This window comes from Pseudoduganella sp. SL102 (assembly GCF_027856995.1).
In the GTDB taxonomy this organism is placed as follows: Bacteria; Pseudomonadota; Gammaproteobacteria; order Burkholderiales; family Burkholderiaceae_D; genus Rugamonas; species Rugamonas albidiflava.
Map to the genome: position 1 here is coordinate 6,197,356 of NZ_CP115554.1, position 57,671 is coordinate 6,255,026.

Consider the following 57,671-nt stretch of genomic DNA (forward strand, 5'->3'; position numbering starts at 1 on the left):
AATGCCCCCGTCCGCGTTGCGGCCACCGGCGCCGCCGCGCGCTTCCTGCAGTAACTCCAGCCTGCTTGCCGCGGAGCCGCCGACACTGTCGACCAGGCGGACCGCGCCGCCGTTGCCGGCGATGCCCCCCAAGGTTGCGGCCTCGCCTCCCGCACCGCCGGTCGCTACCGCCTTCGCCAGGGTGAGGGCGCGATCGTAGGTAGTCCTGGAATGCACCGTGGCGGACGCTTGCGCGGTGCCGCCGTCGCCGGCACGCACGCCATCGCTGTACGAGTTTCCGCCGGCGCCTCCCTCGGCACTGGCCGATACCCTGGCCGGGTAGGCATGGATCTGATCCGGCGCGAGGTGAGTGGTACCGGAAGCGGCAGCCAGCGCGTCGCCGCCCTGGCCGGCAACGCCACTGTAGGCCGACCCACCCCCGCCGCCGGTGGCATCGGCCCACAGCTCGATGGTTCCTGTCGTTGCACCGTGCAGCTTCGACGACGCCAGGCCGCCGCGGGTCGCCGTCCCCCAGTCGGCCTGCGCCGTGGCCCCCCTGCCGCCGGTTGCAACCCCATCCATGTAGAGCGACGATCCGCTGTGGTTGTCGACCACCAGTTCGAGGTCGGCAATGCCGGCTGCTCCGGGCTGCCCGTCGGGCCTGTTCGGTGCCTGGCCAGCGTCGCCACCCGTCCCGTAGAGAGAAAGGCCGAGTGCGCCGGTGGTGGACACGTCGAATGGCGTACGAGCCACGACATCGGCGCCATTGCCGCCACTTCCCCCGGCGCCGCCTTCCAGTGTCAAGCGCGCAAACGCGCCGCCCAGTCCCGCCGTGCCGCTGATCTTGCCGGTGGCGCTGCCTCCGTGGTTCCCGCCAAGGACCGTCGGGCCGTCTTGCAAGGTACCGCTGCCCCCCTTTACAGTACTGTAGAGACCGAGCCGATAGCCGGTCGCGTGCAGGGTCGCCGCCGCATTGCCACCGCCGCCGTCTCCTGCTGTCGCGTCGGCGTACGCCTTCACGGCCGCGCTGGTGCCGCCATCGACGGTGGTACCGGCAATGGCCGAGCCGAAGCGTTCGCCAGCACCGTTGCCCGGCTCTCCATAGTGGTCCCCGCCGGCGGCGGCAGAGGTGGCGGTGATGGTTCCCGTACCCGCCGCGATCACGCTGGCCGAGGCGTTGCCGCCGCGTCCGCCGATCCCATGCACTCCCCGGCCCGCGCCGGCGCCGCCCTCGCCGGCCCAGCCCTGCCAGCCGCCCCGCCCCGCTGTCGCGACCGCGGACGCGATGAGTTGCGCGGCCGACGATTGCACGGCATGGCTTGCCGTGGCATGGCCGCCATGGCCGCCGTTGCCGCCGTTCCCGCCGGCCTGGCCAGGAGCGCCCGCCGCTCCGTCACCGCCGCGCCCGCCCTGCCCGCCCGTGGCGACAGCGCCGGGATCGCCCGCGCCGGCGGTGGCGGTGGCATCCTGGCCGTGGCCAGCGGCACTACCAGCCGTTCCCGGCAATGAAGCGTGCGTGCCATCGGCGCCGGCGGCTCCCGTCACGGTGGGAGCGGCATAAGCCTGGCTGACGGCAAGCGCCAGCATGAGGGGAATGAGACGGGGAGGGACGCGCACGACTGTCCTTTCGGGGAAGTTTGTCCGCACGGCGGCCGCGCGATGGCGCGGGTTCGCCGCGACGTACCCGGCCGCCACCGACGCCAGTCTACATTGCCTTTTTATATAGTCAATTGGATAATAAGACTTGCAAAACAGGAGCCGCTTCGCGCTCCGGTTGCGGCATCAGCGCGCCGCCTTGTCCTGTTCGATCAGTTTCGCCAGCTGCGATGCGCCCCCCACCTGCTCGATCGTCATCACCTTGTCGAGCGGGATCGTCATCGACTGCGGACCGTGCCAGTCGTTCTTCTGGCGGCTCACCACCCGGTTGCCCTGCCGGCCGTCCGGTGCCGTGAAGGTCTGCACGTAATACACGTCGTCGAGCTGGAGGTGGCGCGGCCCCACTTCGCGCAGCAGGCCATAGAACATCTGCCCGTTCTGCAGCTGCACGCCGTAGCGCACGCCCAGCGCCCCGGGCGCGAAGGCCGGGTCGGACTGCTGGCGCCAGAAGAACAGCGCCAGCACCACCAGCGCCGCGGCCGCCACCGCCGCCACCAGCAACGCGGTGCTGGAACGCCAGCCGGGAGCGGGAATGCCGGCGGGAGTGAATGCGGGATTGGGCAGGTCGCGGTGGTCGGTCATCGGGGTCTCCAGGTTAAGCGGCTGTAGCAGATTCTAAGCGTGCCACGGCCGCGTACCAATACGCCAGATGTAAAAACGGCGCCTGCCGGCGCCGTTGTTTTTCGCATCGTGTGGCGATCAGCCGCGCAGTGCGCTGGCCGCCTTGGCCAGGGCCGTGATGTGGGCCCAGTCGCCCGCCTGCATCGCATCCTTCGGCGTCAGCCACGAACCGCCCACGCACGCCACGTTCTTCAGCGCCAGGAAGGCCGGCGCGTTTTCCTGCGAAATGCCGCCGGTGGGGCAGAACGTGATGTCCGGCAGCGGGCCGCCGATGCCGTTCAGCATGCCCACGCCGCCCGCCGGCACCGCCGGGAACAGCTTCAGTTGCCTGAAGCCCTGTTCGCGCGCCTTCATCACTTCGGATGGCGTCATCACGCCCGGCAGCAGCGGCAGGCCGGACGATTTCGCCGCGCCGATCAGCGCATCGGTCAAGCCCGGCGACACGCCGAACACGGCGCCGGCATCGCGCGCGGCAGCGAATTCTTCCGGCTGCGTCAGCGTGCCGACGCCGACGATGGCGCCTTCCACTTCGCTCATGGCGCGGATCGCGGCCAGGCCGTGCTGCGTGCGCAGCGTGACTTCCAGCACCCGGATGCCGCCAGCGACCAGCGCCTTGGCCAGGGGGACGGCGTGGTCGGGATCGTCGATCGCAATCACGGGGATCACGGCCGAGGTACGCATAATGTCGAGCAGGTTCATGGTCATTTACGCTTTCTTGGCAAGGAAATCTTCATCGGAACCGGGCACGGTATTGCCCACGTCGTCACCGCCGTGCAGCTCGACGGTGGTATCGATCGGCGACGGCAGCGGGAACGTGGCGGCGCCCGCCTCCGCGGCCGACACGCTGGTGCGGAACATGGCGAACAGTTCGCGGCCCATGCCGATATGGCTCGGCGTCAGGTCGGCCTGGGCCAGCGCGCGCGAATGCCAGACATCGGCGGGCACGTTCGCTTCCAGCGTGCCGGTGACCGCGTCGACGGTGATGATGTCGCCGTCGCGCACCAGGCCCAGCGGACCGCCGGCCAGCACTTCGGGCGACACGTGGATCGCCGCCGGCACCTTGCCGGACGCGCCGGACATGCGGCCGTCGGTCACCAGCGCCACCTTGCGGCCGGCATCCTGCAGGTTGGCCAGCGCCGGCGTCAGCGAGTGCAGTTCCGGCATGCCGTTGGCGCGCGGGCCCTGGAAGCGGATCACGGCCACGAAGTCGCGATCGAGCTTGCCGGCCTTGTAGTCGGCCATGAAATCTTCCTGCGAATTGAACACGATCGCCGGCGCTTCCACGGTGCGGTGCTCGACCTTCACGGCCGACACCTTCATGATCGCGCGGCCCAGGTTGCCCTCCACCTTGACCATGCCGCCATCCTTCGAGAATGGCTCGGCGGCGGTGCGCACCACCTTGTCGTCGCCCGAGACCAGCGGCGAATCGCGGAACACCACGCCCTTGCCGCCTTCGGCCAGGAACGGCTCCTTGCAGTGGTTGCGCAGGCCCTTGCCGAGGATGGTGGTGACGTCGTCGTGCAGCAGGCCGGCGTCGAGCAGTTCGCGGATGATGAAACCGGTGCCGCCGGCCGCGTGGAAGTGGTTCACGTCGGCTTCGCCGTTCGGGTAGATGCGCGCCAGCAGCGGCACCACGGCGGACAGGTCGTTGAAATCGTCCCAGTCGATCAGGATGCCGGCCGCGCGGGCAATCGCCGGCAGGTGCAGCGTGTGGTTGGTGGAACCGCCGGTGGCCAGCAGCGCCACGATCGCGTTGACGATCGACTTTTCATCGACCACGTGGCCGACCGGGATGTACTCGTTGCCCAGTTCCGTGATCTGCGCCGCGCGCTGCGCCGCCGCGGCGGTGAGCTGGTCGCGCAGTTCCGTGTACGGCGTGATAAAGGCGGCGCCCGGCAGGTGCAGGCCCATCACTTCCATCAGCATCTGGTTGCTGTTAGCGGTACCGTAGAAGGTACAGGTGCCGGGGCCGTGGTACGACTGCGACTCGCCTTCCAGCAATTCCTCGCGGGTGGCCTTGCCTTGCGCATAGCGCTGGCGGATCGCCGCCTTTTCCTTGTTCGACAGGCCGGACGTCATCGGGCCGGCCGGCACGAACACGGCCGGCAGGTGGCCGAAGTGCAGCGCGCCGATCACCAGGCCCGGCACGATCTTGTCGCACACGCCCAGGTACACGGCCGAGTCGAACATATTGTGCGACATGGCGATCGCCGTGCTCATGGCGATCGCATCGCGCGAGAACAGCGACAGCTCCATGCCGGGCTGGCCCTGGGTCACGCCGTCGCACATGGCCGGCACGCCGCCGGCGAACTGCGCCACCGCGCCCACTTCGCGCACCGCTTCCTTGATGATCGGCGGGAAGTGCTCGAACGGCTGGTGCGCCGACAGCATGTCGTTGTACGCGGACACGATCGCCACCGAGGGCTTCTTCACCTCTTTCAATACCAGCTTGTCGTTGGCCGGGAAGGCGGCGAAACCGTGGGCAAGGTTGGTGCAGGCAAGCGTGCTGCGTTGCGGGCGGCCCTTGATGCGGGCGGCTTCGAGATGCGCCAGGTAGGCGCCGCGCGACGGACGGCTGCGCTTGATGATGCGCGCAGTGACTTGTTCGAGGACTGGGTGCAAGGCCATTATGCTTCCTTATCGATGAATTCCCGAAATTTTACTACAGAAGGGCAAGGGCGTGCTGCCTGGCGTGGTTTTGACTCGCTCCGCGAGCGCCGCGACCGCCGGAAATCGCACGGCGGCCAGAGCATAAAAACAAACATTTTTACCGCAATTGAAGCTTATCCGTAGTGAAGTTACCGACATTTCCTGTATAGTTCATCTATCCAAAACTGACACAGAAGTCTCATGCGCCAGCCAATGCTCACCACCACCGCCGCCTACCAGGCCCTGCAATCCCACGCCACCGATGCACGACAATGGCACCTGCGCGACCTGTTCGCCGCGGAACCGCAGCGTTTCCCCGCGCTGACCGTCGACGCCGCCGGCCTGTTCCTCGACTATTCGAAAAACCGCATTTCCCGGCGCACCGTGGAATTGCTGGTCGACCTGGCCCGCGAGCGCGGCGTGGAACGCCAGCGCGACGCCATGTTCGCTGGCGAGAAAATCAATCTTACCGAACAACGCAGCGTGCTGCATACGGCCCTCCGTATGCCGCGCGGAAAGCAGCTCGTCGTCGACGGCCAGGATGTCAATGCCGACGTGCACGCGGTGCTCGACCGCATCAAGACCTTCACCGACCGGGTGCGCAACGGCAACTGGCTGGGCTACAGCGGCAAGCCGATCACCGACATCGTCAACATCGGCATCGGCGGCTCCGACCTGGGCCCGAAAATGGCCGTGCTGGCGCTGCGCTCGTATGCCCATCCGCGCCTGAACATGCACTTCGTGTCCAACGTGGATGGCCACGACATGGATGCGGTGCTGACCAGCCTGAACCAGGAGACCACGCTGTTCATCGTGGCCTCGAAAACCTTCACCACGGCCGAGACGATGCTGAACGCGCAGACCGCGCGCCGCTGGTTCCTGTGCGAGGGCAAGGAAGAAGACCTGGCGCGCCACTTCGTGGCCGTGTCGACGAACACCGGGGCGGTCACGAAATTCGGCATCGATCCGGACAACATGTTCCCGTTCTGGGACTGGGTAGGCGGGCGCTATTCGGTGTGGTCGGCGATCGGCCTGTCCGTGGCGCTGGCCGTGGGCTTCGGCTACTTCGAGACCTTCCTGGCCGGCGCGCACGAGATGGACGAGCATTTCCGCAGCGCGCCGCTGGAGCAGAACATGCCGGTGCTGCTGGCGCTCCTCGGCTTCTGGAACCGTGAATTCATCGGCGCTTCCTCCCTGTCGATCGCGCCGTACCACCAGGACCTGAACCGCTTCCCGGCCTACCTGCAGCAGCTGGACATGGAAAGCAACGGCAAGCGCGTCACCAAGGGTGGCCAGCCGGTCGACACCGCCACCTGCCCGGTGGTGTGGGGCGAGTGCGGCACCAACGCGCAGCACGCGTACTTCCAGCTGCTGCACCAGGGCACCGACATCGTGCCGATCGACTTCATCGCCGCCCTGCTGCCCACGCACGACCTGGCCGGCCACCACGATGCGCTGCTGGCCAATTGCTTCGCCCAGTCGGAAGCCTTCATGAAGGGCAAGACGGGCGACGAGGTGCGCGCCGAACTGGCCGCGCAAGGCTTGCCGGAAGCGAAGATCGACGAACTGGTACCGCACCGCACGTTCCCCGGCAACCGCCCGTCGAACACGATCCTGATGGAACACCTGACTCCGGCCACGCTGGGCGCGCTGATCGCGCTGTACGAGCACAAGACCTTCGTGCAGGGCGTGCTGTGGGATATCGCCAGCTTCGACCAGTGGGGCGTGGAACTGGGCAAGGTGCTGGCGAAGAAAATCCAGGCCGAGCTGGAAGGCGACGTGGACCCGGCCGCGCACGACAGTTCCACCAATGGCCTGATCGTGATGGCCAAGGGAGCGAAGATCGAATGAGCACCTACGATGTCAACGTCGCCTTCGATGGCGTGATGCAGGTGGGCGAAGGCCCGCTGTGGCTGGCGCAGGAACAGGCGCTGTACTGGGTCGATATCGATGGCCTGGCCGTGCACCGGCTGAACACGCGAACGGATGCGGGCAATGGCGCCCACACGTCGTGGATCATGACGAGCGAACCGTCGTCGCTGGCGCGCCATGCCGGCGGCGGCCTGGTGGTCGCCACCCGCAACGGTTTCGTGCACCTCGATACCGGCACGGGCGCCGTGACCGGGATCGCGCCCTCCCCCTTCGACCGCACCAAGGCGCGCTTCAACGACGGCAAGCCGGACGCCGCGGGCCGCTTCTGGGTAGGCACCATCTACGAACCGCGCGACCAGCCGGCCGCCGAGATGTATGTACTGGAAAAGGGCGCGGTGCGCCTGGCCTGGTCCGGCGGCATGACCAATTCGAACGGCCTGGGGTTCAGCCCGGACAACCGCACGATGTACCACGCCGACACCACGTCGCACCGCATCACCCGCTACGATTTCGACCTCGCCGGCGGCACGGTGGCCAATCCGCGCGAAATGCGCCAGTTCTCGATGGACAAGGAGAACGGCTATGGCGGCCGGCCGGATGGCGCGGCGGTCGACAGCGAAGGCAATTACTGGGTGGCGATGTTCGAAGGCGGGCGGATCGTCAAGCTGTCGCCGTCCGGCGAGGAGCTCGATGCGATCGCGCTGCCGGTGCGCTGCCCGACCATGGTCGCCTTCGGTGGCGACGACCTGCGCACGCTGTACATCACCACCGCGGGCAAGCGCCCGGCCGCGGAACTCGAACAATTCCCGCTGTCGGGCCGCGTGCTGTCGGTGCGCGTGCCGGTCGCCGGGCTGGAGCCGCCGGCCTACCAGCCCTGAGCTGCAGGCTTGACGATTTTGTAGTATATTTTCGTCAAATCCAGCAATTCAGGTAGTAAGCTTTCAGCGCGCAGCTTCCGCGAGGCGGTTTCGCCGCCTCGCACCGCGCTTTCTCTACGATCTTACAAGACACCCATCATGGCACTTTCCGATTTTGACCTGGTACTGTTCGGCGGCAGTGGCGACCTCGCGATGCGCAAGCTGCTGCCCGCGATGTTCTCGCGCGACGTTTGCGGCGACCTGCCGCCCACCGCGCGCATCGTCTGCGTCGGCCGGCACGAGAACACCACGGAAGAATTCATCGACATGGTCAACACCACGTCGCGCCCGCACATCAAGGCCCCCAAGGTCACCGCCGAGAACTGGGAAAAATTCACGAGCCGTATCGTGTACGTGGCCGTCGACGCGGCCGACCCGTCCAGCTACCGCGGCCTGGCCGACGCGCTGCGCCCGGATGCGGGCCTGACCCGCGTGTATTACCTGGCCACGCCGCCGGCGCTGTTCGCGCAGATCTGCGACAACCTGAAGGAAAACGGCCTGGTCACGCCGGCGTCGCGCGTGGTGCTGGAAAAGCCGCTGGGCCGCGACCTGGCCTCGGCCAAGCAGATCAACCGGGAAGTGGGCGAGGTCTTCGAGGAATCGCAGATCTACCGGATCGACCACTACCTGGGCAAGGAAACCGTGCAGAACCTGCTGGCGCTGCGCTTCGGTAACATCCTGTTCGAGCCGCTGTGGCGCCGCGAATGGATTTCGGACGTGCAGATCACCATCGCCGAGAAACTGGGCGTGGGCAACCGCATCGGCTACTACGACACCTCGGGCGCGCTGCGCGACATGCTGCAGAACCACCTGCTGCAACTGCTGTGCATCGTGGCGATGGAACCGCCGGCATCGACCTCGCCGGACGCGGTGCGCGACGCCAAGCTGCAGGTGCTGCGTTCGCTGAAACGCTTCACCCCCACCACGCTGGCGCAGAACATCGTGCGCGGCCAGTACCGCGCCGGCCATGTGGATGGCCAGGCCGTGCCGAGCTACCGCGACGAACCGGATGCGCCGCAGGGCTCGCGCACCGAGACCTTCGTGGCGATGAAGGCCGAGATCGACACGTGGCGCTGGGCCGGCGTGCCGTTCTACCTGCGCACCGGCAAGCGCATGGCCGATGGCCTGGCCGAGATCGTGGTGCGCTTCAAGCAGATCCCGCACTCGATCTTCCAGCAGCCGACGTCGAGCTTCCAGCCCAATTCGCTGGTGATCCGCCTGCAGCCGGACGAAGGCCTGCGCATGAACCTGATGGCGAAGACGCCGGGCGAAGGCATGCGCCTCAAGCCGGCCGAGCTGGAACTGGATTTCCGCGAATCGTTCAAGGCGCCGCGCATGGATGCCTACGAACGCCTGCTGCTCGACGTGCTGCGCGGCCAGCTCACGCTGTTCATGCGCGGCGACGAACTGGAAGCGGCCTGGGAATGGGTCGAGCCGATCCTGACCAACTGGGAACAGGACGACACCGCGCCGCTGCCGTATTCGTCGGGCACGTGGGGGCCTGCCGCCTCGTCCGCGCTGATCGGGCGGGACGGGCTGCAGTGGCGCGAAGAAGCGCTCCCTGAAGACTAAAATGGGGAGCAAGGAGCCTGGCCTTGCAAGGCCAGGCCGTTCCGCAGGCGCGGAGCATGCTCCGCGAAACCCCTGCTCCACCCAGAAGACTGAACCCTCATGCTGCTCGATTCCATCCGCACCCAGCTCGATTCGCTGTCCAAGTCCGAGCGCAAGGTGGCACTGGCCGTGCTCGACAATCCGTCGCGCACGGTGAGTTCGAACATCACGGCGCTGGCGAAAAGCGCCCAGGTGTCCGAGCCCACCGTGGTGCGGTTTTGCCGCACGCTGGGCTACGATGGCTGGCACGAATTCAAGCTGAAGCTGGCGCAGGGCCTGGCCGTGGCCCTGCCCGGCCTGAACGAAGCGCCCTCGCAGGACGACCTCGCCGCGGACCTGATCAACAAGATCTGCAGCCGCTCGATCAACACGCTGCTCGACCTGCGCAACAACCTGCACCACGAGCCGGTGCAGCGCGCGCTGGACATCCTGTCGCTGGCCAACAAGATCGAGTTCTACGGCCAGGGCACCTCCGGCATCGTGGCCGCCGACGCGCAGCACAAGTTCTTCCGCTCCGGCGTGCCCACGGTCGCGTACAGCGATCCGGCCATCCACAACATCGCCGCCGCGCTGCTGCGCAAGGGCGATGCGCTGGTGGCCATCTCCCAGCGCGGCAACAGCCCGGCGCTGGTGCGCTCGGCGCAACTGGCGCGCGACGGCGGCGCGGACGTGATCGTGCTGGCGCCGTCCGGCACGCCGCTGGCGGACCTGGGCACGGTGCTGATCCCGATCGACCTGATCTTCAACACCGATCCGTACACGCCGATCTCGGCGCGCCTCGCCTACCTCGTCGTCATCGACGTGCTGGCCGTCGGGCTGGCCCTGCAACGCGGCCCGGAATTCCGGCGCAAGATGCAGAACGCGCAAAAGGCGCTGCAGGAGTTCGAGGTGCAGTTCGATTCGTTCATCGGATAAGACAGTCGGCACTACATGTTTTCCCACGTTTTCATCGGCGTCACCGACTTCGAGCGCGCGCTGGCGTTCTATGAACCGCTGATGCACATTCTCGGTATCGAACAGCGCTTCCGCGATCGCGGCCGCCCATGGGCCGGATGGCAGAGCGCCAGCGACGATGCCCGTCCCCTGTTCCTGATCGGCGCCCCGCAGGATGGCCGGATGCACGAGGCGGGGAACGGGCAGATGGTGGCATTCATGGCCGCGAACCGGGAAACCGTCCGGCGGGCCCACGCCGAAGCGCTGGAGCGCGGCGGGGCATGTGAAGGCGCGCCGGGCCTGCGGCCGGAATACCACGCGCATTACTATGGCGCGTATTTCCGCGATCCGGACGGGAACAAGATCTGCGTGGTGTGCCACGCGCCCCCGGCGTAGCCTCCCTTTCAGGCCGCCAGCGGCGAACGCGACGCGCCCGGCTGCATGGTTTCTTCGACTTGACGCGCCACCTGTTCCGCCGTGGCGGCTGCCAGCGTCCACCCCAGGTGGCCGTGGCCCGTGTTGTAGAACACGCGCGGCGCCCGTCCCCTGCCCACCTTCGGCAACAGGTCCGGCATCATGGGCCGCAGGCCCGCCCAGGGCTGCACGCCGGCCGTGCGGACTTCGGGGAATTCGCGGTGGACCCAGTCGAGCAGCGGCCGGATGCGGTCGTGGCGGATGTCGCGGTCGAAGCCGGCGAATTCAGCGGTGCCGGCCACGCGGAAACGGTCGGCGCCGAAACGGCTGGCCACCAGCTTGGGCGCGTCGTCGACCAGGCTGACGGTGGGCGCGGCGGCGCGGCTGGCCGCGTCTTCCAGGTGCACGGTGATCGAGTACCCCTTGACCGGGTAGACATCGATCCGGTCGCCGGCCATGCGGCCCAGCGCGCGGCTGGCCGTGCCGGCGCAGATGATGGCCGCGTCGAAGCGTTGCACAGCGGTTTCGCCACCATGCCGCAGCGTGAGCGTGACGCCATCATCATGCGGTGCCAGCGCCAGCACATCACGCTCGCACAGCAGCTGCACGCCGCGGCGCACGCAGGCGGCGGCCAGGCCGGTGGTGAAACGGTGGATATCGCCGCTGCTGTCGCTGTCCGTGTAGCAGCCGCCGTAGTAGTCCCCGCTCAGCGCGGGTTCGATGGCGCGCATTTCCGACGGTGTCACCGCCTGCCGGACCAGCCCCGCTTCCGCCAGCAGGCGCGAGACCTGCTGCGCATGGTCGAAGCCGGCCTTGTCGCGATACAGGTGCAGGATGCCTTCGCGGCGCAGGTCGAAATCGATGCCCTCCTCTTCCGCCCAGGCAAACAGGTGCCGGCGCGCCGCGACGGCCATGCGGGCCAGCGCCACCGTGTTGTCCCGGTAGCGGGGAATCGCCGCCACGAACTTCGCCAGCCATGACACCTTGTGCCAGGTGGGCGCCGGGTGCAGCAGCAGCGGCGCATCCGGCTGCGTCATCCACCGCAGGCCCTTGCGCAGCGTGGCCGGGTGATTCCACACTTCCGCATGCGAAGCCGACAACTGGCCACCGTTCGCATACGAGGTTTCCATCGCCGGATAGCGGTGCCGCTCGAGGATTGTGACCGAAAAGCCACGCCGCGCCAGCGCGTAAGCCGTGGTGACACCGGTAACGCCGGCGCCGATGACTGCGATGTGTTTCATGGTGGACGAGCCTGTGCGGAGTGGCGCAAGGATACCCGAGTTGTCGGAATGTTTCCAAAAACCGGGGGCGTAGCAGAAATTTCAGGGAGCACCGCTCTCTGCCTGCGCAGCAGAGCTGGCCTGCAGGCTAGCTCTCCTGCCAGACCCCGATTTTTGGAAATATTTCCGAAAAAACGGGGACGGTCCCCTGCCTTTTGAAGCCTTATCGTATAAGCCGGGCAGTGGCCGATGCGCCACTATTTCGAATAATGCCATCAACCGCTGGTCGTTTTGCAACGGGGGACAGTCCCCGATTTGAGGAAATATTTCCGCGGATTGGGGACTGTCCCCGATTTCTGGCAACGGTTCCGCCGGCGCGATTCGGTACAATTGCGGTTTCTCCCCAATCGCCTGGCCCAGTCATGAATCAACTCGAACAGCTCAAGAAGTACACCAAAGTCGTTGCCGATACCGGCGACTTCCAGTCGATCAAGGCGTACACGCCGCGCGACGCCACCACCAACCCTTCGCTGATCCTGAAGGCGGTGCAGAAGGATGAGTACAAGCCGCTGCTGGAAAAAGCCGTGCGCGACAACCCGCACGCTTCCACCGGCGAGGTGATCGACCGGCTGCTGATCGCCTTCGGCGGCGAGATCCTGAAGATCGTTTCCGGCCGCGTGTCCACCGAGATCGATGCGCGCCTGTCGTTCGACGTGGAAGCCAACGTGGCCAAGGGCCGCGAACTGATCGACCTGTACGAGCGCGCCGGTTTCGACCGCGAGCGCGTGCTGATCAAGATCGCCTCCACCTGGGAAGGCATCAAGGCCGCCGAGATCCTGGAAAAGGAAATGATCCACACCAACCTGACGCTGCTGTTCTCGCTGCCGCAGGCGATCGCCTGCGCCGAAGCGGGCGTGCAGCTGATCTCGCCGTTCGTCGGCCGCATCTACGACTGGTACAAGAAGCAGACCGGCATCGAGTACGAAGGCGCGGAAGATCCGGGCGTGCAATCGGTGAAGAAAATCTACAACTACTTCCGCAAGTTCGGCTATGAGACCGAGGTGATGGGCGCCAGCTTCCGCAACACCAGCCAGATCCTGGAACTGGCCGGCTGCGACCTGCTGACGATCAGCCCGGACCTGCTGCAGAAGCTGGCCGACTCGAACGAACCGGTCGAGCGCAAGCTGGCGGCGGAGAGCGCCGGCGCGATGGCCAAGATGTCCGTCGACGAAAAGACCTTCCGCTTCATGCTGAACGAAGATGCGATGGCCACCGAAAAGCTGGCCGAAGGCATCCGCGCCTTCTGCGCCGACTCGGGCAAGCTGAAACAGATCATTTCCGGCATGCGCTAATTCCGGCATGTGCTAAAGCGGGAACCTGGCGATACGCGCCGCAACGTCGCGTATCCGCCAGCAACTTGCAAAAAGATAGGGAGCTTCGGCTCCCTTTCTTTTTATGGGCTTATGCGAAAACGTTATCTTGGCTGTTATAAAATAACTATCGCACCTTCCGCAGTTCCGCCGCCCTGCCGTTCTTTCGCGAGACATTCACCCATGAGTCATGTCGCACGTTGCACGCCTGCCGCTGTCGCCGTCCTGTCCCTGTCACTGCTTGCCGCCTGCGGCAAGAAGGAAACCGCTCCCCCCGCCCCGCCGCCGCCCACCGTCTCGGTGATCACCGTCTCGCCGGCCGCCGTGCCGGTGACGGATGAACTGCCCGGCCGCGTGGAAGCGTTCCGGGTCGCGCAGGTGCGGGCGCGCACGCCGGGCATCGTGCTGAAACGGGAATTCGAGGAAGGGTCGGACGTGAAGGCCGGGCAGATATTGTTCCGCATCGACCCGGCCGAATTCAGGGCCGGCTTCGCCAGTGCCGAGGCGGCCGTGCAGAAGGCAGAAGCCAACCTGGCGCAGGCCAACCTGCGCGAAAAGCGCTACAAGCCGCTGCTGGCCGCGCAGGCCGTCAGCCAGCAGGAATACGACGACGCGGTCACCGCGCAAAAGCAGGCCGCCGCCGACCTGGCCACCGCCAAGGCGGCGCGCCAGACCGCCGGCCTCACGCTGGGCTATGCGACCGTGACGGCGCCGATCGCCGGCCGCGTGGGCCGCGCGCTGGTGACGGAGGGCGCGCTGGTCGGCCAGGGCGAAGCGACACCGATGGCGCTGGTGCAGCAACTCGATCCGATCTACGTGACGGTGACGCAATCGGCCACCGAGCTGCAGCAGCTGCGCCAGGCGCTGGCCAGCGGCCGCCTGAAAAGCGTGGGCAGCGAGGCGGCGCGCGTGACGCTGATGCTGGAAACCGGCGAGCCATACCAGGCCGCCGGCAAGCTGCTGTTCTCGGATGCGTCGGTCGATGAAAGTACCGGCACCGTGTCGCTGCGGGCCCAGTTCCCGAACCCGAAGCGCGCGCTGCTGCCGGGCATGTACGTGCGGGCCCGTCTCGAACAGGGCATCGACGAAGCCGCGATCACGGTGCCGCAGCAGGCCATCGTGCGCGGCGCGGAAGGCGCCTCCGTGATGATCGTGGGCGCCGACAACAAGGTGATCGCCCAGCCGGTGAAGGCCGAGGCGTCGGTGGACAACAAATGGATCGTCAGCGAAGGCCTGAAAGGCGGTGAACGGATCATCGTCGAAGGCTTCCAGAAGGCCAAGCCCGGCTCGTCCGTCACGCCGCAGGCATGGCAGCCGGCGCAGGGAGGTTCCCCGGCAGCACCGGCCGCCAAGGGGGCCTAGATGCCACGCTTCTTCATCGACCGGCCCGTGTTCGCATGGGTGATCGCGCTGTTCATCCTGCTCGGCGGCGCCCTGGCCATCACGGTGTTGCCGATTGCCCAGTACCCCACCATCGCACCGCCGTCGATCGTGGTGACGGCCAACTACCCGGGCGCCACCGCCCAGGTGCTCGACGATGCCGTGACCAGCGTGATCGAGCAGGAAATGAACGGCGCCGAAGGCCTGCAGTACGTGGAATCGGAAAGCAATGCGGCCGGCGGCGTGACGATCACCGTCACCTTCCAGCCCGGCACCAATCCGGACATCGCCGCCGTGGACGTGCAGAACCGCATCAAGCGGGTCGAATCGCGCCTGCCGCAGGCGGTTACCCAGCAGGGCGTGCAGGTCAACAAGGCGCGCTCGAACATCCTGATGTTCGTCGGCGTGTATTCGACCGACGGACGGATGGACCCGAACGCCATCGGCGACTACATGGCGCGCAATGTCGTCAACGAGATCAAGCGCATCCCCGGCGTGGGCCAGGCCCAGCTGTTCGGTTCCGAGCGCGCGCTGCGCGTGTGGGTCGACCCGAACAAGCTGACCGGCTTCAAGCTGAACATGAGCGACGTGACGGCGGCAATCCGGGCGCAGAATGCCCAGGTCACGTCCGGCACGATCGGCGACCTGCCGAATCCCACCACGCAGAAGTACCAGGCGCCGGTGGTGGTGACCGGGCAGCTGACGTCGATCGAGCAGTTTTCCAGGGTGGTGCTGCGCGCCAATCCGGACGGTTCCACGGTGCGGCTGGGCGACGTGGCGCGCCTGGAACTGGGCGGCTCCAGCTACAACATCAGCGCGCGCCTGAATGGCCAGCCGTTCGTGGCGATCGCCGTGCAGCAGTCGCTGACCGGCAACGCGCTGGCCACGGCGGACCTGGTGAAAGCCAAGATGGAGGAGCTGCAGAAGTTCTTCCCGCCCGGCCTGAAGTACACGGTGCCGTACGATACCTCGACCTTCGTGCGCATCTCGATCGAGGAAGTGGTCAAGACACTGCTCGAGGCGGTGCTGCTGGTGTTCATCGTGATGTACGTGTTCCTGCAGAACTTCCGCTACACCATCATCCCCACCATCGTGGTGCCGGTCGCGCTGATGGGCACCTTCGCCGTGATGCAGCTGGCCGGGTTCTCGATCAACGTGCTGACCATGTTCGGCATGGTGCTGGCGATCGGCATCCTGGTCGACGATGCCATCGTGGTCGTCGAGAACGTCGAGCGCATCATGAGCGAGGAAGGCCTGTCGCCGCGCGAGGCCACGCGCAAGGCGATGACGCAGATCACCGGCGCGATCATCGGCATCACGCTGGTGCTGATCGCCGTGTTCGTGCCGATGGCCTTCTTCGGCGGCGCGGTGGGCGCCATCTACCGGCAGTTCTCGCTGTCGATGGTGGCGGCGATGGCGTTTTCGGCCCTGATGGCGCTGACCCTGACGCCGGCGCTGTGCGCCACCATGCTCAAGCCGGTGGAAAAAGGCCACCACGTGGAAAAGCGCGGCTTCTTCGGCTGGTTCAACCGCACGTTCGCGAAAACCGCCACGGGCTACCAGGGCATGGTGGCCAGGATCATCGCCCGCACCGGGCGCTGGATGCTGGTCTTCGCCTTGCTGCTGGCGCTGGTGGCGTGGCTGTACGTGCGCCTGCCGTCGTCGTTCCTGCCGAACGAGGACCAGGGCTACATCATCACCAACGTGCAGCTGCCGCCAGGTGCCTCGCGCTCCCGCACGGACGCGGTGCTGGCGAAAGTGGATGCGTATTTCCGCCAGCAGCCGGAAGTGGCGCGCACCATCGCGGTGGCCGGCTTCTCGTTCTCGGGCAATGGCCAGAACGCCGGCCTGGTGTTCGTGCCGCTGAAGGACTGGAGCGAGCGGGGCAAGGACCAGTCGGCCGACGCGCTCGCCGCGCGCGCGTTCGGCGCGCTGTCCGGCATTGCCGATGCGATCGTGTTCCCGCTGTCGCCGCCGCCGATCCGCGAGCTGGGCAACGCCACCGGCATCACCTCCCGGCTGCAGGACCGCAGCTCGCTGGGCCATGCCGCGCTGATGAATGCCCGCAACCAGCTGCTCGACATGGCCGGCAAGAGCGCGATACTCAGCGGCGTGCGGCCGGAAGGGCTGGAGGATGCGCCGCAGCTGCAGGTGGACATCGACCGCGAAAAGGCGCAGGCGCTGGGCGTCACGTTCGCCGACATCAACACCACGCTGTCCGCCGGCCTGGGTTCCTCGTACGTGAATGACTTCAACAGCAACAACCGCCAGCAGCGCGTGATCGTGCAGGCCGAGCAGAGCCGGCGCATGCAGCCGGAAGACATCCTGCGCCTGAACGTCCGCTCCGCAAGCGCGGCGAACGGCGGCGGCAACATGGTGCCCTTCTCCGCCTTCGCCACCACGCGCTGGATCAACGGCCCGGTGCAGCTGGTGCGCTACAACGGCTACCCGGCGATCAAGCTGACCGGCAATGCCGCGCCGGGCTACAGCACCGGCGATGCGATGGCCGAGCTGGAACGGCTGGCCGCGCAGCTGCCGCCCGGCTTCGGCATCGACTGGACCGGCCAGTCGCTGGAAGAGCGCACCTCCGGGGCCCAGGCGCCGATGCTGTTCGCGCTGTCGTTGCTGGCCGCGTTCCTGGTACTGGCGGCCCTGTACGAAAGCGAATCGATCCCGATCGCCGTGCTGCTGGTGGTGCCGCTGGGCGTGCTGGGCGCGCTGCTCGGCGCCCATCTGCGCGACTTGCCGAACGACGTGTACTTCAAGGTGGGCCTCATCGCCATCATCGGGCTGTCGGCCAAGAACGCCATCCTGATCATCGAATTCGCCAAGGACCTGCAGGCGCAGGGCATGGGCCTGGCCGAGGCCACGCTGGAAGCGGTGCACCTGCGCTTCCGCCCGATCATCATGACATCGCTGGCGTTCATCCTCGGCGTGCTGCCGCTGGTGGTGGCCAGCGGCGCCGGTTCGGCCAGCCAGCGCGCCATCGGCACGGGCGTGATGGGCGGCATGATCACGGCCACCGTGCTGGCCGTGTTCCTGGTGCCCGTATTCTTTGTCGTGATCCGCCGCATCTTCAAGGGCAGCGAGCGGCAGCGCCGCGTCGCCGCGCATGAACTGGACCTGCCGGAGACCAAGCCATGAAGCCGATACCATTGCCCCTGCTGTCAACATCACTTTCGCGCCGCGCCACGGCCCTGCTGGCCGCCGGCGCATTGTCGACCCTGTTGCCGGCCTGTTCGCTGGCGCCGAAGTACGAGCGCCCGGCCGCGCCGGTAGCCGCCGACTTCCCCACCACGCCGGCCGCCGCGGACGGCAAGGGCGCGCCGCCGCCCGCGGCCGATGCGAAGAGCGCCGTCGATACCGGCTGGCGCGAATTCTTCCCCGATGGGCGGCTGCAGGCCCTGATCGCCACGGCGCTGGAGAACAACCGCGACCTCCGCACTGCCGCCCTGCGGATCGAGGAAGCGCGCGCCGCTTACCGCGTGACGCGGGCCGACCGCCTGCCGACCGTGAATGCGGCGCTGTCCGGCACGCGGGCGCGCACCCCGGGCTTCCTGAACCCCGCCACGGGCCAGCCATCGATCGGCGAGCGCTTCGACGCCGGCCTGTCGATTTCCGCGTTCGAGCTGGATTTCTTCGGCCGCGTGCGCAGCCTGTCGGAAGCGGCGCTGGCCACCTACCTGGCCAGCGACGAGGCGCGGCAGGCGGCGCAGATCAGCATCGTGACCGAGGTGGCCAAGGCGTATTTCACCGAGCGCGCCTTCGCCGAACAGCTGGCGCTGGCGCAGCGCACGTATGAAGCGCGCCGCCGCACGTTCGAGCTGACGCGGCAACAGCTCGACGCGGGCGCCTCGTCGCTGCTCGACCTGCGCTCCAACGAGACGCTGATGGAAACGGCGCGCGCGGCGGCCCTGGCGCTGGCCCGGCAGCGGGCGCAGGCCGCCAACGCGCTGACCCTGCTGGTGGGCGCGCCGCCCGCGCAGCCGGCCGACACCGCGCCCCCGATGGCCGACGATGCGCGGATCGACGCGATGAGCGCCGTGCCGGCCGGCCTGCCGTCCGACCTGATCACGCGCCGGCCGGACATCCGCGCCGCCGAGCAGCGGCTGATCGCGGCCAATGCCAATATCGGCGCCGCGCGCGCCGCGTTCTTCCCGCGCATCTCGCTGACGGCGGCGATCGGCAGCGCCAGCCCGGAATTCTCGCAGCTGTTCGACGGCGGCAACGACACCTGGTCGTTCGTGCCCCAGCTGACCCTGCCGATCTTCGACGCCGGCCGCAACCGCGCCAACCTCACGCTTTCCGAAGTGCGCAAGAACATCGCCGTGGCCGATTACGAACGCACCATCCAGGCCGCGTTCCGCGAAGTGGCCGACGCGCTGGCCGCCCGCAGCTACCTGGGCGACCAGGTGGCCGCGCAGCGGGCGATCCAGGATGCCCAGGCCGAACGCCTGCGGCTGCTCACGCTGCGCTTCGAGAACGGCGTGGCCAGCTCGCTGGACGTGCTCGACGCGCAGCGCGAGCTGTTCTCGGCCGAGCAGGAACTGGTGCAGGCGCGGCTGCTGCGCACCACCAGTGCCATCGACCTGTATCGGGCGCTGGGGGGCGGCTTGCGGTAGCGGACGGCAATGTACCTCCGCCCAACGGCAGGAATTGGAGTCTGACCTGCTGCCCTTAAGTTAAGCGTTACCCAAGACATTGAAAGCGCATGCATTCACCCCAACAGCGAAAGGCTGGGGTCAGACCCGGCGGGTCTGACCCCGGAATTTGCACTTGGGGTGGCTTATCGAAGCCGCACTAGCGTCTGACACCTGTTCTCTTATGCCAACAGTGTTGCCGGACGCACGTAGTACGCCCGCAGCCGGCATCGGTGGCGGATGCCATTACAATGCCGCATGGACTCCCCCATCACCATCCGCCTGGGCGCCCGCGCGCGCCAGCGCATCGCGGCCGAAGGCCTGCAACCCGCCGACATCGCCATCATCCCCGCCGCGGCGGGCGGGCCGAAAGGCTTGATCCTGAACGGCATCGACACCTGGCTGTCCGGCGACTGGCTGCCGCGCGCGCCGCGTGAACGGCGGCTGATCGGCGCGTCGATCGGCGCCTGGCGGATGGCCGCGATGGCGTTCGCCGATCCCGTGGCGGCGCACAAGCGGCTGGCCTACCACTACACGCACCAGACCTACCCGGCCAGGATCGACGCGGCCTACGTGACGCGAACGGTCCGTGGCCTGCTGGAAGAAGTGCTGGGCGGGCATGGCGACGAAGTGCTGGCCCATCCGCATCATCGGGTAACCGTGATCACCGCGCGCGGCATCGGGCCGCTGGCCGCTACCGGCGGCGTGCGCTGGCGCGAGATGGCGGGTTTCCTGCGCGCCGCGGCCGGCAATGCGGTCTCGCGCAGCCGGCTGGCGCGCGGCATGGAACGCGTGCTGTTCCACGACCCGCGCGACGACAGCGCCTGGCTGCGCGAGCGCTTCGATGCCTTCGCCTCGCATTTCGTCGGCCTGGACGCGGCCAACCTGCGCGGCGCGCTGCTGGCCTCCGGCTCGATTCCCCTCGTGCTGGAAGCGGTACGCGACATCGCCGGCGCGCCGCCCGGCACGTACTGGGACGGCGGCCTGGTCGACTACCACCTGCACCTGCCCTACCAGCGCGATCCCGGCCTGGTGCTGTACCCGCACTTCACCGACTACATCGTGCCCGGCTGGCTCGACAAGTCGCTGCCGTGGCGCCGCGCGCGTGCCCAGTCCGGCGAGCTCGCGCTGGAAAACGTGGTCCTTGTCAGCCCTTCGCCATCGTTCGTGGCCCGGCTGCCGAACCGCAAGCTGCCGGACCGGAACGACTTCAAGCACTACGGGCAAGACCACGCCGCCCGCATCCGCGACTGGATGCAGGCGATCGGCGAAAGCGAACGGATGGCCGAGGCACTGGCCAGGTGGGCGGAAAAGCCGGACCTGAAGGTAGCGGCCGCGTTCTAGGCGCGGCCGCCACGGGTCAGCCCAGGAAGATCTGCTGCAGGTCGTTCAGGAAGCGGTGCCCCAGCTCGGTCGGGCGGATGATGGCGTGGTCGCGGTAGATCAGGCCTTTCGCCTCGGCCGCGTTGAGCTGTTTCTCGATGGTGTTCAGCGCCAGGCCGGTGCGCTCGGTAAACAGGTTCGGGGCGAAGCCATCCTGCAGGCGCAGTGTATTGAGCATGAACTCGAAGCCCATCTCGTCGCGCGCGATTTCGTTCTCTTCCTGTACCGGCGTGCCGTTCGCCACCTGTTCCATGTACGACTTCGGCTGCTTGTAGCGCGCCTGCCGCAGCACGCGGTGGGGGAACGACAGTTTCGAATGCGCGCCGGCGCCGATGCCCAGGTAGTCGCCGAACTGCCAGTAGTTCAGGTTGTGCTTGGCCTGGTGCCCGGGCCGCGCGTAGGCCGACACCTCATAGTGGCCATAGCCCGCCGCACCGGTCATTTCGGCGACCAGGTCCTGCATGTCGGCGCTGGTGTCGTCGTCCGGCAGCTCGGGCGGATACTTGGCGAACACCGTGTTGGGTTCCATCGTCAGGTGATACAGCGACAGGTGCGGCGGCTGGAATGCCAGGGCGGTGGCCAGGTCGGCGCGCGCCTCGTCCAGGGTCTGCCCGGGCAGCGCGTACATCAAATCGAGGTTGAAGTTGTCGAACGTGGCGTGGGCGATATCGACCGCGCGGCGCGCTTCGCCATCGTCGTGGATGCGGCCCAGTGCCTGCAGGTGCCGCGCGTTGAAGCTCTGGATGCCGATCGACAGGCGGTTGATGCCGCTGGCGCGGTAGCTGCGGAATTTCTCCACTTCGAAGGTGCCGGGATTGGCTTCCATCGTGATCTCGGCATCGCTGTCCAGCGGCAGCAGGGTGCGCAGGTCGGACAGCAGCCGGTCCAGGCCCGCGGCGGACATCAGGCTCGGCGTGCCGCCGCCGATGAACACCGTGTGGATCTTGCGGCCCCAGATCAGCGGCAGCGCCATTTCCAGGTCCAGCCGCAGCGCGTCGAGGTATGCCTTCTCCGGCACTTCGCCCTTGGCTTCGTGCGAATTGAAATCGCAGTACGGGCACTTGCGCACGCACCATGGCCAGTGCACGTACAGCGACAGCGGCGGCAGCGCGGCCAGGTTCAGCGCCCCCGGCTGCAGGTATTGCGCGGCCACGCCGGCCGCGGCATCGATGGTGCGCGCCGGCGCGACGCTCTTGCCGGCACCCGCGCCGACCGGTTTGATGGGAATCATTTCAGCTTTTCCACCAGTGCACGCAATGCCTGGCCGCGGTGCGACAGGCGGTTCTTCTCTTCCGGCGCCAGTTCCGCCGTGGTCTTGCCCAGCTCGGGAATGTAAAAATGCGGATCGTAGCCGAAGCCGCCGTCGCCGCGCGGCTCGGCCTGGATCACGCCGCGCCATGTGCCGTCGGCGATCACCGGCTGCGGGTCGTCGGCATGGCGCACGAACACCAGCACGCAGTAGTAATAGGCCGACTTGTCGCCATGCGCTGCCAGGTCGGCGACCAGCTTCGCGTTGTTGGCGGCATCGGACTTCGGTTCGCCCGCGTAGCGCGCCGAGTAGACGCCGGGCGCGCCGCCCAGCGCGTTGACGCAGACGCCGGAATCGTCCGCCAGCGCCGGCAGGCCGGTCAGCCGCGACGCATGCCGCGCCTTTTGCAGCGCGTTCTCGACAAAGGTGTGGAACGGCTCGTCCGCTTCCGGCACGTTGAATTCGCCCTGCGCGTGCACCTCGAAGCCGACGGTGGACAGCAGCGTGTTGAATTCCTTCAATTTGCCCGCGTTGTTCGAGGCGAGGATGAGTTTCTGGGTCATAAAAGATGTCACTGCGAACAATTCGGGACGGACCCTGTTTTTAGGGAAATTTCTTCAAAAACAGGGTCTGTCCCCAATTTTGGTTGGGGGCGGTATTTTACCCCGCCAGCCCCAGTTCCCGCTTCTGCAGCCGGATCAGGTCGGCGATGCCGGCATCGGCCAGGTCGAGCAGCCGGTTCATCGTGGCGCGGTCGAAGGCGGCGCCTTCGGCGGTGCCCTGCACTTCGACGAAGTGGCCGGCGTCCGTCATGATCACGTTCATGTCGGTGTCGCAGGCGGAATCTTCCGGGTAGTCCAGGTCCAGCACCGGAGTGCCCTGGAACACGCCGACGGAGATCGCGGCGACGAAGTGCTTCACCGGCACGGCCGGGATCGTGCCCTTCTCCACCAGTTTCGTGAACGCGTCGTACGCGGCAACCATCGCGCCGGTGATCGACGCGGTACGGGTACCGCCGTCGGCCTGGATCACGTCGCAGTCCAGGTGCAGCGTGCGTTCGCCGAAAGCCTCCAGGTCGAACGCGGCGCGCAGCGAACGGCCGATCAGGCGCTGGATTTCCTGGGTACGCCCGCTCTGCTTGCCCCTGGCGGCTTCGCGGTCCATGCGCGAGTGCGTGGAGCGGGGCAGCATGCCGTATTCGGCGGTCAGCCAGCCCTGCCCTTTGCCCTTCAGGAAGCCCGGCACTTTTTCTTCGATGCTGGCGGTGCAGATCACCTTGGTGTCGCCGCATTCGATCAGCACGGAACCTTCGGCATGCTTGGTGTACTGGCGGGTCAGGCGCACGGTGCGCAACTGGTCGACGGCGCGGCCGCTGGGGCGGGTCTGGATGGTCATGGACGGTGGTATCGCTTTCTGTTCGAGTATTTGATTGAGCAATTGCTTGAGTAGCTGCCCGGGTAAGGGGTTACTTGAGCAACTGGGAAGATTTTTCGATCGCCAGGCGGATCTCGGCGATGGCCCGGTCGATCTCGGCTTCGTCGAACGGATCGGCCGGCGCGATCGACGTGCCGTGCCGCCCGCTGGCCAGCGATTCGGTGGAGACGATCGTCGACCCGGCGGCCGGCGCATCGGCTGGCCGCCCTTCGGCGGCCTCCTGCCAGGCGATGGCCAGGCCGGTGACGTTGTCGCTGCCGGCACCGGCCACCCGCAGCGCGCTGCGCAGCAGGTCGGGAACGGCACGCTCGACGGCGCCGGTGGAGAGCGCGGCCACCAGCTCTTCTTCTGGCAGCACGGCCCACAGGCCGTCCGAGCATAATAGCATCACGTCGCCCGTCTCCAGGCCGGCCTGCCGCGACAGCTCGACCTTCGGCGCGGCCTGCGCGCCCAGGCAGTTGTACAGCTTGTTGCGGTCCGGGTGCGTGTGGCGCTCCGACTCCGGCACGCGGCCGCCATGGATCAGCTTTTCGATGTGCGAATGGTCGCGCGTGCGCGCCAGGATGCGCCCGCCGCGCAGCAGGTACAGCCGCGAATCGCCGCAATGCGCCCAGGTGGCCGTGTTGTGCTGCACCACGCAGGCAACAATGGTGGTGCGCGGCGTTTCCGGCCAGCCCTGCGCGCCGGCGTGGCGGTGGATTTCGCGGTGCGCGGCATGGCAGGCATCTTCCAGGAAGCGCGCCGGCCCCTTCACGTAGGGATCGGACTGTTGCTGGAACAGCACGGAAATCGTTCGCAGCGCGATGGCGGCGGCCACCTCGCCGCGCGGGTGCCCGCCCATGCCGTCCGCCAGCACGAGCAGCAGCGCGTCGCGGGTGTAGCAGTAGCCCATCCGGTCCTGGTTCATGCTGCGCCCGCCGATGTGGCTTTCCTGGTAGACCGAGAATCGCATGGCCTATCCCTGTACCGTATCGGCTGCTTCGCCGCCGCGCTGCGGGCGCAGGCGGCGCGCCAGCGTCCGCAGCCGGGCGAACGTGCCGGCCGGCGCCGGTGGTGCCGGTGGCGCCGGCGATGCCGATGATGCCGCCGATGCCGATGCCGGCTCCAGCGCCTGCAGTGCCTTCTGCATTTCAAACAGGCTTTGCGGGCGGGCCAGCGGATCGAGCGCCAGCGCGCGGCGCACCAGGGCGATCAGCGGCGCCGGATAGCGTTCGGCCAGTTTGGCGAAATGCTGCTCCATGCCATCGCCCTTGCGGCGTTCCTCGGCGGGCTGCGGTGGCGCCCCGGCCATGCAGGCGAACATCGCGGCGCCGATGCCGTAGGCGTCGGTCCAGGGCCCCAGCGGCGATGTCTTGATGGTCAGTTCGGGTGCGGCAAAGCCGGGCGTGTACATCGGCGTCAGGGTCAGCGCGCCGGAATCGATGGTGCGGCGTGCCGCGCCGAAATCGAGCAGCAGCGGCGTGCCGTCGGCGCGCAGGTATATATTGGCCGGCTTTAAATCGAGGTGCAGCAAGCCATTGGCATGCACTTCGCGCAATCCTTTCAATACCTGCATGAAAACCTGCCGGATAAATGCCTCGCCGATCTGGCCGCCTTTGGCGCGCTGCCGCGAGATTTGCTCCTGCAATGTGTGGCCGGATTCATACGCCATTACCATGTACACGGTATCGTGCGCGCGAAAGAAATTCAGCACGCGCACCACATTGGGATGGGCGATTTTCGCCAGCGCGCGCCCTTCCTCGAAAAAGCATTTCAGGCCGAGGCGGAATACCGGCAGGTTTGCCGCTGAAACGGCGGGCGCCAGTTCACCCTCTTGACGCAATGCCAACGCGCTTGGTAAATACTCCTTGATGGCCACCGCATTGCCCTCGGCGTCATAGGCAAGATAGACAATACTGAACCCGCCGGACGCAATTTTCTTTACAATGCGGTATCCAGCCAGCTCCAGCCCATCCGGCAACGGGACGTTGTTTTGTGCAGCCATGTATTTCCTCGCGTCAACCAACGCACTGAGACCGGATTGTGTGGACAAAACCAGGCATTTGTAAAGATAAAATCGGGGATATCCATTGAGCATTTCCAGCATGACGGGCTACGCGGTTGCCACCAGCGAAAGCGCGGCGGGAACTCTGACCATTGAAATCAAGAGCGTCAATTCCCGTTTTCTCGACCTTCAATTCCGCATCAACGACGATTTGCGCGCGCTCGAACCCGACCTGCGCGCCGCGATCATGGCCGCCATCACGCGCGGCAAGGTGGAAATCCGGTTGAGTTTCGGCCGCAAGGCCGCCGGCGCCGGCACCCAGGCGCTGAATATCCCCTTGCTCAATGAACTGGCCCGCCTGCAGAACGAGGTGACCACCCATTTCGCCGGCGCGCATGCGATGTCGGTCGCCGAACTGCTGCGCTGGCCGGGCGTCGTCGAAGAAGCGCAGATTGGCCAGGAAACGCTGCAGGCCGACGTGGCCGCGCTGATGGCGACCACCGTCGAAGCCTTCGTGAACAGCCGCCAGCGCGAAGGCGCGGCGCTGGAAGCGATGCTGGTCTCGCGCATCGAGGCCATGGAAGCCATCGTCAAGCGCATCACCCCGCTGATCCCGCAGGTGGTGGCCGCTTTCCAGCAAAAGGCGATCGAGCGCATGCAGGAAGCGCTGGGCCTGGCGTCGCAGGGATCGAACGCGGCACTGTCGCGCCAGGACGCGATGGAACGCATCCGCCAGGAAGTGATCCTGTATGGCATCCGCATCGACGTGGCCGAGGAACTGGGCCGGCTGTCCGCGCACCTCGGCGAGACCCGCCACATCCTGAAAAAAGGCGGCCAGGTCGGCAAGCGCCTCGATTTCATGATGCAGGAACTGAACCGCGAAGCCAACACGCTGGGCGCGAAAGCCTCCGTCAAGGAGCTGGCGGACGCATCGATGGAACTGAAACTGCTGATCGAGCAGATGCGCGAACAGGTGCAGAACCTGGAGTAACAGCGGGGCGATGCACCGCGGGCAGGTGAAAAGTTCGATTGCTCTTGGTAAAATACGCCTTTTGGGCCTCGCCCGCGAATCGGAATTGAACATGAATCAACACTTCTCCGGCAGCCTGTTCATGGTTGCGGCCCCCTCCGGCGCCGGCAAGTCCACCCTGGTCAACGCGCTGCTGGCGCAGGAGCCGGCGATCAGGCTGTCGATTTCAACGACGACGCGGCCGCCGCGCCCGGGCGAAGAGCACGGCCGTGAATACTTCTTCACGACCACCGAGGATTTCATCGCCCGCGCCGACGCGGGCGAGTTCCTCGAATGGGCCGAAGTGCATGGCAATTACTATGGCACCTCGCGCCTGTTCGTCGAGGAGCAGATGCGGGCCGGCACCGACATCCTGCTCGAGATCGACTGGCAGGGTGCGCGCCAGGTGAAGAAGCAGTTCCCGCAGGCGGCCGGCATCTTCATCCTGCCGCCATCGATCGCGGCGCTGGAAGAGCGGCTGCACAAGCGTGGGCAGGACGAACCGAACGTGATAACACGGCGCCTGCTGGCGGCCGGTGGCGAGATCGCCCACGCTCCCGAGTTCGAGTATGTTATTATCAATGAAGAGTTTCCGGTCGCCTTGCTTGAGCTGAGCGCGATCGTCCGATCGGCCCGTTGCCGGTTTGCGCAACAGGCGGCCCGCAATGCATCGCTGTTTGCCCAGCTGGGCATTCACGCCGAGCAGCACGATTGACAGCGTCCCGAGACAGCGTTGCCGCGACAGAATTCAATAAAAAATGCGCGATTCAGTATTTTCGATACTGAATCGCCAAGACAGCGTTGTTGAATACAACGTGTTACAAGACGTCTTTTACAACGTTTTTTACAACGTTCAATAGCGTTTCCAATCCATCCTTTCCAGAATTAGCCCAGGAGTTACCATGGCCCGTATTACGATCGAAGATTGCCTGCAGAATGTGCCGAACCGTTTCCAGCTGACCCTGGCTGCGACCTATCGCGCCCGCCAGCTGCTGCAGGGCCACACCCCGAAGGTGGAAGCCAAGGACAAGCCGACCGTACTGGCACTGCGCGAGATCGCTGCCGGCAAGGTCGGCATCGAAATGCTGAAAAAGGTTCCGATGTAATTTTGGTGCCACGGATTCACCGCACCGCCACAGGTTCTCCAGTTGAATTACACTGCGAACACCATGAACCTGAACTCCACTGAATCCGGCATCACTGAACGCCCCGTTTCGCGGGGCCGCCGCTCGGCCGCCCGGCCGGACGGCGATGCCGGCCAGCCCCCTGCCATTTCCACGTCGCCCCTTGCGGCGCCGATGACGCCCGCCGGCGTTGCCACGATCAGCCACCTCACCGAAAAGCTTGCCGAGTACATGAGCGAGGCCGACCTGAAGAAGGTCAAGGAAGCCTACCGTTTCTCGGACGAGATGCACCTGGGCCAGGTGCGCAAGTCGGGCGAGCCCTATATTTCGCACCCGATCGCGGTGGCCGAGATCTGCGCGGACTGGAAGCTCGACGCCCAGGCACTGATGGCGGCGCTGCTGCACGACGTGATGGAAGACCAGGACGTCAAGAAGGAAGAGCTGATCGAGCGCTTCGGCGCGCCGGTCGCGCAACTCGTCGACGGCCTGTCGAAACTTGAGAAGATCGAGTTCCAGAGCCAGATCGAGGCGCAGGCGGAAAACTTCCGCAAGATGCTGCTGGCGATGGCCTCGGACGTACGCGTCATCCTGATCAAGCTGGCCGACCGCCTGCACAACATGCGCACGCTGGACGTGATGGCGCCCGCCAAGAAGCAGCGCATCGCCAAGGAAACGATGGAAGTGTATGTGCCGATCGCCCACCGGCTCGGCCTGAACAACATCTACCGCGAACTGCAGGACCTGTCGTTCTCGCACCTGTACCCGCTGCGCTACCACGTGCTGGCGAAGGCTGTGAAGGCCGCGCGCGGCAACCGGCGCGAAGTGGTCGGCAAGATCCTCGACTCGGTGAAGAACACGCTGGGCATGGCCGGCATCCACGCGGAAGTGTACGGCCGCGAAAAGACGCTGTACGGCATCTACAAGAAGATGCGGTCGAAGCACCTCACTTTCTCGCAGGTGCTCGACGTGTACGGCTTCCGCGTCGTCGTCGACAGCTTCCCGAACTGCTACGTGGCGCTGGGCACGCTGCATTCGCTGTACAAGCCGATGCCGGGCAAGTTCAAGGATTACATCGCCATCCGCAAGCTGAACGGCTACCAGTCGCTGCACACCACGCTGATCGGCCCGTACGGCACGCCGGTGGAGTTCCAGATCCGCACACAGGAAATGCACCGCACCGCCGAATCCGGCGTGGCGGCGCACTGGCTGTACAAGAACAGCGATGCGAACATGACTGACATGCAGCAGCGCACCCACGCGTGGCTGCAATCGCTGCTGGACATCCAGCAACAGACCGGCGACTCGGCCGAGTTCCTCGAACACGTGAAGGTCGACCTGTTCCCCGACTCCGTCTACGTGTTCACGCCGAAGTCGAAGATCATCGCCATGCCGCGCGGCGCCACGCCGATCGATTTCGCGTACGCGATCCACACGGGCATCGGCGACCATACCGTGTCCGTGACGATCAACGGCGAACCGGCCCCGCTGCGCGCCGAGCTGCGCAACGGCGATATCGTCGAAGTGGTGACCGACCCGAATTCCCGGCCAAGCCCGAGCTGGCTGTCCTTCGTCCGCACGGGCAAGGCGCGCTCGGCGATCCGGCACCACCTGCGCACCATCAACCTGCCCGAATCGATCGGGCTGGGCCGGCAACTGCTGCAGCAGGCGCTGGCCGGCATCAGCATTTCGCCGGACTTGCCGGAGCCGCTGGTGGAACGCCTGCTGAACGAATCGTCGGCCAAGTCGATGGACGAACTGTATGCCGACATCGGCATCGGCAAGCGCATGGCGGCGCTCGTGGCGCGGCACATCTTCGGCCTGCTGGGCGGCGAATCGGCCTCGGTGCCGATCGACCACAATTCCGCGGCCGACCTCGACCCGGTCACGATCTACGGCAGCGAAGGCGTGTCCGTGCAGCTGGCGCCGTGCTGCCTGCCGATCCCGGGCGACCAGATCATTGGCCAGCTGCGCCGCGACCAGGGCCTGCAGGTGCACACCTCGGACTGCAGCGTGGCCCGGCGCCAGCGCCAGAAGGAACCGGACCGCTGGATCGCCGTCAAGTGGGGCACGGAACTGAACCGCCGCTTCGACAGCCGCATCCGCCTGCTGATCAACAACGAAAAGGGCATCCTCGCCCGCGTGGCCGCCGAGATCGGCGAATCCGACGGCAACATCACCTTCGTCGGCATGGATGAAGACAACGACCACGTGCTGCACCAGCTGCGCTTCACCATCCAGGTGAAGGACCGCGTGCACCTGGCCGGTCTGCTGCGCAACGTGCGCAAGGTGACTGGCGTGAATCGGGTATCCCGCGAGCGGGGGTAAGCGCTGGCAAGCCGGCGCCGCGTCTGGTGTCGGACACCGGTTTTTCCTTGCGCCTGCGCAGTCCGCGAAAGACAAGCCAACAGGTTGTTGGCGCTTGAAAAACCCAACGGCAGAAGCCGGGGTCAGACCCGACGGGTCTGACCCCAGGTCTTGCACTTGGGGTTGATATTACGTCGGCGACTCGCCACCATCAGAACCCATCGCAGCTATGCGTTCCATGAAAGCCTGCGTGCCAATTGCAAATTCCGCTTCTGTCGCGGTGCGAATACGCATCAGATCCTTCATCGACAGGGGTTGCCCGAACAGTGATCGATAAGCTCCGCGCCGAAATTCGCCTTCATGCCCAAGCCCCGCATACAGGGGATGTGGAGTGACCAGAGGATTTTCCTTCCCTTCTCCGTTGCACCGGTAACTCGACCACCGGTACTGTCCCGGATGGTCGGCCAGTCCAGCACGCACTGGGTTGAGCTCGACATACCGGTGGCAGGTTAGCAAGTAGGTTTCGCTTTCGACATACGCTGCCTTGTAGCGGCCTTCCCATAGACCGCCGGAGCGCCGGTATCGCCAATTGATGTACTGTGCATGGGCCTGCGCAACGCTCTTCATCATGTGTTGAACGTTGCCTGGGTCTTGAGGAGTCAGCAATAGATGCACATGGTTCGACATCAGTACATATGCATGTAGTGCGCAGACATGTAGCTCGACTGCCCCGCGCAAATGGTCGAGGAAATGTGACCGGTCGTTGTCGTTGAAAAAGCATGGTTGCCTGTTGTTCCCTCGCTGAATGACGTGCAAAGGCAGACCCGGCAACAGCAAACGGGGGCGTCGCGGCATAGTTCTCTCCCATGAAAGAAATGCCGCATTTTCTGTTCTGTTGGCAGCGGTCGAACTGTGCGAGCGCAAGAAAAGAGCTCGCCTCAGGCTACTCCGCAGCCGCCGGATAGCTCACTTCCAGTATCTCCAGCTCCTCCACCCCGGTCGGCGTATGCAGTGTGACGGTGTCGCCCTCGCGCGCCTTGGTGATCGTGCGGGCGATGGGGGAAATCCAGCTGACCTTGCCCTTCAGCGGGTCGAATTCGTCGATGCCGACGATCGTGATGGTGTTTTCGACACCATCCTGGTTGCTGTAGGTGACGGTCGCGCCGAAGAAGATCTGGTCGCTGCCGTGGTGCACGCTCGGGTCCACCACTTCGGCCAGGTCGAGCCGCTTGGTCAGGAAACGGATACGGCGGTCGATCTCGCGCAGGCGCCGCTTGCCGTAGATGTAGTCGCCGTTCTCGGAGCGGTCGCCGTTCGAGGCGGCCCAGTGCACCACCTTCACCACCTCGGGCCGCTCGACGTCGATCAGCTGCAGCAGTTCATCCTTGATGCGGCGGTAGCCGGCGGGCGTGATGTAGTTCTTGGCGCCGGCAGGAATCGGCGGCGCCAGCTGGACGTCGTCGTCATCGTCCTGCTCGGTTTCTTTCACAAAAGCTTTGTTCATGGGGAGTGGCGTTTCACGTATCATCCTGCTAATACGGAACGATTGTACACATTTATGCGCATTGCCCATTCCTGCCACGACGCCGTCTGGCAAGCCACCCGTTCCCAGCTCTTCCTGATCGATCCGCACACGCTGCACCTCCTCGACGCCAATCCCGCGGCCGCCCGGCTGTCGGGCGCTGGCGCGGGAGGCGATTTCGCTGCCATCGTGCCCTTGCTGCCCCGCGACCAGTTCGACGCGGCCCTGGGCGGCGGCGCCCTCCTCCACACCGTGCTGGCGCGCGCCGATGGCACGCCCTGCCGGGTGACGCTGCGCCTGGCCCATGTCCGGCACGGCGAGCGCGACTGCGTGCTGGCAATCGCCGAGGACGACAGCGCCGCCGAAGCGCTGCAGCAGGTGCAGTCGCGTTTCGACGCCATCGTGGCGCATTCGCCCGGCCTGGTCTACCAGTTCCGCCGCGAGCCGGATGGCCGGGTGTCCTTCCCCTACCTGAGCGAAGGCTGCCAGGCGCTGCTCGGCATGCCGGCGGCCGAACTGGCGGCGGAACCGGACCGCTTCGCCCACCTCGTGCTGCCGGAAGACCGCCAGTCGTACCTGGACTCGATGACATCGTCCGCGGCGACGCTGTGGAGCTGGAACTGGGAAGGCCGTATCTGGATCGAGGCGTGGAAGGACGTCAAGTGGATCAACCTGCGCGCCACGCCGCACGTGCTGCCGGGTGGCGCGGTGCAGTGGGAAGGCATCATGACCAACATCACCGAAAGCAAGCTGGAGCAGATGGAAGTGCGTGCCAGCCGGGCCCGGCTCGCCGAGCTGACCGCGCACATCGAGAAGGTCAAGGAGCAGGAACGCACGCGCATCGCGCGCGAGATCCATGACGACCTGGGCGGCAACCTCACCGCCATCAAGATGGCGCTGGCGATGCTGGCCGCTCGCTTGCCCGACGGCGACCCGGTGCTGGCGCAGAAGGCGGCCTATGTCGACGAGCTGGCCGACCGCACCATCGATGCGGTGCACCGCATCACACTCGACCTGCGCCCCTCCATCCTCGACTTCGGCCTGGTGCCCGCGCTGGAGTGGCAAGTCAAGGAATTCGCCGCGCAGGCTGGCCTGGCGTGCAGCTTCCAGTCCAACGAAAAGGACGTGAAGCTCGATTCGGACCAGGCCACCGCGCTGTTCCGTATCGTGCAGGAAGCGCTGACCAATATCGCCAAGCACGCCCAGGCGTCCAGCGTGGCGGTGCGCCTGCAGAGTACCCGGCAGCATGTCGGCGTGAAGATCACGGACAACGGCCGCGGCATCCGCGCCACCGATCGCGCCAAGCCCGGCTCGTTCGGCCTGCGCGGCATGGCCGAGCGGGCGCGGGCACTGGGCGGCACGCTCAGCCTGTCCCATGCGCCGGGCGGCGGCACCGTGGTCGCGATCCGCATCCGGCGCGCCTCCCCGGGCGACGGCCTGGAAGCGGCTACAATTCGGCCTGCAATCACCAAACAGGACGTACCATGAGCGACAAGGCAGCCATCAAGGTTTTCATCGCCGACGATCACGCGATCGTGCGCGAGGGGCTGAAGCAGATCCTGGCCGATACCCGCGACATCGTGGTCTCCGGCGAGGCGGAAAACGGCAGCGATGCGCTGCGCCTGTTCCGCAAATCCGGGTGCCACGTGGTGCTGCTCGATATCTCGATGCCCGACCGCAGCGGTATCGAGGTGCTGAAACAGATCAAGAAGGAAAAGCCCGAGCTGGCGGTGCTGATGCTGTCGATGCACCGCGAAGACCAGTACGCGATCCGCTCGCTGAAAGCCGGCGCGGCCGGCTACCTCACCAAGCAGAGCGCACCGAAGGAACTTGTCACTGCGATCAGGCAAGTCGCTGGCGGGTTAAAATACATCAGTCCCGCGCTGGCCCAGGAACTAGCCAACCACGTGGGCGAGGATCACGAAGCGGCACCACATGAAACGCTGTCCGACCGCGAATACCAGACCCTGACGCTGATCGCCTCGGGATTGACAGTGGGAGCCATCGCCAAGGAATTGTCGCTGTCGGTGAAGACCGTCAGCGAATACCGGGCGCGGCTGCTGGTCAAGATGAAATTGAAGAACAGTGCGGAACTGACGCACTATGCGATCAGGAATGGCTTGATCGATTGACGGTGCAATCGAATCGAGAGCTGATCGGATTGACGGCTCGATCGCTGCGGGTCGATCGTTGACGGTTCGATCATTGGCGGCTCGATCATTGGCGGCTCGATCGCTGACGGCTCGATCATCGCTGGCTCGACTGCCGGCTTGGTCGATCAATCTCCGGGATGGATAAGGTTTGGCAACTTCTGGTTCCGAAAATAAAGGAAATATGCCTCGCTACTCCGTGCTTCGGCTTAGCCTTCGTTGCCGTAACATACAGGCTATCGGTAATCCTTTGTAAAGGCTGCAAGCCAGATGTCGAGCAAACCCCCAGGTCAGGCGGACCAGAACCCGGCCGAAATCGCGCGAGAGGCCTTTCGCCGCCTGGCGGTGCGCCGCATCGCGCCCACGCCGGACGCGTATCGGGACATCTACAATGAAATCGCCGGCATCCCCGCGCCGCCACCCGTGGTGGCGGTCCCTGCCGACCCGGGCCCCGAAAACGTCCTGAACCGCTTTGCCGCGCGCATGTCCGAGCAGGCTTCCGGCGAGCTGGCCGACTTCGGCCGCCACTTCAACCGCGCCGTGAAAACCCGCGACTGGGATGCGTATGCCACGGCGCTGTCGCAACTGGCCGAGCTGCCGATGAAAAAGGGCGGAATCGAACTGGCGCCGATGGCCGACGGCGAGCAAACGCGGCTGCTGCGCGACCTGCTCAGCCGCACGCTGACCCTGGCGGTGGCCTCGCTCCTGTCCGGCGCGCCGGTCATGGCGGCGGAAGCCGAGGCCCTGGGCGCCGCCACCAAGGAAGCGCATACCGAGGCCGACCTGTCCGAGATCGCCGTGCGGCTCAAGCAGCTGTGCTACCAGATCGAACTCAAGCATGGCGACACGGCGGAACAGCAGGAATTGCTGTTGCGGCTGTTCCGGCTGCTGCTGGAAAACGTCAGCGAACTGCTCGATGACGATTCCTGGCTGCGCGGTCAGGTCGATACCGTGCAGGCGCTGATCGCCGGCCCGCTCGACCCGCGCGCGCTGGAAGCGGCCACCCGCAGCCTGAAGGACGTGATCTACAAGCAAAGCCAGCTCAAGCACAGCGTGGCGGACGTCAAGGCCACCGTGAAGAACATGGTCATGACGTTCATCGACCGGCTCGGCCAGGTCGCCGCGTCGACCGGCGACTTCCACCAGAAGATCGGCGCGTATTCGGAAAAGATCAGCCACGCCAACGACATTACCGAGCTGAACTCGATCCTCGACGAAGTGCTGCACGAAACCCGCGTGGTGCAGAACGAAGCCCTGCAGGCGCGCGACAACATGGTCAGCGCACGGCAGGAAGTGCAAGATGCGGAAGAGCGCATCAAGGCGCTGGAAACCCAGTTGCAGCATATGAGCGAGCTGGTGCGTGAAGACAGCCTCACGGGCAGCCTGAACCGCCGCGGCCTGGACGACGTGTTCGAGCGCGAAACAGCCCGCGCGGATCGGCGCGGCACGCCGCTGTGCATCGCCGTGCTGGACCTGGACGATTTCAAGAAGCTCAACGATACCTATGGCCACATTGCCGGTGACAGCGCCCTGAAGCACCTGGTCAAGGTGGTCAAGGAAACGCTGCGCTCGATGGATGTGATCGCCCGCTTCGGCGGCGAGGAATTCCTCATCATGCTGCCGGAAACCACGGTCGACGCGGCCGTTGCCACCATGACCCGGCTGCAGCGCGACCTCACCCGGCATTTCTTCATGCATGAAAACGAAAAGCTGCTGATCACGTTTTCCGCCGGCGTGGCGCTGCGCCGGCAGGGCGAAGACCAGGCCGCGCTCGTCAGGCGCGCCGACGCGGCCATGTACACGGCCAAGAAAACCGGCAAGAACAGGGTTGTCGTGGCGGAGTGAGGGTTTTCCTGCTGCCGTGGCGCACTTACTGATGAGTTTTACTGATGAGCCCGGCCCTGCCGGGCTTTTTCTTTGGTCAGCAAGATCGGCCAATTCCTGCTCAACAGTATGCATTGCCCTCTTATTTCTTCAAAAAAAATTCGATTCTCCGCAGAAAAAGCCTAAAGCTTTCCGCACGGATACCGTTACCTGAAACAACAGCGGCTTGATCGTCACAAGAACAGCGTGGCGGGCCAAAGTTACCGAGCAAATTGCCCAAACAGCAGCACCGTCTGGAGAGTCACCATGGCATCGGTCATCAACACCAACATCTCGTCCCTGAATTCGCAACGTAACCTGACGGGCTCGCAAGGCGCCCTGTCGACGTCCCTGCAACGCCTGTCTTCCGGCCTGCGCATCAACAGCGCGAAAGACGACGCTGCCGGCCTGGCGATTTCGGACCGCATGAATTCCCAGATCCGCGGCATGAACCAGGCGACCCGCAACGCGAACGATGGCGTGTCGCTGGCCCAGACTGCCGAAGGTGCCCTGTCCTCGTCCGGCGATATCCTGCAGCGCATCCGCGAACTGGCCGTGCAATCGTCGAACAGCACCAACTCGGCTTCCGACCGCCAGGCCCTGCAGACCGAAGTCGGCCAGCTGTCCTCGGAACTGAACCGTATTGCGCAAACCACCACCTTCAACGGCCAGTCGCTGCTGGACGGCACGATGGGTACCGCGAACTTCCAGGTCGGCGCCGATGCCAACCAGCTGATCTCGGCCAGTGGCGCGAACTTCCTGACCAGCACCTATGGCAACAACCGCGTGGCCGACGACCAGCTCGCCACCGTGACGAATGCCTCGAACATCACCGCCGGCACCGTGACCATCAATGGTGCACGCGGCTCGGCCGATGTCGATACCGTGGTGGCCGACGCTGCCGCCGTGCCGCCGGTGATCGGCGATACCGCGAAAACCATCGCCGACAAGATCAACAAGCAGACCGGCGACACCGGCGTGACCGCCACCGCCCGTACCGACGTCAACATGACGCTGACCTCGGGCACCGCATATTCGTTCGACCTGCAAGGCGACAACGGCACCGCGAAGACGATTTCGTTCACTACCGGCGCCGGTACCTCGGCCAGCGACTATGCATCGGGCATCAGCGCCATCAATGCGCAATCGGCCAGCACCGGCATCACCGCGCAGTACGACCAGGAAAACGGCGGCATCAAGCTGACCCACGCCAGCGGCGCCGACATCGCGATCACCAACAGCTCGCAGAACATGGACCTGGCCACCTACCAGGCCAACGGCGACATGAACACCGCGACGGCCGGCGTGACCGAAGGCGTGGTCAATGGCCGTATCACGATGGATTCGCCGCAGAGCTTCTCGATCGAAGACGGTGGCTCGGGCCTGGGCCTGGGTACCGCCAACAACGGTTCGTCGACGCTCAATTCGGTGGCCGGCCTGGATGTCACCTCGTTCGAAGGCGCCCAGCTGGCGATCAAGATCGCCGACGCGGCACTGGCAACGGTGAACAGCCAGCGCGCCGACTACGGCGCACTGCAATCGCGTTTCGCTTCGACGATCGCCAACCTGTCGACGACGTCGGAAAACCTGTCGGCATCGAAGAGCCGTATCGTCGATACCGACTTCGCGGCGGAAACCGCAAGCATGACCCGCGGCCAGATCCTGCAGCAGGCCGGTACCGCCATGCTGGCCCAGGCGAACCAGCTGCCGAACGGCGTGATGAGCCTGCTGCGTTAATAGAAACAAGGATCGATCGGAACAAGTATCAGATCAGGCACAAACGGCAAGATTACCTCTTCATCCCCGGCTTCCCGGGGATTTTTTTTGCCCGTCAAAGCGATGAAATGAAGGAGAAAAACCCCTTTATTCTCCCTAAAGGTTGGCCCGACACGGTCGATTTAGCGCGCCGTCGGCACGGGACTTTAGCCCCCAGCCGCGCAAATTTCCCTATGAAACGCCCTAAAGCTTTCCGCACGGATACCGTTACCTGGAACAACAGCGGCTTGATCGTCACAAGAACAGCGTGGCGGGCCAAAGTTACCGAGCAAATTGCCCAAACAGCAGCACCGTCTGGAGAGTCACCATGGCATCGGTCATCAACACCAACATCTCGTCCCTGAATTCGCAACGTAACCTGACGGGCTCGCAAGGCGCCCTGTCGACGTCCCTGCAACGCCTGTCTTCCGGCCTGCGCATCAACAGCGCGAAAGACGACGCTGCCGGCCTGGCGATTTCGGACCGCATGAATTCCCAGATCCGCGGCATGAACCAGGCGACCCGCAACGCGAACGATGGCGTGTCGCTGGCCCAGACTGCCGAAGGTGCCCTGTCCTCGTCCGGCGATATCCTGCAGCGTATCCGCGAACTGGCCGTGCAATCGTCGAACAGCACCAACTCGGCTTCCGACCGCCAGGCCCTGCAGACCGAAGTCGGCCAGCTGTCCTCGGAACTGAACCGTATTGCGCAAACCACCACCTTCAACGGCCAGTCGCTGCTGGACGGCACGATGGGTACCGCGAACTTCCAGGTCGGCGCCGATGCCAACCAGCTGATCTCGGCCAGTGGCGCGAACTTCCTGACCAGCACCTATGGCAACAACCGCGTGGCCGACGACCAGCTCGCCACCGTGACGAATGCCTCGAACATCACCGCCGGCACCGTGACCATCAATGGTGCACGCGGCTCGGCCGATGTCGATACCGTGGTGGCCGACGCTGCCGCCGTGCCGCCGGTGATCGGCGATACCGCGAAAACCATCGCCGACAAGATCAACAAGCAGACCGGCGACACCGGCGTGACCGCTACCGCCCGTACCGACGTCAACATGACGCTGACCTCGGGCACCGCATATTCGTTCGACCTGCAAGGCGACAACGGCACCGCGAAGACGATTTCGTTCACCACCGGCGCCGGCACCTCGGCCAGCGACTATGCATCGGGCATCAGCGCCATCAATGCGCAATCGGCAAGTACCGGCATCACCGCGCAGTACGACCAGGAAAACGGCGGCATCAAGCTGACCCACGCCAGCGGCGCCGACATCGCGATCACCAACAGCTCGCAGAACATGGACCTGGCCACCTACCAGGCCAACGGCGACATGAACACCGCGACGGCCGGCGTGACCGAAGGCGTGGTCAATGGCCGTATCACGATGGATTCGCCGCAAAGCTTCTCGATCGAAGACGGTGGCTCGGGCCTGGGCCTGGGTACCGCCAACAACGGTTCGTCGACGCTCAATTCGGTGGCCGGCCTGGATGTCACCTCGTTCGAAGGCGCCCAGCTGGCGATCAAGATCGCCGACGCGGCACTGGCAACGGTGAACAGCCAGCGTGCCGACTACGGTGCACTGCAGTCGCGTTTCGCTTCGACGATCGCCAACCTGTCGACGACGTCGGAAAACCTGTCGGCATCGAAGAGCCGTATCGTCGATACCGACTTCGCGGCGGAAACCGCGAGCATGACCCGCGGCCAGATCCTGCAGCAGGCCGGTACCGCCATGCTGGCCCAGGCAAACCAGCTGCCGAACGGCGTGATGAGCCTGCTGCGTTAATTCATCGGCATGACCGGCAGCCCCCGCTGCCTGAACAGTAAAAAATCCCCGGACTGGGCCGCCAGCCGGGGATTTTTGCGCGGTTTCCCCGGCCGCGAAGAATCCTTCGTGCCTCATCCCGAGGCGCTGCAAGCCTGCCTTGCGGCGAGCGAACCTCCTCCCGTGTCAAAAGTAAAATAAATCCACAAGGCAAAAAATACTTCCGCAAATCCCTAAAGGATTCCACACGGAAACCGTAACCAGATACAACAGCGGCTTGATCGCCCCAGAACACGGGGGCGGGCCAAAGTGAACGAGCAAATGCCGAATCGAAGTATCTGTCTGGAGTAATACTATGGCTTCCCCAATCAACACCAACGTCGCATCCCTTAACTCGCAGCGTAACCTGAGCCAGTCGCAATCCGCACTGTCCACCTCGCTGCAACGCCTGTCCTCCGGCCTGCGCATCAACAGCGCAAAGGACGACGCTGCTGGCCTGGCAATTTCTGACCGGATGAATTCCCAGATTCGCGGCATGACGCAAGCGACCCGTAACGCCAACGATGGCGTGTCGATGACGCAAACCGCTGAAGGCGCCCTGTCCTCTTCCGGCGACATCCTGCAGCGTATTCGTGAACTGGCCGTGCAATCGTCGAACAGCACCAACTCGTCGAGCGACCGCCAGGCCCTGCAGACCGAAGTCGGCCAGCTTTCCTCGGAACTGAACCGTATCGCGCAAACCACCACGTTCAACGGCCAGTCGCTGCTGGACGGCACGATGGGTACCGCGAACTTCCAGGTTGGCGCCGATGCCAACCAGCTGATCTCGGCCAACGGTGCGAACTTCCTGACCAGCACCTATGGCAATAACCGCGTTGCCGATGACCAGATCGCCACCGTGGGCAATGCCACCAACATCACCGCCGGCTCGCTGACCATCAACGGCGCACGCGGTTCGGCCACGGTCGATACCGTCGTCACCGATGCCGCCGCCACGCCTCCGGTGGTGGGCGACACCGCGAAAAGCATCGCGGAAAAGATCAACAAGCAAACCGGCGACACCGGCGTGACCGCCTCGGCCCGCACCGACGTCAACATGACGCTGGCCTCCGGCACGGCGTATTCGTTCGACCTGAAAGGTGACAACGGCACCGCGAAGACGATTTCGTTCACGACCGGCTCCGGCACCTCGGCCAGCGACTATGCATCGGGCATCAGCGCCATCAATGCGCAATCGGCCAGCACCGGCATCACCGCACAGTACGACCAGGAAAACGGCGGCATCAAGCTGACCCACGCCAGCGGCAACGATATTGCGATCACCAACAGTTCGGAAAACATGGACCTGGCGACCTACCAGGCCGATGGCGACATGAACACCGCGACCACCGGCGTGACCGAAGGCGTGGTCAATGGCCGCATCACGATGGACTCGGCACAGAGCTTCTCGGTCGAGGACAGCACTACCGGCCTGAACCTGGGTGGCGGCAACGGCGGTTCGTCGACGCTGAACTCGGTGGCCGGCCTGGACGTGACGTCGTTCGAAGGCGCCCAGCTGGCCATCAAGATCGCCGACGCGGCACTGTCGACGGTCAACAGCCAGCGCGCCGAATACGGTGCACTGCAGTCGCGCTTCTCGTCGACGATCTCGAACCTGTCGACGACGTCCGAGAACCTGTCGGCTTCGCGCAGCCGCATCGTCGATACCGACTTCGCATCGGAAACGGCCGCAATGACCCGCGGCCAGATCCTGCAGCAGGCCGGTACCGCCATGCTGGCCCAGGCGAACTCGCTGCCGAACGGCGTGATGAGCCTGCTGCGTTAATCCGCTGCGTAATCGATCCGCAATGTGAACCGGCAAACGCCCTGCATGCCGGTTCGCAGGCTGGTTCATTCCGCACTCGGTTCCCCGCCTGGTCTCATCCAGTCGGGGAATTTTTCGCATTCAGGAATCCATCATGACAATCGACCCGCTCGGCATCAACTCGGCTCCCAGGCTGGACCGGGGCTACCCTGCACAGGGCGCGCAGCCGAACACCAGCCGCCCAGCCGCGGCAACCCCGCCGGCTGCCTTGGCTACCAACGCAACGGAAGCGGCCGACCCCGCCGTGCAAGCCGGCATCGATCCGGCAACCGGCGCGCCGACCGACGAATTGAAGGAAGCCGTTGGCAAGCTCAATGCTTCGGTACACGCGCAAAACATCGAGTTCTCGATCGATGAAGAAAGCAAGCGCACCATCGTCAAGGTCATCGACACCGAAACAAAGGAAGTCGTGCGGCAGCTGCCCACCAAGGAAGCCCTCGAAATCGCCAAGTCGCTCGACAAGGCTTTCGGCGTGCTGATCCGCCAACAAGCCTGACCGCCCGCGGTCCTCACCGTGGCCCGTATGCGGGGCCGGCGCCCCAACCCGGGCGTCGGCCCCGTTCTCTTTGCGCTACCATCGGGCTCATCACCCGAACTGGGCGTTCTTTCCCCCTCTCAAGTCTCGTTTGATTCTGCCGATAATAAAATACATTATCGCTTTCTCAGGAGCACAGCCGTGGCAACTATCACCGCATCCGGCGGCGTACTAGACGTCAGCAGCATCGTTTCCCAGCTGATGGCTGTCGAACAACAGCCGCTGGCCAAGTTCCAGCAAAAGCAGGCGTCCTACCAGGCGTCGCTGTCCGCCTATGGTTCGCTGTCAGGCGCCATCGGCGTGTTCCAGTCCTCGCTTGGCGCGCTGACCAAGGCGGCCGACTTCAACGCGCTCAGCGCCACGCCGAGCAAACCCGATATCCTGACGGCCTCGGCAACGTCGAAAGCCGTGGCCGGCAATTACAAGGTCAGTGTCACGCAGCTGGCCCAGGCGCAGACGCTGACGACACCGGGCATCGCCAGCAACAAGTCCGCGATCGGCCTCGGTGGCAAGACCACGCTGTCGTTCCAGTTCGGCAGCGTCAGCGGCGGCTTCGGCCTGGCCGGCACCGGACTTGGCAGCAGTGTCGCCACCAACGGCATCAGCAACGGTTCGCTGACGATCAACGGCACCGCGATCGCCACCGACAGCACCACCACCAGCGCCCGCGCGCTGGCCGAAGCCATCAATGCGAAAAGCACCACCACCGGCGTGACCGCCACGGCCACGCCTGCCACCACGGACGGCACGCTGTTCAGTACCTTCGGCGACGTGTCTACCGCGACCGGAACCTATGCGCTGAAGGTCGGCGGTGTTGAAATCGCCGCGCTGGGCGCGGACGCCAGCGGCATCTCGGCGGCATCGCTCGATGCCACCCTGGCCGGGCCGAGCACCGAGTTGACAGCGCTGACGAACGCCGGCATCAGCTTCACGGGCACGGCGGCAGGCGGCGACCTGGTATTCACGCGCGCCGACGGTGCCAACCTGGAAATCGAGGAAGTCGTGACGGGCGACGTCATGGGCGGCATCGGCAATGCCGACAATGCCGTGAACGCCGGCTTCAGCGCCACCGCCACCAGCACCGTCGCCCTGAACGCCGCGAACGCCAGCCCGATCACCATCGCCGGCAGCAACCCTGCCGCGGCGGGGCTCACGGCGGGCACGGGCGGCGCCTATCTCGGCGGCGCCTTCACGCAGGACGCCAACGTGGCATCCGGCACGGTCACGATCGATTCGACCAACAATTCGCTGGAAGGCATCCGCGATGCCGTCAACAAGGCCGGTCTCGGCGTGACGGCCACCATCGTGTCGGATGGCAGCAGCACGCCGTATCACCTGGTGTTCACGTCGAATGCCACCGGCGCCAACTCGTCGATGAAGATCTCGCTGTCCGGCACGGAAACCGATCCGCCCGATGCCGCGCTGGCCGACCTGCTGGGCTACGATCCGTCCGGCACGCAGAAGATGACGCAGACCTCCGCCGCGCAGGATACCAAGCTGACCGTGAACGGCATTGCCGTCACCAGCAAGTCGAACAATGTGAGCGAGGCGATCCAGGGGGTGAGCCTGACCGTCACGCAAACCGGCGACAGCACGCTGGCCGTCAGCCGCAACACATCGCAGGTGAAGACCAACGTCGAGGGATTCGTCAAGGCCTACAACGACCTGGCCGGCTCGCTGAAGAAGCTCACGGGGTATAACGCCGATACCAAGTCGGCCGGCGTGCTGCAGGGCGATTCCACGGCCCAGTCGATCCAGTCGCAGATGCGGCGCATGCTGACCTCGAACATCACCGGCATTTCAGGCGCATTCAGCAGCCTGAGCGACGTGGGCATCGGCTTCACGAAGGACGGCACGCTGGCACTCGATTCGACCAAGTTCCAGAAGGCGATCGACACCAATTTCGCCGATATCGGCACGCTGTTCGGCGCCGTCGGCAAGACCACCGACAACCAGGTCTCGTTCACCAGTTCGAGTTCCGCCACCAAGCCCGGCACGTATGACCTGGAAATCACGCAGATGGCCACCCAGGGCGCACTGACGAGCGGTGCGGCGGTACCGGCCAGCACCACCATCGCGGCCAATACCACATGGTCGGTCACGCTGAACGACACCACGCCCAGCAGCAGCAAGAACATGGCCATGGTCACGATCCCGGCCGGCACCTACACGCCAGCCGAATTGGCCAAGGTGGTGCAGTCGTCGATCAACGGCACCACGGCGTTCTCCAGCGCGGGCAACTCCGTGACGGCATCGATCGACGCCGACGGCAAGCTCGTCGTCTCCTCGGCGAAGTACGGGTCGACCTCGAACATCGCCCTGGCCGCTGGCACCGGCACCACGACCGACAGCCTGTTCAGCGGCAGCACCGCGGTGGCCGGACTGGACGTGGAAGGCACCCTTGGCGGGCATCCGGTCACCGGCTCGGGGCAAACCATGACGGGCAAGGCCGGCACGGATGTCGAAGGCCTGAAGATCGAGATCAGCGGCGGCACGGCCGGCCCGCGCGGCACTGTCAGCTTCTCGCAGGGCTACGCGTACCAGCTGAACAACCTGGCCACCACGATGCTGGGCAAGACCGGCCAGATCGCCAGCCGCACGGACGGCATCAACCAGTCGATCAAGAGCGTCCAGAAGCAGAGCGACGCCTTCACCGACAAGCTGGCCGGCATCGAAGCCCGCTATCGCAAGCAATATGCCGCGCTGGATGTCATGCTGTCGAATATGCAGACGACGTCCAACTACCTGACCCAGCAGTTGTCGGCCCTGGCCGCCAACAGCTAAGAGCAACAAGGAACAAGGAGAACATCATGTTCGGAAGCCCGCAACGCGGCGTCAATGCCTACGCCAAGGTCGGCCTGGAAACCGGCATCGCGGCAGCCTCGCCGCACAAGCTGATCACGATGCTGTACGACGGCGCCGTGGTCGCCTTGATCAATGCCACCAACCATATGAAGTCCGGCAATATCGAAGCGAAAGGCAAGGCCATCTCGCACGCGATCCAGATCATCGACAATGGCCTGCGCGCCAGCCTGGACAAGGAAGTGGGCGGCGAGATCGCGAAGAACCTCGATGCGCTGTATGAATACATGAGCGCGCGCCTGCTCACCGCCAACCTGCAGAACCAGGTCGAGATCCTGGACGAGGTGCGCGGCCTGCTGACCGACCTGCGCGAGACGTGGAAGCAGATCGGCGAGGATGGCGGCGCCGCGCAAGCCGGCGGTGCCCCCGTGGCCAACCGCAAGCAATGACCAGTTTCCGGGACAACCGAACGATGACGATGACCAATCACGACGTGCTGTGCGTGTATGCGGCGATGGGCGAACTGACCAGCCAGATGGTGGCGGCCGCCAACGCTTCCGACTGGGAACACCTGCAAGAGCTGGAACAGCGCATGAATGCGCACGTGGCCGTGCTCAAGGTCAACGAGGGCATGGTGCGGCTGGAAGGCGAAGAGCGCGCCCGCAAGGCTTCGCTGATCAAGCAGATGCTGGACGACGACCGCAAGGTGCGCGACCTGATCACGCCATGGATGGCGCAGCTGTCGCGGCTCATCAACAGTACCGGCACCGAGCGGCGCCTGGTCAACGCCTACGGCGGCGTCTAGGCCGCAACGTGCGTTAGCTGAACGGTAACGGGAGAACACAAGCAGTGCAGACGCGGCTCGATTCTGCCGGGCTGCGGCCCCTGGTACCCGGCGGTGGCCCGACGGTCGCCGATCCCCGGCAGGCCGCGTTCCAGCGCACGCTGGAGAAGATGGTGGGCAAGACCCAGGACGCCGAAGTGCTGGCGAAAATCCCCGACGGCAGCTACCTGGTGCGGGTGGCCGGTACCAACGCCCGCATGATGCTGCCCGGCGGCACGCCGGTCGGCGCCCAGATCGCGCTGAACGTGGTGGCCGCGCAGCCCCGGCCGCTGCTGCAGGTCGGCACCGCGCCGCCCCAGCCCGCCACGGTGTACACGCCGCCCGCCGCCACGCCATCCCAGCCCGCCACCGCCACTCCCCTTCCCGCCACCGCGACTTCGTTGTCCGGCGCCCAGCAACCCGCCGCCGGTGCCGCAAGCGGCACGCAAGCCCGCCCGATGAGCTCGGCCGCGGTATTGCTGAACAAGGCGCCGCTGATCGCCGCCGACCAGCTGCCCACCCTCGATCACACCACCGCCCAGGCCACGCTGAGCCCCGCCGCGCGCGCCATCGCCAGCGCGCTGACGCAGGCCTACACCCCGCCCGGCGCGCTGGTGACGATCCATGGCAAGGGCCCGCTGGCCGCGGCCGGCGCGCCCGATCCCGAGCGCGTGGAAGCGGCCCTGAAAAACGCGCTGGGCGACTCCGGCCTGTTCTATGAATCGCACGTGGCCGAATGGGCCGAAGGCAAGCGCAGCCTGCAGGACCTGGCGCGCGAACCGCAGATGCAGCGCATGACGGCGCAGCAGGCGACTTCCGAAGCGGTGGCGCGCGCGATGGGCGGGCCCGACCTCTCCGCCGCGCAGATGATCAACCTGCAACTGCACGCGCAGGAACAGGGCAAGGTGCAGTGGCATGGCGAGGCATGGCCGGGCCAGCCGATGCAGTGGGAAGTGGAACGCGAAGGCGGCGAAGGCCGTTCCCGCGGCGGCCGCCAGGAGGAAGACCCGGCCGAGGGGCAGCCGGTATGGCGCAGCGGCGTGCGCTTTTCGCTGCCGCTGCTGGGCAAGGTGGCGGCCAGCGTCACGCTGGTCGGCGACCAGGTGCACGTGACCCTGCAGTCCGGCACCGCCGACACGGCCACCGACCTGCGCGCCTGGTCCGGCATGCTGCAGGAGGCGCTTGCCGCGGCCGGCGCGCCCTTGTCGTCGCTGTCGATCGCGGCGGAACGCGCTGCCGGCACGGACACGGGAGCCGACCCGGCCGCCAGCCCGGGAGATGTGGCGGATGCCGCGCCAGCGGCGGAAGGGAACACCGATGCGCCGTGACGAAGGCCCGAAGCGCCCGTTCCAGAGCGCGGTCGCCCTCGCCTATCGCGACGGCTCGGGGGCGCCGAAAGTGGTGGCCAAGGGGCGCGGGCTGGTGGCCGAGCAGATCATCGCCGTGGCGGCCGAAGCGGGGGTCTACGTGCACGAGTCGAAGGAACTGGTGTCGCTGCTGATGGACATCGATCTCGACCGGCAGATTCCGCCCACGCTCTACCGTGTCATTGCGGAACTATTGGCCTGGCTTTATCATATCGAGGCAGCAAAAAAATCCGGCATGGCGCCACCGCCCGCCCCCGATACCGAAGCTGCCCTCCCCCCTTCCACATCTACCTCTGGCGAACCCTGATGCAACCCTTCATTCCGGACACGGATACCGAAAACTGGCACGATTTCGAGGTAGGATCGCGCCGTGAAATCATTGCGCTGCTGCGCGCAATCTCCGACAAGAAACAGGAAGTACGCGTGGCCGCACGCGACGGCGGCGCCGTGTACACCACATCGATCCTGGATGTCGACGGCGATGCCGGCACGGTGCTGATCGACCGGCCGCTCGACCCTGATTACGAGCGCGCCCTGCTCTCCGGCGATGTCTCCTTTGAAACATCGCTCGACAAGATCCGCATCTTCTTCGGCACCGAACAATTGCAGGCATCGCTGCATGACGGCAAGCCGGCGCTGAAAATGGCCGTTCCCGCCAGCCTGATCCGGCTGCAACGGCGCGAGTACTACCGGATGGCGACACCGCTGACGAACCCGGTGCGCGTGACGATCCCGATGCCGCCCGAGCTGGGCGGCGGCGTGGCGGTGTTCCCGCTGGCCGACATCAGTGTCGGCGGCATCGCCATCCTCGACAACCGCTTCGTGCTGGGCGACACCATGGGGCGCGATTATGCGGAATGCCGCATCGAATTGCCGGACCTGGGCAATATCACCACCGGCCTGCAGATCCGCAACAGCCACGACATCACGCTGCTGAACAACAACCCCAACCGGCGCCTCGGCTGCCAGTTCATCGACATGGGCCGCGGCGCGGCCGCCGCCGTGCAGCGCTATATCACCAAGCTGGAACGGGAACGCAACGCGCGGATCGCCGGATTAGGCTGACCGTCTGCGGCAACCCCCAAGGACGAACGGCTGGGGTCAGACCCGCCGGGGTGTAGCAGGGGTTTCGCGAAGCCTGCTTCGCGCGTGCGGAACGATGCTGGCATGCATGCCAGCATTCCTCCCTGACCCCAGCCCTTCGCCGTTGGGGTGAATGCATGCGCTTCAATGTGCCGGACGATGCTTAACTTAATAGCATTGGGCACAGACCGTATCGCCGGACCTGATTCTCCGTCCCTAATCTTTCTTCTTACACCTGCATGTTCATGATGTCCGTATAAGCCTGCACCAGCTTGTTCCGCACCTGCACGGTGGCCTGGAAGTTGATGCTGGCTTTCTGCATCTGGATCATCACATCGGACAGGTTCACCGAGTCGTCGCCCAGCTGGAACCGCTTCGACATGTCCTGCGCCTTGTTCTGGCTTTCCGCCACGGAATCGAGCGCACCCTTCAGGGCATTGGAAAAATCGACCCGGGCGGCCGGCTGTTCGGTCTGGACGGCCGGCACCGCCGCCTCCGGGCGCGTTGCCGCCGCCTTCAGCTGGGCGATCATGGACTGGATCTGGCTGCTGTCGATACCGCCTGTGCGCATGGTGGACTCCGCTCGTTGCTTTGGCTGTTGCTGTAGCGAAACAAATCCCGACGGGGCAGAGATTGCCGCGCTACAATATGCGTCGGGCACCGGCAATGCGCCAGCCCCTTTTTCTACCCTCGCAGAATATCAGCCGGCACACCAGCGGCGGCGCCGAAGCAGGCCGGGAAACCGGCTTCTGTTCCGAGGATGGAAACGCGTTGCGCGCAACGATAATGCGGATCAGGCCCCCACCTCAACATTCCCGGAATCCATCCATGGCCGCAGCCGCCGAACAACTCGATCTCGACGCCAACGCCGCCGGCGATGCGCGTCCGCCGTTCTACAAGACGCCGATGGGCAAGAATATCATCCGCGGCGCCGCCGTGGCCGCCGTGCTGGCGGTGATCGCGATGGTGTGGATGTGGCAAAGCCAGCCGGAATACCGCGTACTGTTCGCCAATTACTCGGACCGCGACGGCGGCGCCATCACGGCCGCGCTGGACCAGATGCAGGTGCCGTACAAATTCAGCGAAGGCGGCAACGCGATCCTGATCCCGGAAGAGCAAGTGGCCGCCACGCGCCTGCGCCTGGCTTCCCAGGGCTTGCCGAAAGGCGGCAACGTCGGCTTCGAGCTGATGGAAAACCAGAAGCTGGGCATCTCGCAATTCCTCGAACAGGTCAATTACCAGCGCGCGCTGGAGGGCGAGCTGGCCAAGTCGGTCGAATCGCTGGGCAGCGTCCAGGCGGCACGCGTGCACCTGGCCATGCCGAAACCTTCCGTGTTCGTGCGCGAGCAGCAGCACCCGACCGCCTCGGTGGTGCTGACGCTGCACCCGAACCGCTCGATCGATCCGGGCCAGGTCAGCGCCATCGTGCACCTGGTCGCCTCCAGCGTGCCGGACCTGGCGCCGGCCAACGTGACGGTCGTCGACCAGCAGGGCAACCTGCTGTCGAACCAGAACAAGGACAGCAACACGGCCATCAAGAGCCTGGACGCGACCCAGCTGAAATACGTGCAGGAACTGCAGAACCAGATCATCAAGCAGGTCGAGAACATCGTGAAACCGATCGTCGGCGACCAGAACGTGCGCGCCGAAGCGGTGGCCGACGTGGACTTTTCCGCCGTTGAGCAGGCGGCCGAGTCGTACAAGCCGAACTCGGCGCCGGCGCCGTCGGCGATCCGCAGCCAGCAGAGCAGCGAAACCACGGGCAACCAGAACGCCAATCCGAACGGCGTGCCCGGCGCCCTGTCGAACCAGCCGCCCGGCGTCGCGACCGCGCCGCTGGCCACCACGCCGCCCGGCGAGGCGCCGCCACCCGGCACGGTACCCGGCGGCGCGCCCGGCACCCTGCCCGGCCACAAGGAATCGACCACCAATTACGAAGTCGACAAGACCGTGCGCTACGAGCAGAAAGCCATCGCCGGCCTGAAACGGATGACGGTGGGCGTGGTGGTCAACTACCGCCGCATCGTCGGCCCGGACGGCAAGGTGACGGTGCGCCCGCTGAGCGCCGAGGAAATGGCCAAGATCAACAGCCTGGTGCGCGAAGCGATGGGCTTCAACCAGGACCGCGGCGATTCCGTCAGCGTCGCCAACGTGCCGTTCGACGGCATCGACAAGCCGGCCGACCCGGTGCTCGACTGGTGGCGCGATCCGGCCAACCTGCCGCTGGCGGCGGAAATCGCCAAGTTCGCCATCGTCGCGCTGATCCTGCTGTACATCCTGCTGCGCGTGGTGCGCCCGATGATGCGGCCGGTTTTCAAGAAGATCGACGAAATCAATGCCCCCGAGCCGGAGCCGGAGGAAGAAATCGTCGAAGAACCCGCCGGCCCGACGGAAGAGGAAATCCGCGCGCAGGAACTGGCGGCACTGGAAGAAAACACCGCGCGGACATACCGCGACAACCTGGCGCTGGCGAAGAAACTGGCCAACGAGGATCCGCGGATCGTCGCCAACGTCATCAAGGCATGGATAGGCAACAATGACTGAAAATACCGGACTGCAAAAGGCAGCGATCCTGATGCTGGCGATGGGTGAAGCCGAAGCCGCGGAAGTGATGAAATTCCTCGGCCCGCGCGAAGTGCTCAAGCTGGGCGCGGCCATGGCGACGATGAAGAACGTGCCGCACGAGCAGGTGGTCGACGTGCTGGACGGCTTCCGCGACGAAGTGGCCGCCGCCTCCACCGTCGGCCTCGATTCGGACGAGTACATCCGCCAGGTGCTGACCAAGGCGCTGGGCGACGACAAGGCCTCCGTGCTGCTGTCGCGCATCCTGGGCGGCAAGGACGCGTCCGGCATCGAAAGCCTGAAGTGGATGGATTCGCAATCCGTGGCCGAGCTGATCCGTAACGAACACCCGCAGATCATCGCCACCATCCTGGTGCACCTGGAGCGCGACCAGGCTTGCGAAATTCTGGGACACTTTACAGACCGCTTGCGCAATGACGCGGTCTTGCGCATCGCCACGCTGGACGGCGTGCAGCCAGCAGCCCTGCGCGAGCTGAACGACGTGCTGACCAAGCTGCTCTCGGGTAACGAGAACATCAAGAAATCCACGCTGGGCGGCGTGCGCACCGCGGCCGAGATCCTGAACTTCATGAGCGGCGAGCAGGAAAACTCCGTCATGGAGAACATCAAGAACTACGACAACGACATGGCGCAGAAGATCATGGACGAGATGTTCGTGTTCGACAACCTGATCGACATCGACGACCGCGGCATCCAGCTGCTGCTGCGCGAGGTGCAGTCGGAAATGCTGATCATCGCCCTGAAGGGCGCCTCGCAGGAATTGCGCGAGAAGATCTTCAAGAACATGTCGGCGCGCGCCAGCGAGATGATGCGCGAAGACCTGGAATCGAAAGGGCCGGTGCGGCTGTCGGAAGTGGAAACGCAGCAGAAGGGCATCCTGCAGATCGTGCGGCGGCTGTCGGACGAAGGGCAGATCGTCCTGGGCGGCAAAGGCGAGGATTCGTTTATTTGAGTTGCATACAGTCCAGAGACGCTTGCTTTCATCCCAACGGCGGAAGCCGGGGTCAGGGAGGAATGCTGGCATGCATGCCAGCATCGTTCCGCAGGCGCGAAGCAAGCTTCGCGAACCCCCTGCTACACCCCGGCGGGTCTGACCCCAGCCCTTTGCCGTTGGGGTGAGTGCATGCGCTTTCAATGTGTCACGTAACGCTTACTTGACGGCATTAGCGTCAGACCGAGGTCTGGCCCGGTATGTGCAGTGAGGCTTGTTTCAAAGAAGAGGTAACGCTTGGCGAATTTTCCAAAAGATGCGCAACCCGCATTCCAGCGCTGGGAACTGAAGTCGTTCGGCGACTTGCGGCCCAGCACGCTCGCGCAGCGCGAGCGCGAAGAAGCCGAGGCGCGCGCGCGCGCCGAGCAGATGGCGGCGCAGCAGGCAGCCGAGGCCGCGGCGCGCCAGGCCGAGTACGAACGCGAGCTGAACGCGCCGCCGCCCACGATCGGGCCGAGCGAGGAAGAACTGGAAGCGATCCGCGAGGAAGCGCGCCAGCAGGGTTACCAGGATGGCTACGCGCAGGGCCACCGCGCCGGCGAGGATGAAGCCATCCGCGAAGGCGAAGAGGCGCTGAAGGCGGCGCTGGCGCCATTGTCCGACCTGGCCGGCAATTTCGCCGAGGCGCTGCGCGGTGCCGACCAGCTGATCGCCAACGATGTGCTGGACCTCGCGCTGCACCTGGCGCGCAATATGCTCAAGCAGGCGCTGCCGGCCAAGCCGGAACTGATCATCCCCATCGTGCAGGATGCGATCGCCTACCTGCCCACCATGCAAAAACCCGCCGTGCTGTTCCTCCACCCCGACGACGCGGCGATCATCCGGGGCGCCATCGGCGAAGAACTGGACAAGGGAGGCTGGGTCATCAGCGACGATGCGTCGATCGAACGGGGCGGCTGCCGGATCGATACGCCGAGCAACCAGATCGATGCCCAGGTGCAGGCGCGCTGGACGCGGCTGGCGCACGCCGTCGGCAAGAACCTCGACTGGCTCGAGCGCGATTAAATGGATACTCAAGTACAAGGCCCCGAGCAGCACGCCAACCGCTGGCGCTCGTACCTGAACGATTGCAGCACGCTGCTCGACTTTGTGGAGCCGATGCAAGTGTCTGGCCGCGTCACGCGGGTAGCGGGTCTCGTCATGGAGGCGGTCGGCTTGCGGCTGGCCGTCGGGGCCGCCTGCACGGTACCGCTGCCGGCCGGCGGCAAGGTCGAGGCCGAAGTGGTGGGCTTCGAGGGCGACCGGCTGTTCCTGATGCCGCAAAGCGACGTGGAAGGCATCGTGCCCGGCACGCGCGTGTTCCCGATCGAGCCGTCGATCCCCAAGCCCGGTTCCGTCACGCACCCGCGCCGCCGCACCAGCGACCGGGCCCGGCAATTACCGGTGGGTCCGGAACTGCTGGGCCGCGTGGTCGACGCGGCCGGCCGCCCGCTCGACGGCCTGGGGCCGATCCAGACCAGCGAATCGGCGCCCATCAACGTGCGCCCCGCCAACCCGCTGGGCCGGGCACCGATCGTGGAGACGCTGAACGTGGGCGTACGCTGCATCAACGGCATGCTGACGGTCGGCCGTGGCCAGCGGATGGGGCTGTTTGCCGGCTCCGGCGTCGGCAAGTCGGTGCTGCTGGGCATGATGGCGCGCTTCACGGAGGCGGACGTCATCGTCGTCGGGCTCATCGGCGAACGGGGCCGCGAAGTCAAGGAATTCATCGAGCACATCCTGGGCGAGGAAGGCCTGGCGCGCTCCGTCGTGGTGGCGGCGCCGGCCGACACGCCGCCACTGATGCGCATGCAGGGCGCGGCCTATTCGACCGCCATTGCCGAGCACTTCCGCGACAAGGGGCAGGACGTGCTGCTGATCATGGATTCGCTGACACGCTATGCGATGGCGCAGCGCGAGATCGCCCTGGCGATCGGCGAACCGCCGGCCACCAAGGGCTATCCTCCGTCCGTGTTCGCCAAGCTGCCGGTGCTGGTCGAACGGGCCGGCAACGGCGAAGTGGGCGGCGGTTCGATCACTGCGTTCTACACCGTGCTGACCGAGGGCGACGACCAGCAGGATCCGATCGCCGACTCGGCGCGCGCGATCCTCGATGGCCACATCGTGCTGAACCGCCGCCTCGCCGAGGCGGGCCACTACCCCGCCATCGACATCGAACAATCGATCAGCCGGGCAATGCACTCGATCACGTCGCACGACCACCAGAACAAGGCGCGCCGCCTGAAGCAGCTGTTCTCGGTCTACGAACGCAGCCGCGACCTGATCGCCGTGGGCGCCTACACGCCCGGCACCGACCCGAAGATCGACGAAGCCATCAAGCTGCACGACCGGATCGAGCATTTCCTGCAACAGAAAATCACCGAACGCGTGGACATGGCCGAGAGCTTGGAGCAATTGGCCACGCTGTTCGACTGATTGATGCCGCCGGCGCTCCGTATAATTTCCCATCATGGCCTCGACCTCCCAACTTGAAACCCTGATCGACATGGCCCGCACCGAGACGGACGAGGCGGCCAAGCGCCTTGGCGCGGCGCTGAAGGCCGTCACTGATGCGGAAGAGAAGCTGAACATGCTGATCGGCTATCGCGACGAATACAGCCGCAAGTTCCAGGCGTCCCAGCAGGCCGGCATCACGCCGATGGCTTACCGTAACTTCCAGGCGTTCATGGAAAAGCTCGACAGCGCCATCCACGGCCAGGAAGAAGTGCTGAAGCATACGCGCCGGCGCGGCGAGCTGGAAAAGGCCACGTGGCAGGCGGCCGAACGCAAGCGCGTGTCGTACTCGACGCTGCGCGACCGCGAGGAAACCAGGCAGCAAAAACTGGAAGCCAAGCGCGACCAGAAGGCGATGGACGAGCACGCGTCGCGCCAGGCGTTCTTCCGCCGATAGTTTTCAACCGAGCTTGGAATTAAGCTTAAAACCAGGCTTAAACCCAGGCTTAAGACCAAGCTTAAACCCAGGCTTAAAACCGAGCTTTCACCCCGAGGCGCTTCATGCAGACCCAGTCCATCCAGAACCAGTCCACCAGCACGCTGCGGCCGCCGAAAAGCGCGCCGCTGCCGAATGGCGACTTCAAGAGCGTGCTGGCGATCGAGACCGATCGTACGCCCGTCTGCGCGGCGCCTGAACAGCCAGCCCCGGCACAGCCCCAGAAGGCGCCGGTGAAAAATGCCCAGGGGGCAAAGCCGGCGCAGCAGGCCCAGGCTGCGCAAAATACCCAGAACGCGCAGGATGCAAACCAGTCGGGCGAGGCGGACAGCGCCGCCAGTGCCGATGAAGCACCTCCCGCCGATGCCACGCCGGCAACGGCCGCGGCACGGCCATCCGGCGAAAGCGAGCAAGCCGACAGTACTCCAGTGGCGGATCCCGCTGCCGGCATGCTGGCCATGCTGGCCGCCTACAGCCAGCTGACAGCCAGGCCGGAACCGGTTGCCGAAGGCGGCGAAACCGATGCCGCCGCCGGCGCCGGGCTCCCCGCGCTCCCGGCCGGTATCGAAATGCTCCGGCCGGACCTGGCCAGCAAGTCCATGGTGGCCGACAAATCCCTGCTGTTCGAGAAAGGCGCGCTGGCTGGCAAGGAAGTGCCGGGCGGCCTGGATGCGCTGGCCGACAAGCCTGCCGACACGCCAGGCAAGGATGGCACGCCCACCCTGCACGATACGCTGATGGAACAGGCCGGCGCCGACCGGCTGCTCAGGGCGGGCGCCGGCCTGGAAGCGAAAGCCGACCAGAAGGTGCAGGAGTTCGCCGCGAAACTGGCTGCGCACGAGGCCGCCAGCAAGGCCGACGCGGCGCCGGCGGCCCAGCCGATGGCAAACCCGGCCGCGCAAGCCATGGCCGCGACCGTGCAGGCCGCCAATGCCGTGGCCGCCAACCAGTTGCAGGCACGCGTGGGCACTTCCGCCTGGGAGCAGCAACTGGGCCAGAAAGTGGTGTGGATGGTGGCGGGCGGCGACCAGAGCGCATCGCTGACCCTGAATCCGCCCGATCTCGGTCCGCTGCAGGTCGTGCTGAGCGTGTCGAACGATTCGGCCACGGCCACCTTCACGGCGCACCAGCCGGAAACCCGCCAGGCGATTGAAAACGCCCTGCCGAAGCTACGCGAAATGATGAGCGAAGCGGGCATCTCGCTGGGCGACGCATCGGTCTCCGCCGGCACGCAGGAGCAGCAGCAGGCATTCGCCGAACAGGCACGCGGCGGTTCGGGTGGCGCCGGTGGCGGCCGCCATGGCAACGGCGACGCCGCCGGATCCCAGGAAGACGCCCAGCCGGTCATCCGCCGCACCATCCTGGGTGCCGTCGACACCTTCGCCTGAACGCGGCGCACGGCGCCCGCATCCTTCCGGCCATTCTCATACGGCAGAGCTGGCGGGTCTTCGACCCGCTGCTCCGCGTATCCCGACGCGCCGCCTCGGCCGATAATGCCATAATGGCGATACGTATCGAATTGCAATAGCAAGAGCACTGTTGAAAGTAAAGCAAACACATGAAAGCTGACCCAAAGGCAGACGCCGCGCCCGCCGGTGGCGGCAGCAAGAAACTGGTCATCATCCTCATTGCCGTGCTGGTGCTCGTGCTGGGCGGCGGCGGCGCGGCGGCGTTCTTCCTGATGAAGGGAGGCAGTGCCGCGGAGGCCGAACACGAGGAAGAAACGACCAAGCCGAAGAAGAAAAAGAAGAAGCAGGACGAAGGGCCGCCCGTGTATGTGCCGGTCGAGCCGTTCACCGTCAACCTGAATCCGGAAGAAGGCGAGCAGTACCTGCAGCTGGCGTTCACGCTGCAGGTGCCGGACGCCGAGCAGTCCGACGTCATCAAGAACAACATGCCCAAGGTGCGCAGCCGCATCCTGTTGCTGCTGTCGTCGAAGAAGGCGTCGGAAATCAATACGCCGGAAGGCAAGACCCAGCTGGCCAAGGAAATCCTGGAGCAGGTCAACGAGCCATTCCAGGAGCACGGCGACGAGCAGGAAGTCGCGGAAGTACTGTTTACCTCGTTCATTATTCAATAGCTATCCAGCATCGCTATCCGACAACACCAGCGTCCAACCAGCATCCAGAAGAGTCATGGCGGATAATTTTCTCTCCCAGGAAGAAGTCGATGCCCTGCTGAAGGGCGTCAACGGCGACCAGGACGACGTTGCGGCGCCGGAAGAAGTCGCGGGTGTCCGCACCTACAACCTGGCGACCCAGGAACGCATCGTGCGCGGCCGCATGCCGACGCTCGAGATCATCAACGAGCGCTTTGCGCGCCTGTTGCGCGTCGGCCTGTTCAACTTCCTGCGCCGCAGCGCGGAAGTGTCGGTGGGCTCGGTGCGGGTGTCGAAATACAGCGAGTTCATTCGCAATCTGGTGGTGCCGACCAACCTGAACCTGGTGCACATGAAGCCGCTGCGCGGCACGGCGCTGATGGTGTTCGACCCGGGCCTGGTATTCCTGCTGGTCGATAACCTGTTCGGCGGCGACGGCCGCTTCCACACCCGCGTGGAAGGCCGCGATTTCACCGCCACCGAGCAGCGCATCATCCTGCGCATCCTCGATATCGTGTTCGAGGCCTACACCAAGTCATGGGAACCGGTGTTCCCGGTCGAGTTCGAGTACATCCGCTCGGAGATGAACACCCAGTTCGCCAACATCGCCACGCCGAACGAGGTGGTGGTGGCCTCGACCTTCACGGTCGAACTGGGCTCGGTGTCGGGCCAGATCCACTTCTGCATGCCGTATTCGATGATCGAGCCCATCCGCGATGCGCTGACCTCGTCGCTGCAGGGCGAGGCGCTGGAAGTGGACAAGCGCTGGATCCGCCTGATGACGCAGCAGATCCAGATCGCCGAAGTGGAACTGGTGGCGCGGCTCGGCACCGCCAAGGTGAGCTTCGACGAGATCCTCAACATGCGCGTGGGCGACGTGATTCCGCTGAACATTCCGGAAACGATCGAGGCCACGGTGGATGGCGTGCCGGTGCTCGATTGCACCTATGGCGTACTGAATGGACAATACGCGCTGAAAGTGGAGAGGCTGCTGGCCAACAGCGACAATTTAAGCAAGTGATTGTGCAGGGGCTTGAGCAAACAAGCGGGCAAACGAGCCAGTGGGCGCCTCCGGCATCCACGGCCGATGTGAAGTTGGCTGGTACCACCAGCCCGGAGTTTTAGGAGAACATCATGGCGGACAACCAGGACGATCAAAGCCTCGACGACGATTGGGGCGCGGCGATTGCCGAACAGGCCAAGGCGGAAGCGGAAGCGCTGCAGAAGGAAGCGGCCACCGCCGCCGTGTTCAAGGACTTTTCCAAGACGGCGACGCGCACGGAAACCCACAACGACATCGACTTCATCCTCGACATCCCCGTCCAGCTGACGGTGGAACTGGGCCGCACGAAGATCGCCATCAAGAACCTGCTGCAACTGGCGCAGGGTTCGGTGGTCGAGCTGGACGGCCTGGCGGGCGAACCAATGGACGTGCTGGTCAACGGCTGCCTGATCGCGCAAGGCGAGGTGGTGGTGGTGAACGACAAGTTCGGCATCCGCCTGACCGACATCATCACGCCTTCCGAACGCATCCGAAAACTGAATAAATGAAGCGTACCCTGCTTTCCGCGCTGCTGGCCGGCGGTGTCCTGGCCGGCGGCATCGCGTCCGCCCAGGCGCCGGCCACGGCGCCCGCTCCTGCGTCCACCTCTGCGCCCGTCATCACCAATCCCACCGACCGCACCGTTGCTCCCGTGAAGGCGGGCGAGCCGGCCACCGTCGTGTCGCCCGAGCAGGCGCCGGCGCCGGGCCCGGTGGCGCCACCCGTGGCCACACCGGA

52 protein-coding genes (2 of these 52 only partly in view) are annotated in these 57,671 nt (G+C 65.5%); 39 read left to right on the forward strand and 13 right to left on the reverse strand.

All coding sequences use genetic code 11. The features are described from left to right. A protein-coding gene (locus OU994_RS26225) for a hypothetical protein (protein ID WP_281608314.1) crosses the window boundary here: on the reverse strand, positions 1-1,290 show its 5' portion. Its footprint begins 633 nt before the window's first position; only the first 1,290 of its 1,923 coding nucleotides appear in the window; it begins with the start codon at positions 1,288-1,290; its stop codon lies off the left edge, out of view. 3 nt (positions 1,291-1,293) lie between these two features. On the opposite strand from OU994_RS26225, the gene OU994_RS26230 reads away from it, so the two are divergent. Continuing rightward, positions 1,294-1,488 carry a hypothetical protein gene (locus tag OU994_RS26230; protein ID WP_281608315.1) on the forward strand — a complete coding sequence of 65 codons (195 nt, stop codon included), beginning with the start codon at positions 1,294-1,296 and terminating at the stop codon, positions 1,486-1,488. Positions 1,489-1,761: 273 nt separating this feature from the next. On the opposite strand, the gene OU994_RS26235 is transcribed toward OU994_RS26230, so the two are convergent. From OU994_RS26235 to edd, 3 genes are all read right to left on the reverse strand, one after another. Continuing rightward, positions 1,762-2,217, reverse strand: a complete 456-nt coding sequence (locus OU994_RS26235) for a hypothetical protein (protein ID WP_281608316.1) — start codon at positions 2,215-2,217, stop codon at positions 1,762-1,764. A 117-nt stretch (positions 2,218-2,334) separates the two neighbouring features. Then, complete coding sequence (gene eda, locus OU994_RS26240; protein ID WP_131144378.1) at positions 2,335-2,961, reverse strand: bifunctional 4-hydroxy-2-oxoglutarate aldolase/2-dehydro-3-deoxy-phosphogluconate aldolase; 627 nt, start codon at positions 2,959-2,961, stop codon at positions 2,335-2,337. Continuing rightward, positions 2,962-4,884 (reverse strand): phosphogluconate dehydratase, encoded by a 1,923-nt coding sequence (gene edd / locus OU994_RS26245; protein WP_281608317.1) that lies wholly within the window; start codon positions 4,882-4,884, stop codon positions 2,962-2,964. Between the two features lie 222 nt (positions 4,885-5,106). Here edd and pgi point away from each other — a divergent pair, with 222 nt between their 5' ends. The 5 genes from pgi to OU994_RS26270 all read left to right on the forward strand — a co-directional run bounded on the left by pgi (position 5,107) and on the right by OU994_RS26270 (position 10,634). Beyond that, the gene (gene pgi, locus OU994_RS26250; RefSeq protein ID WP_281608318.1) at positions 5,107-6,756 is read left to right on the forward strand and encodes a glucose-6-phosphate isomerase; all 1,650 of its coding nucleotides are present in this window, start codon (positions 5,107-5,109) and stop codon (positions 6,754-6,756) included. Next, the gene (locus tag OU994_RS26255; protein ID WP_281608319.1) at positions 6,753-7,655 is read left to right on the forward strand and encodes an SMP-30/gluconolactonase/LRE family protein; all 903 of its coding nucleotides are present in this window, start codon (positions 6,753-6,755) and stop codon (positions 7,653-7,655) included. Before pgi ends, OU994_RS26255 begins: the two co-directional genes overlap by 4 nt. Before the next feature lie 138 nt (positions 7,656-7,793). Then, complete coding sequence (gene zwf / locus OU994_RS26260) at positions 7,794-9,266, forward strand: glucose-6-phosphate dehydrogenase (RefSeq protein ID WP_281608320.1); 1,473 nt, start codon at positions 7,794-7,796, stop codon at positions 9,264-9,266. 99 nt (positions 9,267-9,365) lie between these two features. Then, a complete protein-coding gene (locus tag OU994_RS26265; protein ID WP_130187991.1) occupies positions 9,366-10,220 on the forward strand; it encodes an SIS domain-containing protein in 855 nt (284 codons plus the stop codon). 15 nt (positions 10,221-10,235) lie between these two features. Then, the gene (locus tag OU994_RS26270; RefSeq protein WP_281608321.1) at positions 10,236-10,634 is read left to right on the forward strand and encodes a VOC family protein; all 399 of its coding nucleotides are present in this window, start codon (positions 10,236-10,238) and stop codon (positions 10,632-10,634) included. 8 nt (positions 10,635-10,642) lie between these two features. Here the strand turns inward: OU994_RS26270 and OU994_RS26275 are convergent, their stop codons facing one another. After that, positions 10,643-11,893, reverse strand: a complete 1,251-nt coding sequence (locus OU994_RS26275) for a D-amino acid dehydrogenase (protein ID WP_281608322.1) — start codon at positions 11,891-11,893, stop codon at positions 10,643-10,645. 401 nt (positions 11,894-12,294) lie between these two features. Between OU994_RS26275 and tal the strand changes: the two genes are divergently transcribed. From tal to OU994_RS26300, 5 genes are all read left to right on the forward strand, one after another. Further along, positions 12,295-13,224: a transaldolase gene (gene tal, locus OU994_RS26280; protein WP_281608323.1), complete on the forward strand. Its 930-nt coding sequence runs from the start codon at positions 12,295-12,297 to the stop codon at positions 13,222-13,224. Between the two features lie 201 nt (positions 13,225-13,425). After that, positions 13,426-14,604 (forward strand): efflux RND transporter periplasmic adaptor subunit, encoded by a 1,179-nt coding sequence (locus OU994_RS26285; protein ID WP_281608324.1) that lies wholly within the window; start codon positions 13,426-13,428, stop codon positions 14,602-14,604. Beyond that, a complete protein-coding gene (locus tag OU994_RS26290; protein ID WP_281608325.1) occupies positions 14,605-17,766 on the forward strand; it encodes an efflux RND transporter permease subunit in 3,162 nt (1,053 codons plus the stop codon). It abuts the gene before it with no gap. Beyond that, on the forward strand, positions 17,763-19,244 hold the full coding sequence (locus OU994_RS26295) for an efflux transporter outer membrane subunit (protein ID WP_281608326.1): 1,482 nt from the start codon (positions 17,763-17,765) through the stop codon (positions 19,242-19,244). The genes OU994_RS26290 and OU994_RS26295 overlap by 4 nt, the downstream gene beginning before the upstream one ends. 276 nt (positions 19,245-19,520) lie before the next feature. After that, positions 19,521-20,606, forward strand: coding sequence for a patatin-like phospholipase family protein (locus tag OU994_RS26300; protein ID WP_281608327.1), 1,086 nt, complete (start codon positions 19,521-19,523; stop codon positions 20,604-20,606). 16 nt (positions 20,607-20,622) lie between these two features. Here OU994_RS26300 and hemW read toward each other — a convergent pair whose 3' ends face one another. The 5 genes from hemW to OU994_RS26325 all read right to left on the reverse strand — a co-directional run bounded on the left by hemW (position 20,623) and on the right by OU994_RS26325 (position 25,312). After that, positions 20,623-21,876: a radical SAM family heme chaperone HemW gene (gene hemW / locus OU994_RS26305; protein WP_281608328.1), complete on the reverse strand. Its 1,254-nt coding sequence runs from the start codon at positions 21,874-21,876 to the stop codon at positions 20,623-20,625. Continuing rightward, positions 21,873-22,457 carry an RdgB/HAM1 family non-canonical purine NTP pyrophosphatase gene (gene rdgB, locus OU994_RS26310; RefSeq protein ID WP_281608329.1) on the reverse strand — a complete coding sequence of 195 codons (585 nt, stop codon included), beginning with the start codon at positions 22,455-22,457 and terminating at the stop codon, positions 21,873-21,875. Before rdgB ends, hemW begins: the two co-directional genes overlap by 4 nt. Before the next feature lie 97 nt (positions 22,458-22,554). Then, positions 22,555-23,289 (reverse strand): ribonuclease PH, encoded by a 735-nt coding sequence (gene rph / locus OU994_RS26315; protein WP_281608330.1) that lies wholly within the window; start codon positions 23,287-23,289, stop codon positions 22,555-22,557. A gap of 70 nt (positions 23,290-23,359) precedes the next feature. After that, positions 23,360-24,280, reverse strand: coding sequence for a PP2C family serine/threonine-protein phosphatase (locus tag OU994_RS26320; protein ID WP_281608331.1), 921 nt, complete (start codon positions 24,278-24,280; stop codon positions 23,360-23,362). 3 nt (positions 24,281-24,283) lie between these two features. After that, positions 24,284-25,312 (reverse strand): serine/threonine-protein kinase, encoded by a 1,029-nt coding sequence (locus OU994_RS26325; protein WP_281611726.1) that lies wholly within the window; start codon positions 25,310-25,312, stop codon positions 24,284-24,286. A gap of 100 nt (positions 25,313-25,412) precedes the next feature. Here OU994_RS26325 and OU994_RS26330 point away from each other — a divergent pair, with 100 nt between their 5' ends. The 4 genes from OU994_RS26330 (at position 25,413) to OU994_RS26345 (ending at position 29,770) form a co-directional block, all read left to right on the forward strand. After that, positions 25,413-26,303, forward strand: a complete 891-nt coding sequence (locus OU994_RS26330; protein ID WP_131148892.1) for a YicC/YloC family endoribonuclease — start codon at positions 25,413-25,415, stop codon at positions 26,301-26,303. Between the two features lie 91 nt (positions 26,304-26,394). Then, positions 26,395-27,036: a guanylate kinase gene (gene gmk, locus OU994_RS26335; protein WP_131144362.1), complete on the forward strand. Its 642-nt coding sequence runs from the start codon at positions 26,395-26,397 to the stop codon at positions 27,034-27,036. A gap of 187 nt (positions 27,037-27,223) precedes the next feature. Continuing rightward, positions 27,224-27,427, forward strand: a complete 204-nt coding sequence (gene rpoZ, locus OU994_RS26340; protein WP_131144361.1) for a DNA-directed RNA polymerase subunit omega — start codon at positions 27,224-27,226, stop codon at positions 27,425-27,427. Positions 27,428-27,490: 63 nt separating this feature from the next. Further along, a complete protein-coding gene (locus tag OU994_RS26345; protein WP_281608332.1) occupies positions 27,491-29,770 on the forward strand; it encodes a bifunctional (p)ppGpp synthetase/guanosine-3',5'-bis(diphosphate) 3'-pyrophosphohydrolase in 2,280 nt (759 codons plus the stop codon). Positions 29,771-29,938: 168 nt separating this feature from the next. Here OU994_RS26345 and OU994_RS26350 read toward each other — a convergent pair whose 3' ends face one another. Both OU994_RS26350 and greB read right to left on the reverse strand, forming a co-directional pair. After that, entirely contained in the window at positions 29,939-30,604 is a 666-nt protein-coding gene (locus OU994_RS26350; RefSeq protein ID WP_281608333.1) for a transposase, read from the reverse strand. Positions 30,605-30,692: 88 nt separating this feature from the next. Next, positions 30,693-31,253: a transcription elongation factor GreB gene (gene greB / locus OU994_RS26355; protein WP_131144358.1), complete on the reverse strand. Its 561-nt coding sequence runs from the start codon at positions 31,251-31,253 to the stop codon at positions 30,693-30,695. A 54-nt stretch (positions 31,254-31,307) separates the two neighbouring features. On the opposite strand from greB, the gene OU994_RS26360 reads away from it, so the two are divergent. The 14 genes from OU994_RS26360 to OU994_RS26425 all read left to right on the forward strand — a co-directional run bounded on the left by OU994_RS26360 (position 31,308) and on the right by OU994_RS26425 (position 47,272). After that, positions 31,308-32,759: a sensor histidine kinase gene (locus OU994_RS26360; protein ID WP_281608334.1), complete on the forward strand. Its 1,452-nt coding sequence runs from the start codon at positions 31,308-31,310 to the stop codon at positions 32,757-32,759. Next, positions 32,756-33,403 (forward strand): response regulator transcription factor, encoded by a 648-nt coding sequence (locus tag OU994_RS26365; RefSeq protein WP_131144356.1) that lies wholly within the window; start codon positions 32,756-32,758, stop codon positions 33,401-33,403. The genes OU994_RS26360 and OU994_RS26365 overlap by 4 nt, the downstream gene beginning before the upstream one ends. A gap of 288 nt (positions 33,404-33,691) precedes the next feature. Continuing rightward, the gene (locus OU994_RS26370; RefSeq protein ID WP_281608335.1) at positions 33,692-35,266 is read left to right on the forward strand and encodes a GGDEF domain-containing protein; all 1,575 of its coding nucleotides are present in this window, start codon (positions 33,692-33,694) and stop codon (positions 35,264-35,266) included. Positions 35,267-35,310: 44 nt separating this feature from the next. Further along, positions 35,311-35,475: a hypothetical protein gene (locus OU994_RS26375; protein ID WP_281608336.1), complete on the forward strand. Its 165-nt coding sequence runs from the start codon at positions 35,311-35,313 to the stop codon at positions 35,473-35,475. A gap of 76 nt (positions 35,476-35,551) precedes the next feature. After that, entirely contained in the window at positions 35,552-37,021 is a 1,470-nt protein-coding gene (locus tag OU994_RS26380; protein WP_281608337.1) for a flagellin, read from the forward strand. A gap of 346 nt (positions 37,022-37,367) precedes the next feature. Next, a complete protein-coding gene (locus OU994_RS26385) occupies positions 37,368-38,837 on the forward strand; it encodes a flagellin (RefSeq protein ID WP_281608337.1) in 1,470 nt (489 codons plus the stop codon). Between the two features lie 334 nt (positions 38,838-39,171). Further along, a complete protein-coding gene (locus OU994_RS26390) occupies positions 39,172-40,641 on the forward strand; it encodes a flagellin (RefSeq protein WP_281608338.1) in 1,470 nt (489 codons plus the stop codon). 133 nt (positions 40,642-40,774) lie between these two features. Beyond that, a complete protein-coding gene (locus tag OU994_RS26395; RefSeq protein WP_281608339.1) occupies positions 40,775-41,176 on the forward strand; it encodes a flagellar protein FlaG in 402 nt (133 codons plus the stop codon). 180 nt (positions 41,177-41,356) lie between these two features. Next, positions 41,357-43,999 (forward strand): flagellar filament capping protein FliD, encoded by a 2,643-nt coding sequence (gene fliD / locus OU994_RS26400; RefSeq protein WP_281608340.1) that lies wholly within the window; start codon positions 41,357-41,359, stop codon positions 43,997-43,999. A 26-nt stretch (positions 44,000-44,025) separates the two neighbouring features. Further along, the gene (gene fliS / locus OU994_RS26405; RefSeq protein WP_131144350.1) at positions 44,026-44,466 is read left to right on the forward strand and encodes a flagellar export chaperone FliS; all 441 of its coding nucleotides are present in this window, start codon (positions 44,026-44,028) and stop codon (positions 44,464-44,466) included. Between the two features lie 23 nt (positions 44,467-44,489). Next, positions 44,490-44,822 (forward strand): flagellar protein FliT, encoded by a 333-nt coding sequence (locus OU994_RS26410; protein ID WP_229420702.1) that lies wholly within the window; start codon positions 44,490-44,492, stop codon positions 44,820-44,822. 44 nt (positions 44,823-44,866) lie between these two features. Beyond that, on the forward strand, positions 44,867-46,168 hold the full coding sequence (locus OU994_RS26415) for a flagellar hook-length control protein FliK (protein ID WP_281608341.1): 1,302 nt from the start codon (positions 44,867-44,869) through the stop codon (positions 46,166-46,168). Then, positions 46,158-46,514, forward strand: a complete 357-nt coding sequence (locus OU994_RS26420) for an EscU/YscU/HrcU family type III secretion system export apparatus switch protein (protein ID WP_281608342.1) — start codon at positions 46,158-46,160, stop codon at positions 46,512-46,514. The genes OU994_RS26415 and OU994_RS26420 overlap by 11 nt, the downstream gene beginning before the upstream one ends. Further along, the gene (locus OU994_RS26425) at positions 46,514-47,272 is read left to right on the forward strand and encodes a flagellar brake protein (RefSeq protein WP_131144347.1); all 759 of its coding nucleotides are present in this window, start codon (positions 46,514-46,516) and stop codon (positions 47,270-47,272) included. Before OU994_RS26420 ends, OU994_RS26425 begins: the two co-directional genes overlap by 1 nt. Before the next feature lie 247 nt (positions 47,273-47,519). Here the strand turns inward: OU994_RS26425 and fliE are convergent, their stop codons facing one another. Beyond that, complete coding sequence (gene fliE, locus OU994_RS26430) at positions 47,520-47,861, reverse strand: flagellar hook-basal body complex protein FliE (RefSeq protein ID WP_281608343.1); 342 nt, start codon at positions 47,859-47,861, stop codon at positions 47,520-47,522. Between the two features lie 257 nt (positions 47,862-48,118). On the opposite strand from fliE, the gene fliF reads away from it, so the two are divergent. The 10 genes from fliF to fliO all read left to right on the forward strand — a co-directional run. Then, positions 48,119-49,834, forward strand: a complete 1,716-nt coding sequence (fliF, locus tag OU994_RS26435; RefSeq protein ID WP_131144345.1) for a flagellar basal-body MS-ring/collar protein FliF — start codon at positions 48,119-48,121, stop codon at positions 49,832-49,834. Then, on the forward strand, positions 49,827-50,825 hold the full coding sequence (gene fliG, locus OU994_RS26440; RefSeq protein ID WP_131144344.1) for a flagellar motor switch protein FliG: 999 nt from the start codon (positions 49,827-49,829) through the stop codon (positions 50,823-50,825). The genes fliF and fliG overlap by 8 nt, the downstream gene beginning before the upstream one ends. A gap of 276 nt (positions 50,826-51,101) precedes the next feature. Then, positions 51,102-51,869 (forward strand): flagellar assembly protein FliH, encoded by a 768-nt coding sequence (locus OU994_RS26445; protein WP_281608344.1) that lies wholly within the window; start codon positions 51,102-51,104, stop codon positions 51,867-51,869. Beyond that, on the forward strand, positions 51,870-53,279 hold the full coding sequence (gene fliI, locus OU994_RS26450) for a flagellar protein export ATPase FliI (RefSeq protein ID WP_281608345.1): 1,410 nt from the start codon (positions 51,870-51,872) through the stop codon (positions 53,277-53,279). Between the two features lie 34 nt (positions 53,280-53,313). Next, positions 53,314-53,754: a flagellar export protein FliJ gene (gene fliJ, locus OU994_RS26455; RefSeq protein WP_281608346.1), complete on the forward strand. Its 441-nt coding sequence runs from the start codon at positions 53,314-53,316 to the stop codon at positions 53,752-53,754. Between the two features lie 104 nt (positions 53,755-53,858). Beyond that, positions 53,859-55,181, forward strand: a complete 1,323-nt coding sequence (locus OU994_RS26460; RefSeq protein WP_281608347.1) for a flagellar hook-length control protein FliK — start codon at positions 53,859-53,861, stop codon at positions 55,179-55,181. Positions 55,182-55,351: 170 nt separating this feature from the next. Further along, the gene (gene fliL, locus OU994_RS26465) at positions 55,352-55,873 is read left to right on the forward strand and encodes a flagellar basal body-associated protein FliL (RefSeq protein WP_281608348.1); all 522 of its coding nucleotides are present in this window, start codon (positions 55,352-55,354) and stop codon (positions 55,871-55,873) included. 55 nt (positions 55,874-55,928) lie between these two features. Beyond that, positions 55,929-56,912, forward strand: a complete 984-nt coding sequence (gene fliM / locus OU994_RS26470; RefSeq protein ID WP_131144338.1) for a flagellar motor switch protein FliM — start codon at positions 55,929-55,931, stop codon at positions 56,910-56,912. A gap of 113 nt (positions 56,913-57,025) precedes the next feature. Further along, the gene (gene fliN / locus OU994_RS26475) at positions 57,026-57,442 is read left to right on the forward strand and encodes a flagellar motor switch protein FliN (protein WP_131144337.1); all 417 of its coding nucleotides are present in this window, start codon (positions 57,026-57,028) and stop codon (positions 57,440-57,442) included. Next, positions 57,439-57,671, forward strand: the beginning of a protein-coding gene (gene fliO / locus OU994_RS26480; RefSeq protein ID WP_281608349.1) for a flagellar biosynthetic protein FliO. It continues 418 nt past the right edge of the window; the window shows 233 of its 651 coding nt (coding positions 1-233); its start codon is at positions 57,439-57,441; its stop codon lies beyond the right edge, outside the window. The genes fliN and fliO overlap by 4 nt, the downstream gene beginning before the upstream one ends.

Bases quoted from the DNA above. Each gene is read 5' to 3' on its own strand.
- OU994_RS26230 (WP_281608315.1), top strand. From the start codon at position 1,294: ATGGCTTGCCGTGGCATGGCCGCCATGGCCGCCGTTGCCGCCGTTCCC.
- OU994_RS26235 (WP_281608316.1), bottom strand. From the start codon at position 2,217: ATGACCGACCACCGCGACCTGCCCAATCCCGCATTCACTCCCGCCGGC.
- eda (WP_131144378.1), bottom strand. From the start codon at position 2,961: ATGACCATGAACCTGCTCGACATTATGCGTACCTCGGCCGTGATCCCC.
- edd (WP_281608317.1), bottom strand. From the start codon at position 4,884: ATGGCCTTGCACCCAGTCCTCGAACAAGTCACTGCGCGCATCATCAAG.
- pgi (WP_281608318.1), top strand. From the start codon at position 5,107: ATGCGCCAGCCAATGCTCACCACCACCGCCGCCTACCAGGCCCTGCAA.
- OU994_RS26255 (WP_281608319.1), top strand. From the start codon at position 6,753: ATGAGCACCTACGATGTCAACGTCGCCTTCGATGGCGTGATGCAGGTG.
- zwf (WP_281608320.1), top strand. From the start codon at position 7,794: ATGGCACTTTCCGATTTTGACCTGGTACTGTTCGGCGGCAGTGGCGAC.
- OU994_RS26265 (WP_130187991.1), top strand. From the start codon at position 9,366: ATGCTGCTCGATTCCATCCGCACCCAGCTCGATTCGCTGTCCAAGTCC.
- OU994_RS26270 (WP_281608321.1), top strand. From the start codon at position 10,236: ATGTTTTCCCACGTTTTCATCGGCGTCACCGACTTCGAGCGCGCGCTG.
- OU994_RS26275 (WP_281608322.1), bottom strand. From the start codon at position 11,893: ATGAAACACATCGCAGTCATCGGCGCCGGCGTTACCGGTGTCACCACG.
- tal (WP_281608323.1), top strand. From the start codon at position 12,295: ATGAATCAACTCGAACAGCTCAAGAAGTACACCAAAGTCGTTGCCGAT.
- OU994_RS26285 (WP_281608324.1), top strand. From the start codon at position 13,426: ATGAGTCATGTCGCACGTTGCACGCCTGCCGCTGTCGCCGTCCTGTCC.
- OU994_RS26290 (WP_281608325.1), top strand. From the start codon at position 14,605: ATGCCACGCTTCTTCATCGACCGGCCCGTGTTCGCATGGGTGATCGCG.
- OU994_RS26295 (WP_281608326.1), top strand. From the start codon at position 17,763: ATGAAGCCGATACCATTGCCCCTGCTGTCAACATCACTTTCGCGCCGC.
- OU994_RS26300 (WP_281608327.1), top strand. From the start codon at position 19,521: ATGGACTCCCCCATCACCATCCGCCTGGGCGCCCGCGCGCGCCAGCGC.
- hemW (WP_281608328.1), bottom strand. From the start codon at position 21,876: ATGATTCCCATCAAACCGGTCGGCGCGGGTGCCGGCAAGAGCGTCGCG.
- rdgB (WP_281608329.1), bottom strand. From the start codon at position 22,457: ATGACCCAGAAACTCATCCTCGCCTCGAACAACGCGGGCAAATTGAAG.
- rph (WP_281608330.1), bottom strand. From the start codon at position 23,289: ATGACCATCCAGACCCGCCCCAGCGGCCGCGCCGTCGACCAGTTGCGC.
- OU994_RS26320 (WP_281608331.1), bottom strand. From the start codon at position 24,280: ATGCGATTCTCGGTCTACCAGGAAAGCCACATCGGCGGGCGCAGCATG.
- OU994_RS26325 (WP_281611726.1), bottom strand. From the start codon at position 25,312: ATGGCTGCACAAAACAACGTCCCGTTGCCGGATGGGCTGGAGCTGGCT.
- OU994_RS26330 (WP_131148892.1), top strand. From the start codon at position 25,413: ATGACGGGCTACGCGGTTGCCACCAGCGAAAGCGCGGCGGGAACTCTG.
- gmk (WP_131144362.1), top strand. From the start codon at position 26,395: ATGAATCAACACTTCTCCGGCAGCCTGTTCATGGTTGCGGCCCCCTCC.
- rpoZ (WP_131144361.1), top strand. From the start codon at position 27,224: ATGGCCCGTATTACGATCGAAGATTGCCTGCAGAATGTGCCGAACCGT.
- OU994_RS26345 (WP_281608332.1), top strand. From the start codon at position 27,491: ATGAACCTGAACTCCACTGAATCCGGCATCACTGAACGCCCCGTTTCG.
- OU994_RS26350 (WP_281608333.1), bottom strand. From the start codon at position 30,604: ATGCCGCGACGCCCCCGTTTGCTGTTGCCGGGTCTGCCTTTGCACGTC.
- greB (WP_131144358.1), bottom strand. From the start codon at position 31,253: ATGAACAAAGCTTTTGTGAAAGAAACCGAGCAGGACGATGACGACGAC.
- OU994_RS26360 (WP_281608334.1), top strand. From the start codon at position 31,308: ATGCGCATTGCCCATTCCTGCCACGACGCCGTCTGGCAAGCCACCCGT.
- OU994_RS26365 (WP_131144356.1), top strand. From the start codon at position 32,756: ATGAGCGACAAGGCAGCCATCAAGGTTTTCATCGCCGACGATCACGCG.
- OU994_RS26370 (WP_281608335.1), top strand. From the start codon at position 33,692: ATGTCGAGCAAACCCCCAGGTCAGGCGGACCAGAACCCGGCCGAAATC.
- OU994_RS26375 (WP_281608336.1), top strand. From the start codon at position 35,311: ATGAGCCCGGCCCTGCCGGGCTTTTTCTTTGGTCAGCAAGATCGGCCA.
- OU994_RS26380 (WP_281608337.1), top strand. From the start codon at position 35,552: ATGGCATCGGTCATCAACACCAACATCTCGTCCCTGAATTCGCAACGT.
- OU994_RS26385 (WP_281608337.1), top strand. From the start codon at position 37,368: ATGGCATCGGTCATCAACACCAACATCTCGTCCCTGAATTCGCAACGT.
- OU994_RS26390 (WP_281608338.1), top strand. From the start codon at position 39,172: ATGGCTTCCCCAATCAACACCAACGTCGCATCCCTTAACTCGCAGCGT.
- OU994_RS26395 (WP_281608339.1), top strand. From the start codon at position 40,775: ATGACAATCGACCCGCTCGGCATCAACTCGGCTCCCAGGCTGGACCGG.
- fliS (WP_131144350.1), top strand. From the start codon at position 44,026: ATGTTCGGAAGCCCGCAACGCGGCGTCAATGCCTACGCCAAGGTCGGC.
- OU994_RS26410 (WP_229420702.1), top strand. From the start codon at position 44,490: ATGACGATGACCAATCACGACGTGCTGTGCGTGTATGCGGCGATGGGC.
- OU994_RS26420 (WP_281608342.1), top strand. From the start codon at position 46,158: ATGCGCCGTGACGAAGGCCCGAAGCGCCCGTTCCAGAGCGCGGTCGCC.
- OU994_RS26425 (WP_131144347.1), top strand. From the start codon at position 46,514: ATGCAACCCTTCATTCCGGACACGGATACCGAAAACTGGCACGATTTC.
- fliE (WP_281608343.1), bottom strand. From the start codon at position 47,861: ATGCGCACAGGCGGTATCGACAGCAGCCAGATCCAGTCCATGATCGCC.
- fliF (WP_131144345.1), top strand. From the start codon at position 48,119: ATGGCCGCAGCCGCCGAACAACTCGATCTCGACGCCAACGCCGCCGGC.
- fliG (WP_131144344.1), top strand. From the start codon at position 49,827: ATGACTGAAAATACCGGACTGCAAAAGGCAGCGATCCTGATGCTGGCG.
- fliI (WP_281608345.1), top strand. From the start codon at position 51,870: ATGGATACTCAAGTACAAGGCCCCGAGCAGCACGCCAACCGCTGGCGC.
- fliJ (WP_281608346.1), top strand. From the start codon at position 53,314: ATGGCCTCGACCTCCCAACTTGAAACCCTGATCGACATGGCCCGCACC.
- OU994_RS26460 (WP_281608347.1), top strand. From the start codon at position 53,859: ATGCAGACCCAGTCCATCCAGAACCAGTCCACCAGCACGCTGCGGCCG.
- fliL (WP_281608348.1), top strand. From the start codon at position 55,352: ATGAAAGCTGACCCAAAGGCAGACGCCGCGCCCGCCGGTGGCGGCAGC.
- fliM (WP_131144338.1), top strand. From the start codon at position 55,929: ATGGCGGATAATTTTCTCTCCCAGGAAGAAGTCGATGCCCTGCTGAAG.
- fliN (WP_131144337.1), top strand. From the start codon at position 57,026: ATGGCGGACAACCAGGACGATCAAAGCCTCGACGACGATTGGGGCGCG.